Origin of the sequence: Tahibacter caeni (assembly GCF_024609805.1) — a bacterium.
GTDB lineage: Bacteria > Pseudomonadota > Gammaproteobacteria > Xanthomonadales > Rhodanobacteraceae > Tahibacter > Tahibacter caeni.
The window spans coordinates 1-47,297 of the sequence record NZ_JANFVR010000005.1 but is presented as its reverse complement, the minus strand read 5'-3'; the positions used below and the strand labels follow the sequence as shown (position 1 = coordinate 47,297).

Genomic DNA, 47,297 nt, shown 5'->3' with positions numbered 1-47,297 from the left:
GCCGCCGGCCGCGTGGCCGGGTCCGGGCCAGGCCGGCCGGCATCGAGGCCGGCCCGGCCCCCGCCGCGCGGCCTAACCGCGTTGCGCGGTCCGATGGCTTTGCCCGGCGCGCCGGCGCTGACCGTCGCTCCGGTTCCGTCCGGACGCCGAGCCGGATCTGCTGGACCGGGGTTCTAATGCTCAGGGCTTAGTTAAATTGGTCCTTAGGGCCGATGTCAGAAGGGCTGGCGGCCGGCACTCTTTCGTCTTTGGTCCTAACGACCATCTGACTGGGGGAGTCCTATGCGTCATTCCGCTCTGCTGAGCGCGATTCTGTTTGCGCTCGCCACGCCTGTGCTGGCCGAAACGGCCGTAGAAACCGCCGCGGCGCCGCTCGACGAGGCCGCCGCCACGACCGAAGCCGAAGCGGCGGCGAGCGAAGCCGGTCGCGGCGAGCAGCCGCTGGAGCAGATCCAGGTCACCGCGACGCGTACGGCCAAGTCGAACTTCGACGTCTCGTCCGCGGTGACGGTGGTCGGTCAGGACGAGATCCGCGAGAAGACCGCGCTGACCGTGGCCGACTATCTGCGCGGCCAGCCGGGCGCGTTCATCCAGTCCACCACGCCGGGCCAGGCTGTGCCGATCATCCGCGGCCTCAAGGGCTCGGAAGTGCTGCACATGGTCGACGGCTTCCGCATGAACACGGCGTTCTTCCGCAACTCGCCGAACCAGTATTTCGCGCTGGCCGATACGCAGAACGTCGACCGCATCGAGCTCGTGCGCGGCGCGCAGTCCAGCCTGTACGGCTCCGACGCGATGGGCGGCGTGGTGCAGATCCTCACGCCGGAAGAGCGCTTCGACGGCGATTCCTGGGACGGCCGCGGCCGCTTCCGCGCGCAGTATTCCAGCGGCGACCTGTCGCGGCTGGGCCGCATCGCAGGCGCCGCCGGCAAGGACGGCGTGTCGATCGCCGGCGGCGTGACCGTGCAGGACGTCGGTCTGCGCCAGCTCGGCGGCGACGGCGACCGCCTGCCGTATACCGACTTCAGTTCCTGGGCCGCGGACACCAAGCTGCTCTGGAGTCCGACGTCCGGCCATGAGTTCATGCTGTCGGCGTCGTATCTGAAACAGCCCAAGACTGCGCGCGTCGACGAGCTCGTGACGAGCTTCCACCAGACGCGGCCGAATTCGGCCGAGTTCTATTTCCAGCCGCAGGACCGCCTGTTCGTGCAGGCGCGCTACGTCATCGAGCAGGACGGCGGGTGGTTCGACCGCGCCGAGTTCCATGCAGGCTACCAGAAGATCAACGACGACCGCCGCACGCGCGAGTTCGGCACGGTCAATCGCGAGCTCGAGGAAAACTCCAGCCGCCTGCGCGGCTTCACCGCGACGTTCAACAAGGAAGCCGGCAGCCACGCGCTGGTCTACGGCGCCGAGGCCTACTACGACACCATCGCGAGCTTCCGCGAGCGCCTGAACCTCAATACCAACGCCGTCACGGCACGTCCGCCGCGGTTCCCGGACGGCTCGACGATGGACAGCTACGCGATTTTCCTCAACGACAGCATCACCCTCGCGCCGCAGTGGCAGCTCGATCTCGGCGGCCGCTATTCGAGCTTCGACATCGAGCTGACGCCGAACACCCAGGGCGTCGGCGTGAAGCTCAGTCCCGACGACTTCACCGGCAACGCGGGCCTGACGTTCAAGGCGAGCGACACCGTGCACGTGGTCGGCAACATCGGCCGCGGCTTCCGCGCGCCGAACATCTTCGACCTCGGCGTGTTCGGCAGCCGGCCGAGCAACCGCTGGGCCGTGCCGAACACCGACCTGAAGCCCGAGACCGTGATCACCTACGATCTCGGCCTCAAATGGGACCACCCGCGCTGGCAGGCCGAAGCTTTCGTCTGGAAGTCGGACTACAAGGACAAGATCACGACGATCGAAACCGGCGAGCTGACGTCGACCGGCGCAATCATCGTGACGAACGCCAACGTGACGCAGCTCGACCTCTGGGGCGTGGAAGCCGGCGGCCGCTGGTATTTCAGCGAGAACAGTCAGTTCTACGGCACCCTGAACTACACGCGCGGCGACGAGACCTATGCGGGCGAGAGCTACGACGCCGATCGCGTGCCGCCGCTCAACGGCCGCCTCGGCCTGCTGCACTATTTCACGCCGACCCTGAGCCTCGACGTCAATGCGCTGTATGCGGCGCGTCAGGACCGGCTGAGCCCGCGCGACCTGACCGACCCGCGCGTCAATCCCGACGGCACGGCCGGCTGGAACACCTGGAACACGCGTTTGGCCTGGGAATTCGCGCCCGACGCGAAGCTGAGCCTGCTGCTCGACAACATCGCCGACCGCCGTTACCGCGAGCACGGCTCGGGCGCCGACGAGATGGGGCGCAACGCGAGCGTGATCTTCGACTGGACGTTCTGAGGCGAGAGGCGCCGTCCGTCCGCAGGTGACGGACGGCGCCGGTTCCGCGGCGGCCGGCATTGCGCCGGCCGCCCGACGCGCGGGCGCCGAATTTACCTGGCGCCTTTCTTCTTCGGGCCTTCCTTGATCTTGGCGGCCTTGTCCTTGTAGTAGGCCTGCGCCGGCGCCGGCTGCTGGTATTCGGCCGCGAGCGCGACGGCGCGGTCGGCTTCGCGCGCTGCATCTTTCCACTTGTTGTTCTTTGCGAAGGCTTCGGCCATGCCCATGTGCGCGTCGGCCGAGTTCGGGTTCGCGTCGAGGTTGCGCTGGAACAGCTTCAGCGCATCCTTCGGCTTGGTGTCGAGCTGGGCGTGCGCGACGCCGGACAGTGCTTCCTCGGTGATAGCCAGCGGCGTGCCGACCAGGCGCGACACCTTCGAGAAATGCTCCTCTGCATTGGCCAGCCCCTTTGCATAGTCGGCCGCCGGCAGGCGGTAACCCTGGTAGAGGCCGCGCAGCGCTTCGACCTGGGCCGGCAGCGGCACGGTCGCGGCGCTTTCCTGCGGGAACGCCGAGGCCTGCCAGCGCAGTCCCGGCGGCGCCTTGTTCTTGAAGGTGTCGGCCAGTGCCTCGAAATCGGTCAGCACCGCGCCGCCGTCGTCGGCGCGCGCGACGTAGGCATAGCCCTTGATCGTGCTGTCGGCCTCGAAGGTCTTTTGCAGCGCGCGCTGGGCGAGCTTGTTGTCCCAGTCCAGGTTCGGCGCGAGCGCGATGTAGGCCTGGAACAACGCCGGCTCGGCGCTGAGGCTGTGCAGCACGAACAGTCCGCCGAGCGAATGGCCCGACAGGATGCGGAAGCCGTTGGCGCGGTATTCCTGCTCGACGGACGGAATCAGCTCGGTCGACAGGAAGCGCTTGAACTTGTCCGCGCCGCCGCTGCCGGCGACCGCCTCGGAGCCCGACGGCGTAAAGTCGCGAGCGCGCTGATCGGTGCTGTCGACGGCGACGACGATCATTTCCGGAATGTCGCCGGCGGCCGCGAGCGCCTCGACCGCCGTTGCCGTATGGCCGAAGCGGGTCCGTCCGTCGAGCAGATACAGCACGGGATAGCGGCGGTTGGTCGCCCAGCGATAGCTGGCCGGCAGATGGACGCGGTATTCGCGGTCTTCGGCCAGGGTCGGCGAGTGGATCGCATACAGCTGACCTATCGTCACCGGCTCGGCGGCATGCGCCGCGACGCAGCCGAGCAGCGACAGGAACAGGGCAATCAGGGGGCGGTGCATCGACGGGTCTCCTCCGGGCGAGCGCAACAGGGCGAGCAATGGATGTTGAACGAAATTCGCGATGTTACAACCGGCGCTCCACGGGCTTGTGCGGCGGCGGTCGCGGTCTTATGTAGCCCTGCGGCGTTGACAGCCGCGGCGGCGGTGCTCTAGTTTTCGCGCCGTCTGCGTCGCCGTCGCGACGCACAGAGCCGAGGTGGCCCGCGCCAACGCGCCGGTCGAGGGTGTGACATGAGCACGCGAACTTTCCCGCATCGCTGAAATTCCCGCGCAGGGCTCACCCGACAAGGGCGCTCGGCGCCCTTTTTTATTGGCCGCGATTCCGCAGCGCGGACGCGGTGTTCCGAGGCACATCCCATGATTCAGATCACGCTACCCGACGGCAGCCAGCGCGCGTTCGAGCAGCCGGTTTCGGTGCTCGACGTGGCCCAGTCCATCGGTCCGGGCCTGGCGAAGTCCGCCCTGGCCGGCAAGGTCGACGGCAAGCTCGTCGACACGAGCTATCGCATCGAGGCCGACGCCGGCCTCGAGATCGTCACGGAAAAACATCCGGACGCCCTCGACGTCATCCGCCATTCCACGGCGCATCTGCTCGCCCAGGCGACGCAGCGCCTGTTTCCCGACACCCAGGTCACGATCGGCCCCGTCATCGACAACGGGTTCTATTACGACTTCGCGCGCAAGACGCCGTTCACGCCCGAAGACCTCGACCGGATCGAGGCCGAGATGAAGAAGATCGCGGCCGAGGGACTGCCCGTCGCGCGCTCGCTGATGGCGCGCGACGAGGCGGCCGAGTTCTTCAAGAACAAGGGCGAGCACTACAAGGCCGAGATCATCGCGTCGATTCCGGCCAACGAGGATCTGTCGCTGTACGCGCAGGGCGAGTTCATCGATCTCTGCCGCGGGCCGCACGTGCCGAATACCAATCGCCTGAAGGCCTTCAAGCTCATGAAGGTGGCCGGCGCGTACTGGCGCGGCGATGCGAAGAACGAGATGCTGCAGCGGGTCTACGGCACGGCCTGGCTCAACGACAAGGACCTCAAGGCCTATCTGACCCAGCTCGAAGAGGCCGAGAAGCGCGACCACCGCAAGATCGGCAAGGCGCTGGACCTGTTCCACGTGCAGGAAGAAGGGCCGGGCCTGGTGTTCTGGCATCCCAAGGGCTGGGCGCTGTGGCAGATCGTCGAGCAGTACATGCGCCGCGTCTACCGCCTGTCGGGCTACCAGGAAGTGCGCTGCCCGCAGGTGCTCGACGTGTCCCTGTGGCAGAAGTCCGGCCATTGGGACAACTACAAGGAAAACATGTTCTTCACCGAGTCGGAGAAGCGCACGTACGCCTTGAAGCCGATGAATTGCCCGGGCCACATCCAGGTCTTCAACCACGGCCTGCACAGCTACCGCGACCTGCCGATCCGCTACGGCGAATTCGGCGCCTGCCACCGCAACGAACCGTCGGGCGCGCTGCACGGCATCCTGCGCGTGCGCGGCTTCACCCAGGACGACGGGCACATCTTCTGCACCGAGAACCAGGTCGAGGCCGAGGTCACGGCGTTCCACCGCCAGGCGCTGCAGGTCTACGCGGACTTCGGCTTCTCCGATATCCAGATCAAGATCGCGCTGCGCCCGGAGTCGCGCCTCGGCGACGATGCGACCTGGGACAAGGCCGAGGACGCGCTGCGCTCGGCGCTGCGCGCCTGCGGCGTCGACTGGCAGGAACTGCCGGGCGAGGGCGCGTTCTACGGTCCCAAGATCGAATACCACCTCAAGGATGCGATCGGCCGCACCTGGCAGCTCGGCACGATGCAGGTCGACTTCATGATGCCGGGCCGCCTGGGCGCCGAGTACGTGGACGAGCACAGCTCGCGCCGGCACCCGGTCATGCTGCACCGGGCCATCGTCGGCTCGATGGAGCGCTTCATCGGCATCCTGATCGAGCATCATGCTGGCAATTTCCCGTCCGGGCTGGCACCGGTCCAGGCCGTCGTCATGAACATCACCGACGCCCAGGCCGACGCGGTCGGCGAGGCCGTGCAAGCCCTTGTCGCGCAAGGTTTCCGGGTAGAGGCGGATTTGCGCAACGAGAAGATCGGCTATAAAATCCGCGAGCACACGCTGCAGAAGGTTCCGTATCTCCTCGTGATCGGTGATCGCGAAAAGGAGAACGGGGCTGTTTCCGTGCGTGTTCGCTCCGGCGAAGACCTGGGTTCCATGACCGTGGCTCAGTTCGCCGAGCGCCTGAAGGGCGAGCAGGTCGGCGCCTAAGTCGCTGATTGCTCAATAATTTTAGTTTTCTGGGAGGACGCGCGTATCGCCGCCACTGCTGAAAAAGCCAACCGCCGCAACCACGAGATCCGCGTCCCGCGGGTTCGCGTGATCGGCGCAGACGGGGAACAGGTCGGGGTTCTGTCGCGCGACGAAGCGCTGCGGATGGCTCAGGACCTGGAGCTGGATCTCGTCGAGATCCAGCCCAATGCGGACCCGCCCGTCTGCCGCATCATGGACTTCGGCAAGTTCAAGTTCGAGATGCAGAAGAAGGCCCACGCGGCCAAGAAGAAGCAGAAACAGGTCGAGATCAAGGAACTCAAGTTCCGTCCGACCACCGACGACGGCGACTACGAAGTCAAGATGCGCAACATGAAGCGCTTCCTGGCCGAAGGTGACAAGGTCAAGGTCGTCATCCGCTTCAAAGGCCGCGAAATGGCCCATGTGGAACTGGGCGAAGCGATGGTCAAGCGCATCGCTGCCGAGATCGCCGAAGAGGCCGTCGTCGAGCAGTGGCCGCGTCTGGAAGGCCGACTCATGGTCATGATGGTCGCGCCGAAGAAGAAGCAGTAACGCGCCAAGGCGCGTGCGAAAGGTTTTCCCGGCGCCGGACGGCGTCGGGAATTCGTGGAACCCGTCCGCGCGTGCGCGGACTTATTCGCCGATTCGAGCAGGACGGAAAGCGTGGCGCAGGCCACCGCTCGGGTCAGTAACGAAAACCTCAACGGAGCAGTTTCATGCCCAAGATGAAGACCAACCGGGCCGCCGCCAAGCGGTTCCGCAAGACGGCGTCCGGCAAGTTCAAGTGCGGCCACGCCTTCAAGAGCCACATCCTCACCAAGAAGTCGACCAAGCGTAAGCGCAACCTGCGCGGCACGAACCACGTTCGCGCCGAGGACGCGGGCCGCGTCGCACGCATGCTGCCGTATCTCTGAGTGGAGGATTGAACAATGGCACGAGTTAAGAAAGGCGTCACGGCGCGTCGCCGTCACAAGAAGATCATCGCCAAGGCGAAGGGCTACTACAACGCCCGTCGCAAGGTATTCCGCGTAGCCAAGCAGGCCGTCACCAAGGCGCACCAGTACGCCTACATCGGCCGCAAGCAGCGCAAGCGCCAGTTCCGCGCGCTGTGGATCGTCCGCATCAACGCCGGCGCGCGTCAGTTCGGCCTGTCCTACAGCCGTCTGATGAACGGCCTGAAGAAGGCCAACATCAATGTCGACCGCAAGGTGCTGGCCGACATCGCGGTGCACGACATCGCGGCGTTCGGTGCGCTGGCTGAGAAGGCGAAGACCGCCCTGGCCGCGTAACCGCAGCGCTATACCATCGGCGGCGCCGCGCGCGCCGCCGGCTGCAAACGTGGGGAGCGCGGGCTGACGCCTTCGCTCCCCATTTTTTTGCCGGACGGAAAGTTGTTTGCCGCGGGCGGGCCGGCGCGCTATTGCTGGACGCCGGCGGTCGCGGCACCCGGGCGGCGGCAATCGCCGGAACAGAAATCTTCGTGGAGTTTGCATGGACGTGTTGGAGACGCAGGTCGATGAATCGCTGGCGCGCATAGGCGGCGCCGCTTCGATCGACGAGCTCGAAAGTCTTCGCGTGGGACTGCTCGGCAAGAGCGGTCTCGTGACCGAGCAGCTCAAGGCGCTCGGCAAGCTCGCGCCGGAGGAGCGCAAGCTCGCCGGCGAGCGCGTCAACCGGGCCAAGGAGCGTCTGCAGGGCGCGATCGCCGAGCGGCGCAGTCTGCTCGAGGAAGCGGCCTTCGCCGAGCGCCTCGCAAGCGAACGCATCGACGTTACCCTGCCGGGCCGCGTCGCCGATCTCGGCGCCGTGCATCCGGTATCGCGCACGCTCGCGCGCATCACCGACATCTTCCAGCGTCTGGGCTATCAGGTCGCCGAAGGTCCCGAGATCGAGGACGATCACCACAACTTCGAGGCGCTGAATTTCCCGCCGCATCACCCGGCGCGCGCGATGCACGACACGTTCTATTTCCCGGACGGCCGTCTGCTGCGCACGCATACCTCGCCGGTGCAGATCCGCGCAATGAGCGGCCGCCAGCCGCCGATCCGCATCATCGCGCCGGGCAAGGTCTATCGCAGCGATTCCGATCAGACCCATACACCGATGTTCCATCAGGTCGAAGGCCTGCTCGTCGACGAAACCTCGAGCTTCGCCGACCTCAAGGGCACCCTGGCCGAATTCGTGCGCGCGTTCTTCGAGCGCGATTTCGAGATGCGCTTCCGGCCGAGCTATTTCCCGTTCACCGAACCTTCGGCCGAAGTCGACATCCGCTGGGACCAGGCCGACGGCAGCGAGCGCTGGCTCGAGGTGCTCGGTTGCGGCATGGTCCATCCGAACGTGCTGCGCAACTGCGGCATCGATCCGGAACGCTATACCGGCTTCGCGTTCGGCCTCGGCGTCGAGCGCTTCGCGATGCTGCGCTACGGCGTCAAGGACCTGCGCCAGTTCTTCGAGAACGACCTGCGTTTCCTGCGCCAGTTCGCCTGACGCCGCGCGCGTTTCCGCTCCCTCTTCTGAAAGACTCTCCATGAAATTCAGCGAAAACTGGCTGCGAAGCCTGGTCGATCCGGCCGTCGACCGCGACACCCTCTGTCATCGTCTGACCATGGCCGGGCTCGAGGTCGAGGGTGTGGAAGCGCTCGGCGACGGTCTGGCCGGCGTGCGCGTCGGCGAGATCGTCGAGTGCGACAAGCATCCGAACGCCGACAAGCTGCGCGTCTGCCGCGTCTCGGTCGGCGCAGGTGAGCCGCTGCAGATCGTCTGCGGCGCGCCGAATGCGCGCCTGGGTATCAAGGCGCCCGTCGCGACGATCGGCGCGCTGTTGCCCAACGGCATGGCGATCAAGCAGGCTGCGCTGCGCGGCGTCGATTCGTTCGGCATGCTGTGCTCGGCCAAGGAACTCGGCCTGGACGCGGACGCATCGGGCCTGATGGAACTGCCGGCCGATGCGCCGACCGGCATGGCGCTGGCCGACTACCTCGCGCTGCCCGATGCGAGCATCGAACTCAAGATGACGCCGAACCGGCCCGACTGCCTCGGCCTGCGCGGCCTGGCCTACGACGTCGCCGCGCTGTTCGGCGCGCCGCTGCAGGACGTGACCGCGGCGCCGGTGTCGATCGCCAGCGCGGCCGTGCGCGGCGTGCACCTCGATGCCGCGGCGGACTGTCCGCGCTATCTCGGTCGTGTCATCGAAGGCATCGCGCCGGCGGCCACATCTCCGCTGTGGCTCAAGGAACGCCTGCGCCGCGCCGGCCTGCGTCCGATCAGCGCCGTCGTCGATGTGACCGCCTACGTCATGCTCGAGCTCGGTCAGCCCATGCATGCGTTCGACAATGCCAGGCTCGACGGCGACGTCCATGTGCGCCGCGCGGCGGCCGGCGAAACGCTCACGCTGCTCGACGGCAGCGAGGTCAGCCTGGACGAGTCCTTCCTCGTGATCGCCGACGCGGCGCGCGCCGTCGCGCTGGCCGGCATCATGGGCGGGCAGGATTCGCGCGTGACCGACGCGACCACCGACGTATTCCTCGAGAGCGCGCATTTCGCGCCGGCCTCGATCATGGGCCGCGCGCGCAAGCTCGGCCTGCATACCGACGCCTCGCACCGCTTCGAGCGCGGCGTCGATCCCGACTTGCCGCGCCTGGCCCTCGATCGCGCGACCGAGCTGCTGCTGCAGATCGCCGGTGGCAGGGCTGGCCCCGTCGTCGAGGCCGTCGCGCCGGAACACCTGCCGGCGCGCCGCGCGGTGCCGCTGCGCCGGCAGCGCCTGGGCCGCGTGCTCGGCATGGACGTGCCCGACGCCGAGGTCGAACGCATCCTGCGCGCGCTGGGCATGGACGTGCAGACGGCCGGGCAGGGCTGGTCGGTCACGCCGCCGTCGCGGCGCTTCGACATCGAGATCGAGGAAGACCTCATCGAGGAGGTCGTGCGCGTGCACGGCTACGAGCGCGTGCCGACCCGCGCGCCGAGCGGCCAGCTGCGTCTGAACCTCGCGCCCGAGGCCCAGGTGCCGGCCGAGCGCGTGCGTACCCAGCTCGTCGCCGACGGCTATTACGAAGCGGTCTGCTACAGCTTCGTGGCGAAGGACTGGCTGCAGCGCTGGTCACGCGAAGCCGGCGCGGTCGCGCTGGCCAATCCGCTGAGCGCCGACCTCGCCGTCATGCGTACGTCGCTGCTGCCGGGTCTCGTAGAGGCGCTCAAGCACAATGCGAACCGGCAGCAGGAGCGCATCCGCCTGTTCGAGATCGCACGTGTATTCCAGACCGGCAGCGACGCGCCGCTGGAAAGCCGCCGTGTCGCCGCGGTCGCCTGCGGCCGCGCTGTGCCCGAACACTGGGGCGGCGACAAGCGCGCGGTCGACTTCTACGACCTCAAGGCCGACCTCGAGAAGCTCGTCGCATTGGCCGGCGGCCGGGCGGAGTTTCACCCACTCGACCGCCCGGAATTTCACCCGGGACGCAGCGCCGAGGTGCGCCGGGACGGGGCGTTTCTGGGCTATATCGGCGCCCTGCACCCACGCCTGCTGAAGGCGCTGGACCTGGACCAGGACGTCTACGCCTTCGAGCTCGACCTCGACGGGCTCACCGCCGGTCGGCTGCCTGAAGCCGCTGAGTTGTCGCGTTTCCCTCAGGTGCGCCGCGACATCGCGGTCGTGCTGCCCGAAGCGGTGACCTGGGGCCAGGTCGAAACTGTCTTGCGCGGCGTCGGCGGGGTGGTGTTGCGCGACCTGCTGGTGTTCGATCGGTACAGCGGCACGGGCTTAGGTTCCGGTCTAAAGAGCCTCGCTATTGGCTTGATTTTGCAGGACAGTTACCGCACTCTTACGGATCAGGAAGCAGACCATCTCGTGGCTTCGGCTCTGGCTGCCCTGGAACGCGAATGCGGCGGTAGACTGCGGGGGTAGCATGGCGCTGACCAAGGCGGAAATGGCGGAACGACTGTTCCTTGACGTAGGCCTCAACAAGCGCGAGGCCAAGGAATTCGTCGATGCGTTCTTCGATGTAGTGCGTGAGGCTCTGGAAAAAGGGGAGCAGGTCAAGCTGTCGGGTTTCGGCAATTTCGACCTGCGCAAGAAGAATCAGCGTCCCGGACGTAATCCCAAGACCGGCGAGGAGATTCCGATCTCCGCGCGGCGCGTGGTCACGTTCCGGCCGGGTCAGAAGCTGAAGGTCAGAGTCGAGGCCTATGCTGGATCAGGGCAGCAACAGTGAGCTCCCGGTAATCCCGGCCAAGCGCTACTTCACGATCGGTGAAGTCAGCGAGTTGTGCGGTGTGAAGCCGCACGTGCTGCGCTACTGGGAGCAGGAATTCACGAATCTCAAGCCGGTCAAGCGACGCGGCAATCGCCGGTATTACCAGCGCCACGACGTGCTGATGATCCGGCAGATCCGCTCTTTGCTGTACGACCAGGGCTTTACGATCACGGGCGCGCGTCAGCGCCTGGACGGTCAGCAGCAGCGCAACGAAGTCAGCATGTCGAGCCAGATCGTGCGCCAGGTGCGCATGGAGCTGGAGGAAGTGCTGCAGATCCTGCGCCGCTGAGCCGGCCGGCGTCTGCCGGAAGAGCGGCGCCGTTGCGGCTCGTGCTGCAGCGGCAGTCGCATTGCAGGCGTCGTCGCGGGCCGGCTATACTCGCCGGCTCTTGCAGCATCGGTTTCCGTGTCGGGGCGTAGCGCAGCCTGGTAGCGCATCTGCCTGGGGGGCAGAGGGTCGTGGGTTCAAATCCCGCCGTCCCGACCAATAAACCGTGTGCAACATCAGTCTTAGGGGCGCGCCGCAATGGCGCCAAGGGCAATCCTCCCTAAGTCCCTCCTGTCGAGTCGGCTTCAAACCGGTGCGGGCCGTAGTCCGGTGGCGCTGCTGCGACTTCTTCGTGGTGCGCGGTCATCGGCGCCGTGCAAGGCACGGCCAGCGACCGTCTTTCGTGGAACACCGGCGTGTCGTAACCCGGCGGCGTCTTGCCAATTCAGGATACCCATTGTCCCTGGGCGTCGCCGCTGCCGCTCCGCGGTCTCGGCCGACCGCACAGCTCCTCCGGACGCCGTCCATCAGTCACTCCCGAAGCGCAGGCGGCATTCCCCGAACTCGACCTCGCCGGCGCTTCACCGCCGCCGGTCGGGCCGCTTTCATCCCCCAATTCGGCGTTGCCGAAATGCGCAGAGTCGACCGGACCGCGAACGAGCCGGGGAGCGGCTCCGGGCCGATTTGTCCGGATTGCTGCGGAAATGTCCGGTCAAGTCATTGATTCCTGGTGACCTCGCCGAGATTTCGCCGAAACCTCGCCGCCCGATGTTGCGGAACTCGCCGCGAACTCGCCCGCCACTCGGGACTCGCCGGAGGCCTCTGCCTAGCTTGGCCACATTCCAACGAGGAGGGCGGACCATGAATTGCGTGCACTGGCGTCACGAGGGCAATGCGGCGTTTCCATCCTGGCGCGACCGCGACGATTACCTGGAACGCTTCGGCCCGCGGGCGCTGCTCTGGGTCGGCGATCTGCGCGAGGCGCAGTCGTGGGGCTGGACCCCGCCGGCCTTGTGCCTGGCCCTGCGCGGCCGCGTCCAGGTCGACAGCCGCGGCTGCGGCGTCGAGCTCGGCGCTTCCGACGTCCTGCTGACCGAGGGCGGCAACGGCCTGCGCGTCGAAGCGGTCGGCGGCGGCGAAGCGCGCGTGGCGGTGCTCTGGCTGGCGCCGGCCGGACTGCGTGGCCGCGCGAGCGTCGATCCGCTGCCGGCGTTCTTCGCCCAGGACGGCGAGCTCGCTCTGGCCCTGTCGCGGCTGGCTCAGTCCAACCACGACCTGTCGGTCGACACCCATGCGGCGCTCGATCTCGTGCTCGGCCTGCTGTCGCGGCGCCAGCAAGAACTGGCCCAGGCGCTCGCGCAGTGCCCGGGCCGCAGCGAGCGTCATCGGCGCCAGCTGTATGCGCGGCTGCTGCGCGCCAAGCACGTGATCGACCACGGCCAGGCCGTGCCGCTGGACCTGGCCGCGCTGGCCCAGGTCGCAAGCCTGTCGCCGTCGCACTTCCTGCGCCTGTTCCATCGCGTGTTTGGTGCGTCGCCGCATCGCTATCTCGTGCAGCAGCGCATGCTGCGCGCGCGGCGCATGGTGGTCGAGACCAGCGTGCCTATTGGTACCATCGCCCAGCGCATGGGCTTCATCAATCGCTGCGCGTTCGCACGCCTGTTCAAGCAGCAGTTCGGCACGCCGGCGACACGCCTGCGTCGCATGGCGCTGATGCAGGCGCGGGCCAGCGTCACGCGCGCGTTCGGCGTGGTCGGCAACGGCAGCGTGCGGATCGCATACAGTCAGCAGCCGGAGGCGGCATGAATCAAGCGGTAGTTTCCATGGACAGAACGGACATTCGCGCGGTGCGCGGCGTATTCCTGCGCGGCGGGCTGCTGGCTCTGCTGCTGTCGGCGGCGACCCTGGCCGGCGCGGTGGATCCGCGTGTCGCGCAGGACTCGCGCCAGGCGTTCAAGTCGTTCGCGCAGCCGCTCGTCGGTAACTGGGAATGCAATCTGCGTACGTGGGACGACCGCTTCCACGAGCGCATGGTCGAGACCGTGCAGAAGCGCCGCTTCGAATGGGTGCTCAAGGGCAATTTCCTGCAGGAGTCGATCTACGCGGTGCTGCGCGGCGGCGACACCACGCACGTCGGCATCACCTTGCTCAGCGTGGATCCGGAAACCATGCACGTGCTCGGCAGCGGCTTCGATGCGACGACGCCGGACCGCCGCATGACCCTCGATGCCGAACTCGCGCCGGATCTGCGCCACCTCAGCGGCAAGGTCGAGATCACGCCGCCGAACGAGAACGCCCGCGCCGAGCGCCTCGACTGGCAGTGGATAGAGGACGGCCGCACGCGGTCGCGTCTGTATTCACGTGCGTCGAACGGCCGCGAATTCCTCAATCAGGAACTGATCTGCAAGCGCGCCGGCGACGCGGCCGCCGGCAGCGGCGGCTGAGCTGCGCGGCCGCGGCCGGCCCGGCTACACTCGCGGGATTGTCTCGCCAGGAGCTGCCATGAGCGCCGCCCAGAATCCGCGCCGCACGCTGTATCCGGAAATCGAGCCGTTCGATAGCGGCCGCCTGCAGGTCTCCGACCTGCACAGCGTGTACTACGAGCAGTGCGGCAACCCGCAGGGCAAGCCCGTCGTGTTCCTGCACGGCGGTCCCGGCGCGGGCTGCAACGCGAACTCGCGCCGCTTCTTCGATCCGCAGCACTACCGCATCGTGCTGTTCGACCAGCGCGGCTGCGGCCGCTCCACGCCGCATGCGGAACTGCGCGACAACACGACCTGGCACCTCGTCGCCGACATCGAGCGGCTGCGCGAGCATCTGGGTATCGATCGCTGGCAGGTGTTCGGCGGCTCCTGGGGCTCGACCCTCGCGCTGGCCTATGCGCAGACGCATCCGCAACGCGTGAGCGAGCTCGTGCTGCGCGGCATTTTCATGCTGCGGCGCTGGGAGCTCGAGTGGTTCTATCAGCGCGGCTGCGACGCGATCTTTCCGGACGTCTGGGAGACCTATCTCAAGGCGATTCCCGAAGTCGAGCGCGGCGATCTCATGAGCGCCTACTACCGGCGTCTGACCAGCGGCGACGCGGCCGTGCGCACGGCCGCGGCCAAGGCCTGGTCGACCTGGGAGGGCGCGACGAGTTTCCTTTACCAGGATCCGTCGCACATCGCCGCGACCGGCGAGGACCAGTTCGCGCTCGCGTTCGCGCGCATCGAATGCCACTACTTCGTGCACGGCGGATTCTTCGAGCATGACGATCAGCTGCTGCGCAACGCGGGTCGGCTGCGCGACATTCCGGCCGTGATCGTGCAGGGTCGCTATGACGTCGTCTGTCCGGCGCGTTCGGCCTGGGACCTGCACCGCGCCTGGCCGGAGGCGGATCTGCGCATCGTCGCCGACGCCGGCCATTCGGCCCTGGAGCCCGGCATCACGCACGAGCTGATCGAGGCCACCGACCGCTTCCGCTGAGGCTGCATGTTGCAGCGCTTGCGGGTAAGTTGCGCAGGCACGGCGGTATTCGCGCGTTCGCCGGCGAGGCGTCGCGGCCTGGTTGACCGGCGCGCGGCCATTGCCGAGAGTGGCCGGGCGGCTTCGCTGCTGTGTCCGGGTACCGGACGCGGTCACGGCGACGACGCATCGCCGCCCGGCGTCCGCGTCGGGTGAACCATGGGTTTCGGGGGGACTGGGTGAGCTCCAACGTTCGCGTGCTGCGGCCACAGGACCAGACACGATTTGCCCGCCTCGGCGACTGGTTCGTCGATCTGGCGAGCAATCGCCTGTTGCGCGGCGATCGCGAGCTGCGGCCGACGCCGAAGGCGATGGCCGTGCTGCGCCAGCTCATGCTCGCCAACGGCGCACCGCAGACGCGCAGCGAACTGCTCGACACGGTCTGGCGCGACGCGTTTCCGACCGACGACGTGCTGACCCACGCGATCACCGAGCTGCGCCGCGCGATCGAGGAAGATCCCAAGCTGCCGCGGCACATCGAGACGATTCCGAAGGTCGGCTACCGCCTGCTGACGCCAGTCGAATGGCTGGAGCAACTGCCCGGGGCGGGCGGCGAAACGGCCGCGGAAGCCGCCCCGGCAGTGCCGGTCGTCGTCGAACTGCCACCGAAGCGGCCGCAGGGACTCTGGATCATTGCCGTCGTCGTCGTCGCCGCCTGCGCGCTGCTGGCCGTGTTCGGCCGCGCGCCTCCACCCTCGCGCGTGGACCTGCGCAATCCGCTGTTCGCGCAAAGCGGCTTCCCGGTGCGCCCGGTCACGGCCGAATCCGACAGCGAAACCTTTCCGAGCATCTCGCCCGACGGCACGTCGGTCGCCTACACGGCGCGCTATCCCGGCGATGAAGGCCCGCACATCTATCTGCGCGGCCTGTCGGGCTCGCCGCCGATACGCCTGTCGCGCAGCGACTCCAGCGAGGAGACCTATCCGGTCTGGTCGCCCGACGGCACGCAGATCGCGTTCCTGCGCATGCGCGGCGACGTCTGCCGTATCGTCGTCGTCGCCGCGCTCGGCGGCCGCGAACGCGAAGTGGCCGGCTGCGAGCCGCATTTCCTCGACTATTTCGACTGGAGCCGCGACGGACGCTCGCTGCTGATCTCGCGCCAGCGAGAGCTCGCGCCGGTCGACGGCAAGCCGCGCACCGAAACGGCCAAGAGCCTGCACCGCCTCGCGCTCGAAGACGGCCAGGTAGCGCCGCTGGACTACCAGCGCGATCCGGGCCAGCCCGACATCCAGCCGCGCGCCTCGCCCGACGGCCGGCGCATCGCGTTCCGCCGCGGCGCGGTACCGTACAGCGACATCTTCGTCGTCGATGTCGGCGGCGGCTCGGCGCGCCAGCTCACGCGCCTGCGCGCGCGCATCCGCGGCTACGACTGGCTGCCGGACAACCGCCACATCCTGCTGTCGTCGGACCACGGCGGCACGCAGAGTCTGTATCTGCTCGACACCGAATCGGGCGATCTCGCCAACCTCGGCATCGTCGGCGGCAGCTATCCGGCGGTCAGCCGCGGCCGCGGTCTGGCCGTGTTCCAGCAGGACAACGCCGACATCAATCTGCAGAGCTTCCGTTTCGACGCGGCGGCCGACGCGGCCGGCGAAGCGATCGCCTCGTCCACGCGCAGCGAATCCTGGCCGGCCTTCGCACCGAACGACGACCGCCTCGTGTTCGTGTCCAACCGCGGCGGCGATTCGCAGCTCTGGCTGTTCGAACCCGGCGCGCGCACCTCGTACCAGATCACCCACCACGGCAAAGTCGAGCTCAGCGCGCCGAACTGGTCGCCCGACGGCCGCCGCGTGCTCTACGTCGCGCGCGGCAGCGGCCAGAGCCGGCTGTATTCGGTCGAGGTCGATTCCGGCCAGACCCGGCAGGAGAGCGAGGAAGGCGACAACGTGCGCTACGGCGCGTATTCCTGGGACGGCCACAGCATCTTCTACGTGTCCGACCGCGACGGCGCCTGGCATATCTGGCAGCGCGACCTCGCCGCGCGCACGAGCCGGCGCCTGTCCGAATCCTCGGCCTACAGCGTCAGCGACGGCGCCGGAAATGGAAAACTGTACTTCGCGAACATGGGCGAGGGCGGCCTGTACGCGATCGACCTGGCCAGCGGCGCCGAGGAGCGCGTCAACAGCAACGTGCAGTTCTGGAACATGAACGCCTGGCGCGTGGACCCGAGCGGCCTGTACTACCTCTACAGCGGCGAAGACATGAAGCCGCAGTTGTTCGTGCAGCCCTGGGACGGCACTCCGCCGCGGCTGCTGCGCAAGGTCGAATGGGCGCTGCCCGAAGGCGGCTTCGCGCTCGACCGCGCGGCGACGCGCGCCGTGCTGCCGGTCGTCGCTCGCGACGACACCGACGTGATGCTGCTGGATCTGTCGGCGGTTCTCGCGCCCTGAGGGCTCAGGCGCCCGGAAGCGTCCGGAAATCGGCGGAGCTCATTGCCGTCGGCGCAGCGACGCAACGGAACTGCGCCTGCCGACGCGAACACGGTCGAACGGTGTGACGCAGGCGTGCGCGACTGACGCAGCGAATATCCCGACAGGCGCGGAACAGGAACGGGCTGGTCTAACGCCGGCCGGTCCAGTCCGAGAAGCGCTGCTTCGGCTCCGGAGCCGGACGCGGCAACGGTTCCATGCCGCTGGCGATCAGGCGGATGTCGGTGTCGGTGTAGTCGTCCTGGCCGAGCAGAATCAGCGAGGCCTCGGCGCCGCCGGCGACCTTCGCGTAGTCGAGGAACAGTTCCTGATCCATGACGGGCGGCCGCCGCGTGCTGCAGACCGACAGCGGCACGCGCAGACGCGCGCCGGGCTGGCCGACGAAGGCGTAGGCCGGACGCAGCTTCCGGAGCAGGGCGCCGTCGAGCCTGGCGACGGCGAAACGTTCGCCGAGTTCGACGCACCGGCCGATCGCGATGTCGAAGCTCATGCGCTTCCTCCGTGGGTGCCCGGCAGGCGGATCAAGGTGTTCACGGCGCCGATCACGTGCCGTTCGAGCAACGACCGCAAGCGCGTTTCCACATTGGACAGGTCGGCCAGGTTGGCCGGCGCCGACAGCGAATAGATGAAGCCGTCGGTTTGATGGCGCGCGGCGCGGCTCACGTCGATCTGCGGCGTCTGCGCCGCCGCCCACCAGATGCGTCGGAGCAGCGCCGGCCCGACGCTCGTGCCGGGAGCCAGACGGAACTGGAAATGCACGACGAGGTACATGAAGACTCCACGGGGGGAAACGGCAAGGCAACAGGCCGTTCGCCGATGTCGGCGCGGCGAAGTCTGCGGATGCACGAACGGCGGATGGGAGGCTTCGGTAGCGGAAGAGCCTGCGTGTCGCTCCATGCCGCGAACGGCACGTAAACGTCGGTCGACTATGCGCCCACAGGCGTAAGGGAGTGTTAAATCGCCAAGGCGGAAAACGGCGAATTCGTTGCGGCGCTGCTTTCACGCGACGCGGACGATGCCGCCTGGGCTTGCGCCCAGGCGGCTGTCGCGGGGTTCGGTCGCCGGCACCACACGGGTGGGTTCGACGACTTCCTTTTCCTTCTTCTGCTGATCGGCCGGCATACCCGGTTTGCTGTCGGTCGGGGCTTCGACAGGCGCGGCCTTCGAGGCATCGCTCGGATTGCGGTTGTTGGCATTGTTGCTCATGGGGAAAATTCCTCAGAGCCGTCCGTGGCGAACTGCATTCCGGGGAAAATCGAGGCAACGGGGCATTGCCCGTTGCAGGAGCACGTACCGGAGCCCGGTACCTGTAGCGGTCGCCGCCGCGACGCGAGAAATGCGATCGGCAGCCGGTGCGGCGAGCGTGAGTCCCGCCGGCGATGAGTAGGTGAGAACTGAACGCACCTTGCGCCCGGACGTGTTAGCTGAGCGTTACGGCCGCAGGGTTGTTGGTTGTTGTCTATTTTACTAGTTTATTTTTTTAATAAATAGCTAAAAAACGAAAGAGTTCGGATTTCGCGGAACTGCAGTTCTGCGGCGGCGGGGGAGTGGCGCGGTAATTTCCGCTGATCGGGTCAGCGACGGCTCGCCGTCGGCTGCGGCTGGGCCGTGCCGGTTGCGTACCAGCAGGGGAACCGTCGCGAGGCCGGCCTTGGTCGCGCCTGGGTCATTCGCGAGTCGGCCGCCCCGCGGCGGCCGATGTCCATCTCACCGGCGGCGCCGGCGCCATGCCGGCTCGCAGCTCCGCGGTGTTCAGTAGAACCCGCTGCCGAAGATCCGGTCTTCCGGCGCGAGCTGGGTCACCCACAGCGGTGCGGACCAGAGCAGGGCGCCGTCGTCCTGAGTGATCTTCGCGTAGTAGAAATGTTCGCCGGCGGCGGGATTCAGCACGGCCTGGGCGCTGCTCGCCGCCAAGGTCACCGTGCCGTTGCGGCCGGGCACGCCTTCGTAGATCTGCACCTGGCTCGCCGTGCGTCCGCGCGTGCTCGCGTAGTCGACGCGCAGGTTCAGCGCGCCGTCGTTCGCGAAGCGCTGGCCCATGAGGCGCTCGCCGCTCGTCAGCAGGATCTGCGCGGTCTTGTCCATCGTCGCGAACACGCGGCGCGCGCGCAGCGCGTCGCGCAGGCTCGCGGCGGTCAGCGCCTGTCCCTGAGGAATCAGCACGGCCGTGCGGTTGCCATAGGACGCGCCCCAGTTCGCGCAGTGGTTGTCCTGGTTGCTGGCCGGTGCGACGTGATAGCCGCGCTCGAGCAGCTTCTTCCAGACGCTTTCGTAGCTGCTGCGGCTGGTCTCGGATTCGTCCGTAGCGATGGAGAACGCGGAGCTGTTCAGCACTTCGCTGAGCACCATGACCTCGTCGCCGTCGGCGGTATAGCCCACGGCGTCACCGTCGACGACGAACTGCCCCGAACTGGTCGGGTGGTTGAACTGGCCGATCACCTGCTGGCCGCGCATGAATGTATACAACGACGCGTAGTCGCTTTTGGGCGTATAGAAGCTGCCGATCAGCTGGTTCGCCGCGTTGTACTCCCAGCCGTACAAGGCCTCAGCGCCGATGATGTTCAGATGGCCGCCGTTGGTCGTGACGCCCCATTCCATGCCGTAGAGCGCGAGAAACCCCGCATGGTCGGCCGTGTAGGTCGCCGCCGCGTCGAGGCCCGACTGGTACAGGTCCAGCGCGAACTGCTGCGACGCGTTCGTGTTGGTGCCGGTGGAACGGTCGTACATGTGGTTGTGCTCGCTCGCGAGCAGGAAGTCGAGCCCGTGTGCCTGCGCGTAGGCGAACGCATCGGCCGGACCGTAGGCGCCGGACTGCGGCGACTCGGCGTTGTTGCAGGTGCTCAGGTCGCCGCCGCCGTCGCTGTGATTGGTCTGGCTGTGCAGGTTGCCGTAATGGATCACGTAGCGCGCGTCGCCGGACGGCACGGCGACGTCGAGATCCGTCGCGCCGCTCGGCAAAGGCCGGAAGTCGGCCGGCAACCGGGCCCGCGGCGGCGCGCCGACGGCGATGCTCCAATCCTCATGCACGATGTCGGCCGTGCGGGCCAGCGAGGGCGGCGCGGCCTGCGCCGCTAGCGCGGTCTGCAGCTCCTCGGCGCCGCCGGCGCCGGCCGCGAATTCCAGCCGGTAGATGCCGTCGGCGACGCGGTCGCCGCGCTCGTCGCGGCCGTCCCAGTCCAGTTCCAGGCGCCGGCGCTTGTCGCCGGCCAGCGCTTCGCCGCTCCAGCGGCGCAGCACGCGGCCGTCCGCCGCGAACAGGCGCAGCTGCCAGGCGACGGCCACGCCGTCGCGGCCCGGATACAGCAGTTCGACGGCGCCGCGGCGCGCGCCGTCCGCGTCGGCGCGGAACGGAAAGTCCAGGCTCGCTTCGAGTTCGTCGTGTTCGTGGGCGACGGTGGCGGCCGCGCCGGTCGCAGCCAACAGCAGACCGAGCGCGACGAGGCGCGCCGATGGCAAGGACATGAGAAATCCCCCCCTCAGGATTTCGCGCGCCCTGTACGGGCGCAGAGCCGCTCGGGCTGCGTCCTCGCTCCGATCGTCGAAATGGCGTGATCAGCCTGTGCCGTCATGGCGAGGCTTCGGCGGCGGAGCTCCGCTCCGCTGCCGTCGTCGGGCGCCTGCCCGTACGGGTCCGTATCATAGCCGGCTACTGCGACGGTTTGGAGGCGGCGGCGCGAAAGGCGCGGCGGCGCAACGGGGTTGCCACGTGGCGGGTCCTGCGCGACTCGCGTCCGGCGATGCGCTGTTCCTCGATCGCCTTCGCCGAAGCGGCGAGCTCTTCCGGGAGGACAGGGTCTTCCGACCTCCGCGCCCGCACCCCGGAAGCCAGGCCTCGATGCGGAGTGCAGACTTTCCGGGGCGCTTCCCGCCGAACGCCGACTGTTCGGAGGTCCCGGAAGGCGGAGCGTGCTTTGCGCAGGCGGTACGCGAAAGGGGCAACGTGATGCCTAGCGCAGCACGAAGGCGCGTCCTATCACGTTCCGGAGAAGATTTCATAAATACGTATACAACAATAATTACTTTGCATTGTTGTATTGACAATTAAAGTGGAAAGATTGCAACGTGCGGTGCCGGAGAATGGCTCCGGCATGGCCTGACGGCCATTCGAAACAAGGGGAAAGTCATGGCAAAGATCATCCTGTTCGAAGACGTGAACTTCGGCGGCAGCGCGCTGGTGGTGACGGTCGCCGATCCCGACCTGGTGCCGCAGGGCTGGAACGACAAGACGTCGTCGCTGATCGTGATTGATGGCCAGTGGACGCTCTACGAGGACATCAACTACGGCGGCAAGACCTGGACCGTGAGTTCCGTCGGCGGTCCGACCGGCGACGGCACCTATCCCGACTACAGCGACTGGGGCGGAACGAACGATTCCATTTCTTCGCTCAAGCCGAGCTGAGGTCCGGGACCGTCGCAGAAAACGGGAAGCCGGCCGCGTGATATGGGGCGCATCGTTCTTCGCCGAAGGACTCGGCGTCGAAGAAACCACGCCAGCTCGCGGAACGGCCATCGATCAGGGGGCGAAAGATGGATGCAGGACTGGGGAAGCAGGTTCGGGCCGGGACCGCCGGCCTGGACCTGCCGTCACGGTGAACGCAATGCGACCGGTGTCGTGGACGTCCGATGCGGAGAGGGCGCTTGCTGCGGGATTCAGGACGTCGGCGATGGCGCCGGACTCGCTGATGGTGCCGGTGGAGGGAATCGAACCCCCACTCCGTTGCCGGAAACAGATTTTGAGTCGGGTTCAAATTTTTAAGCATATGAATTTTATCGATATTTTTAGCGAAAATCGAAAAGTGTGTAAGAAAGTGTGTCAGTGTGTAAGAGGTGTGTAAGTAATAGTCGAGCGCGTCTGATGTGGTATAGATTGACCTCAGCGGAGAGTCAAGGCCGAGGTAGCTCCGCTTACTTCAGATCGAACTCGCAGTCTCAGCCGGCGAGATGGTTTGCTGATGGAGTGCTGCGGCAGGTAGTGCGCCTGCAAGAGGTTTCAATGGCCCTGTGATGTTGATTCCTTTTGACCGTACATTTTGAGAGGGTCAGGATGGGCAAGGCCAACGTAACGAAGCGCTGCCATTGGGTGCCGCAAGCGTATCTGCGTGGATTTGCTTCGGACGACGAAAAGAAAAAGATCTGGCGATTCGGCAGAACATCCGGAGACCCGGAGCTCAAGGGAATCGACAAGGTAGCTGTCCGATTCCACTTGTATGTACCAAAGGATGCTGACGGGCAGCGAGATGACAGCTTCGAACACAAGCTAGCGGATTTGGAGCAATGGTTTGGCTCGGTCGTTTGGAAGAAGCTGCGGGACGACATGATTGACTTGAGCTGGGACCCATTGCGAAAAATGGTCTCGCTGCTCGCGGCCACCCTGATGCTTCGCAATCCCGCGTTCCTGCAGCTAACTCAAGAAATGCATGCTCAACTCGTGGATTTTCACTCGGGGCCAGGCGGGCCAGCGTCGTCAGTTGAGATAAACGGGAAAGAATATGAGCTAGATCTGGAGAAGTGGCCCGCGTATCGAGACGCAGGGGAAGATGACATTAAACGCTTCTGGATTGAAGAAATAAGCGGCGCCGGTGTTTACGCCAAGATGTTCATGGCAATGCGCTGGTCGATGGTGATCGCCGATCAACCAGTATTCATTACGAGCGATAACCCGATTACGTTCTTGCATCCGTCCGATCGGTTTCGAGGCATAAAGAACTCCGAAACCAGCATTCTGTTCCCGATCAGCCCGGCCCGTTTGTTGTTGTTTGACAATCGGACCAGCGAGCCGGCAAACCAGTACTACCCCCTCAAGGGAAATGGCGGAGCGCACAATTTATTGATATGGCGCAATGCCAACGAGCATATGTTCAGCCACAGAAATCCCGATGAGGTTTGCGCTGAAATGCTGAAGGCCTCTGAAGAGTTTGGGAGCTCATAGAGGCCACTGGTGACGTATCACTGCAAACCCTGCCCCTTAACCAGTATCGCAGCGTGAATGTGTGCGCGTAGTCTACTTGCTCAGATCGCGGCGCGCGTCAAACGGCTGCGTTTGTGGCAGGGGCGTTCGGACTGCCCGGAAGGTGGGAGAAAGACCTTCCTTGTTGAGTAGGCTGCGTAGGCGACTACTACCTATCGGCTTGACTCTCGATCCCCATCGCGTAGGAACAGCAGGATGCAGAAGAAGCCAGAAAATATGGTCTCGCCATCAGAGTTCATGCGCCAAATCCGGCCTGAACTATATTCCGACTCTGCTCAGCGCATTAAACATCAGCTCAAAGCTGAGGTTCTGTCTCATCATCTGGACACTATTACCGACCGAAACCAGACGCATGATTTCGAACTGTTCTGTCGAAAGCTTTGCGAGCGGACCATCTGCCCAAACCTAAGGCCCGCGACGGGGCCGGAAGGTGGCGGGGATAGCAAGGCTGACACCGAGACATCCCCTGTATCCGATGAGATCAGTAAGCTCGCCTATGTTGGTCTCGCCAACAGCGGCAGTGAGCGATGGGCTTTCGCCTTCAGTGCAAAGAAGGTGTGGGCAGACAAAGCGCGCTCGGACGTGGCCGGCATCATGGCCACGAATCGTGGCTATAAGAAAGTCTTCTTTGTAACGTCGAGGCCTGCGCGCGCAAAGGATCGAGCGCGAATAGAAGAAGAGCTTTCTAGTAAGTACGGCGTTCAAGTTACGATTCATGACCGAACGTGGATCATCAAAGAAGTCATAGAAAATAGCCGGCGCGACCTTGCGTACTACTATCTGGGCATCGGTGATGAAGCGAGCGATCTTGATCTTGGCCCATCAGATTATTCGCGCAAACGGCAGTTGGCCGAAATAGAACAGGAACTGACGGATCCTGAGGCGTTCACTGGGATGAAGATGCAGCGAGCTGCCGAAGCGCTCGTTGCCGCCAAGCTGGCGCGAGAATTGGAATTGCCGAGACCCGACGTAGACGGAAGACTGCTTCGGGCTGTTCGCTTGGCGGACGACGGAGGGACACGCCGGCAGCAACTTACTGCGCGCTACGAGACTCTATGGACGGCTTTCTGGTGGTTCGATGACATTAACGCGATCGTCAACGGCTACGACAACTTCGAAGCGCTAGTCGCCACAAGCGAGCATGCGGCTGAGCTCGAAATGCTCTGCAACCTACTGCAGCTACTTTTCAACGCTGTCATCCATGGCCACCTCACGCCAGAGCAGGTGGGACTGAAGCAGCGGGTCGCACGGTTGTTGTCAAGATTGACCGAACTTGCGAGTGACAGCGAGCGACCGAACAACGCGTTGGAGGCCAAAGTCTCCCTGCTTACCATCAGCGTCAATGAAGCAGTAATGGCCCGTGAACCAGGTCAGCTTGCCATATTGTGGCCCCAGTTCAGGAAGATCGTCGCCAAGGCCGACGGCCTAGGAGAGTTTGACGCTAGTCGTCTAGTCAGGTTGATCGAGGTGTTTGGCAAGGTGGCTGGTAAGGACCGCAGCTACCGGGACCTCGTGGATCAGGTTTCTGACTTCGTAGCTAGGCGCACTGGCGAGAGTCTGGGGGCGTTGGTACTACTCAAACGGGCCAACCAGCTCGACTTCGACGAGAACATGGAGATGATCAGGGTTCTCGGCAAAGCCGTCCGAATGCTCTCAAAAAAAGAGCACGCCGAGGACTTGGTTGATGCGCTGTGCCTCCTCGGAGTGGCATATCGAAGTGCCGGGTTGCTTTGGGCCGCGCGCGCGAGCTGCACGTCAGCTGCCGCGATCTTGTTTATCGAAGCGGACGAGGATGGGTCACTCCCGGCAACTGCTTTTCCGACACTGATGAATGCTGCATGGATGGCGGTCGAGCTCAAGCACTTTCCCGAAATACTGGAAATCATTCAAATCGCGCGTGGATCCTTGAGCGCGTTGCCCTACGATGATGAGTCGTCCAAGCGCGCCGACAAGCAGTTGCAGGATTTCGACCTGGTGCTGGCTTGCCAGTTGGCGAATCTTTCTCGGGATGAAGTGCAGCAGCTTGAGACGATCCCCGACATCTTGAGCGGTCTGGGTATGAACCACAGCAAGTTCACGCTTCTCTATATGCTCGGGTACGAGAAATTTCTGAGAGGCGAGGGATGGATTCCTGAGAGCGAATCAGCTTCGGACGTTGCGAGCTTTTTCAACCGACTAGCTGGACAGCCCGCTGGCGATGCCTCCTGGAGACCTGCAATATTCAACGGGCAGAACGAGCAGGTGTTTGCCACCTCTGTTCTTGGCGTGCAGGTTCGTGTGGCGCACAAACCTACAGATATTTGCGTAACCGTTTCCGAGGCGATTGTCGCGACGGTCGAGGCCTTCTTCGCAACGGCGTTCGAGTTGGAGGTTGCCGCCCATTCGGAGCAGTTCGATGTTGCCGTTGTCGAAGAAGACATTGCGCGCTTCGCGGTGGTAATCGACATAGATCAGATGAGGGCGACGGTTCGTTGGCCCCGTGGTTTGTTTCCAGGATCACCATCGGTACATGCTGATTTCCTCAATATGTTGCTAGAAGTCGCGGCTACGATCTTTTCAGCTACGTGCCGCACAAAAGAAAACCTGGAAGAAGCAATCGCTCGCCTCTTCAAGACAGATGCAGCAATCGATCGCGTTGCGATGATTGGCTCCGTTTGTTCCAGTCGCCAGCGCATCTTCCGTGGCGTCTCGCGTTTGTCCTCGTGGGACAGGTATGAACCCAAGAGGTTTGAGGCCAAACTCGACAGGCCCAAAGTTAAGCGCGAGCCACCCCTAGCTAAGGCGCATTCGCAGGAAACCGGCGAATTCGTTGATGAGAGGCCGGAAGTCTTAAAGATGACTGATCACCGTGACGTGAAGGTTCGATCGGTTATCGACATCCACCTTTGGGACCGTGCAGGTTGGACGGGAACTGCATACGGCATGTTCGCACCCGAGGCGCCACCGTTCATGGCGCTTATGTTCAAGAATCGCGAGGCGGCGAAAAAAATATTTGAGCGATGGCGCGAACGATTTGGGGATGCGGACAAGGAGGAGGAAATCTACATCGGGGTTGTTCGCCAGTTCTCTGTCGAGCATCCGACGCACTACGGTGTGATCGTGACCTCAAGCATTCAGAAGGGTCAGGTAGATTCACGATTTACCATGCTTGCGTCGCGCTCCCTCACTATGGAACCTTCCGACGACGTCAACCTCACTCGGTTTCTGGACCACTACAGGAGAGTTGGAGCCTACCTGCTGATGCCCGCCGTGTTGATGCCGGGACAGTCGCCGATACTCCTTAAGGATGTGTATCTGCTAAAGCGGTCGTTGCATGCAAAGATAGCTGCTGATGTAGGCCCGTACGATCTAGAGAACATGTTTCTGAAGGTCGCAGGGCTTGAGCCCGGCCAAGCGTAATACTGCGCGCTGATAAGCATTTGTAGGACTACGTCGCGTGCGTTAGCGCTCATTATTCGACGGGTGCTTGCCAATGACCGCCGGGTCGCTGCGCCACATCGTCAGGAGCTACAAGAAAAACATCATCCATCGGTCGAGGGTGTACGTTTCGTATTGCACACCAGATCGTGGTTTCGTCGAAAGCGATCCCGCTAGTTGGTGGGCACTCAGGGGCGAAGCAGTGAGCATACACATACTCTAGCTGCTTGTTCGTCTGAACAAACTCACGAGCGTTAGCGAGGATCTTCTTGTGCCTCTCTTGTTCGATCAAGTTGCCGTCTACTGCCTCAAATCCGACATGGATTACGCCAGGCCTGTCTGGTGGAAGTTGTTCGTTCGCTTCCACGATCTTCTTACGGATGTCACGCGCTTTGCCGGAGATGGCCGTGTCGGAAAGGCTTTGCCAATGTAGGACGATAGCCTGGCTGCATTCTTCAATGTAACGCGGGTTTTTTGACCAGAGCTTGGTGCGGAGCGAAGTCCGATAGTTCCCATTGCGAACGTACTCTCCCGTTAGTAACTGGAGGATGCGGGTACTTCCCTGCAACACGAGATCCGTTCTAAGCACGTATTGAAGTGGGGAAATATCAAGAATCGAGATCGTTCCGTGGCTAATATCGTCGGCCCACTCAAGAGAGGTTCTTCCTGATTCTATCCAGGCGTCGACTTTCTCCTTGAGATATGGGCTTGGAACAGCGGATAGCTCGACAAAGAACTGGACATTGCATAGTGCGTTAGCTCCGACTCCTTCTAGGAACGCAGTGCAATTACTCCAGAGTGATCCGATTTTTAGCCGCTCTTGTTCGGTGTAGTCACCAACTTCCATGCGCTTGCATTCGACCGCCCACGAAACTCCCTTCAGAAGAATATCGAGATCATGGCTTTTCGATGTTTTGCTTTCGTCGACGAATTTCACCTGTGCGCCAATTCGGCTGTAGGCGGCAGCGACGAGGAGTTCAAACATTGTTCCGTTCGGCTGCGATGCGTTGGACGCAATCATTTTCCGCACGCGCTTCTTCGAGCCTTCAATATCCAGGAGGCGCTCGATGTTTCTACCTATCGATCTGAAGACAGGAACAACTCGCGATCCGTAAATTGGTTCGAAATTCCAGATGTGGTCAAGGTGAGACTCGGCTAGGAAAAGGTGCCAACCAAAAGTGTCGTTGGGATCAAAAACGCGAGTCCCTTTCGGATCAGTGATGTTTCTTCCCAAAGTAGTCTGATATAGACGTCGCGCGGCGTTCTCGCGACGCTTTACCCACTGCTGACGTGGCATCAATGATCTAAACCACTCGACCGCACGTCGCAAATCCGGATCGTCAGGCCACTCGTCCGGTCTAACTGTCGGTGGGGTAAAGAAATCTTCAGGAAAGGCAATGTCCATTGCGCGCTCGGTTTACAAATACGAACTATGTGTATATGTCAGCGCGTTTCGTGTCGTCCGTCTAGTGTTGCTGCAGAACGGCATTGTGCTGGCGTTACCAGTTGCTGTATCGGACTGAAGGTCGGCCATTAAAAAAGCCGCCCCTTGCGGGAGCGGCTTTCAGAGAGATGGTGCCCGAGGTCGGACTCGAACCGACAAGCCTTGCGGCGGTGGATTTTCTTCCCACTTCGACTTTCGCCGCCGACCTGCACGGGGCAGGGCGTTCGTGGTCTGGAGCACGCCTTCACCGTAGCGCCGCAGTCGGTTGACTGCATTGCCGTAGGTGCCCGCCGTCTGCTCTCTACACCTTCCCTGAGCCTTTCGGCCTAGGGCTTGGCTCGGCGTTAGCTCGGACATTGTCCAGGGCCTTCACCGAGTTTGACGGGCTTCACCTCTGGGGTTTCCCCCGGAGGGCTCAAATTCGCTATGAGTCCACTGCGTCTACCAATTCCACCACTCGGGCATGGTACGCGCGCTTCTACTATCAGCATCTTGCTGGATTCACAACACTTTTCGCCAACTGCGCGAGACTATTGAATATTCCGTCCGGATGGCAACCTGCAGAACAACCAACTGTGAAGGCTACTGGCCCACCTGTTGGCCTGTCAAGACAGTGTCTCATCGGGCTGATGGTTATCCGCCGATTGAGCGGCCTCCCAAGCCGGCGGGTACACCGAGCCTCAGGCATGGGACGCAATAGGCGGGGTAGGAGGTATTGCCGGAGCGTGTACCGCGCTACACCGCGGGTCGAGGGGCTGAGAGGATGAGCGCCCTGGCGACACTTAAGTTCTTTGTGCGGCAGCCGTTGCATCACTCGGGAGTTGGGAAAATGGCACTCTACTACTCTGTCGGCGGTAACCTGTTGCGACCCCAAGAGGTGCGTAGGCATCGCGAAACCATCCTGTCGTTCGCGAACGAGAAGGTCAGCGTGAAGAGTGGGGGATTGACCTTTGCGGCAGAGAGTCATGGGTTCGAATTTGCCCCATCCGGTGAAGCGCCGACAGTTGCGTTCACACCAATCGGGCTGGGAAAGCCGCTGACTATCTGGCTGGCCTCCGTCTATCCGGGCGACCTTCCACCCAAATCGGGCATCTTTGGAAAAGAGCGCGGTGCGCTGGTAACGTCCGCGGTGAAAAGCTGGCAAACCTTCGACGCGCAACCCCGAGCGCTCAATATGTTGAAGAAGTCAGTGACTCGACTGATGCCAATATCAGGGCCTGCCGCGACCGAGGAAGGAACCCGGGTCATGTTCTACTCGCCAGCGCTCGTCGACCGTTCGCTGACGCTTACCGTGGAACTGGCGATCGACAATATCAATGAGGAACTATTCAATTCTGTCGGAGGCATCTTTCGCGATGCTGCCGGGCTGCCCATTTTTGCGATGGCATCGCCGTATCTGCTGGCCGCGGGTTCCCTGTTCAAGCTTGGCGGGCAGGTTGCAAATGGCCTGTACGACAACAAAGCCGAGTTCCAGGGAACGGAAGTGATCTCGTTTGATGTTGGTGGCGAGAGGACAGCCGTTGCCGGCTTTGCGGTTCTCACCCGCTCCGAACTCGACGAGTCCACATTAAAAAACTATTCCATCGGCAAGGACGGTATCCTCAGAAACGCCGAGGGAACAGCCTACCAGGGAAAGATCCCTTACGCCGTCATCGCACTCGACGGGCGCGAAGACAAGAGACTTGAAGAATTCAAGAGCACAGCTGCCAGCGCCGCGTTGATGCAACGTTTCTACAACGTCCGCACCGATGGTCAAACCAATGCGACGGCGTTGATCGAAGCACTCTCTCTTTACAACGATTTTCGGTTCCGCAGCGAGGCTGATGACATTCTCAAGGAACTGCAGAAGCCGGGGTTGTCCGAAGATGAAAAGAAGGCGCTGACGGAAAAACTCGACGCCATTAAGAAGAACATCAAGAACGAGCTCTTCAAGCCCGAATAGAGTGATTCGCTGCGCGGTGCGCGGCTGAGCTGCCGTCAGCGCTAGCGTTCGTTAAGGCGTCTGTCTGACGCATTCTTGATCCCGTCACCTCACTAGCCTAACGTCGTCCGCTGGCATCCCCTGCCGGACGACTCTCATGCATTCGCGCATCGCACTGTTAGCCGTTCTGCTTTCCGTGTTCGCTTCCCCGGTGGTGGCTGTCGCCCCCGTCTTCGTCAACGAAATCCACTATGACAATAGTGGGCCGGACACTGGCGAGGCTGTCGAAATCGCCGGCCCCGCGCTGACCAACCTCGATGGCTGGTCCGTCGTCTTCTACAACGGGACGGGCGGGACGACCTACGGCACGATGCCGCTGAGTAGTTTTCTGGCGAACCAGTGCGATGGGTTCGGCACGGTCATGGTCGATGCTACCGGCCTGCAGAACGGTGCACCTGATGGCCTGGCGCTCGTCAACGGCAGCACGGTCGTTCAGTTCCTCAGCTACGAGGGCGTGTTCACCGCGACGAACGGCCCGGCAGCAGGGTTGACCAGCACCGACATCGGCGTGTCGGAGAACGGCAGCGCGCCAGCGGGCCAGTCCTTGCGGCTGGCGGGCACGGGAACGGTCGCCGAAGATTTCATCTGGCAGTCCTCCGCCACCGCGTCGTTCGGTCAGTGCAATCAGGGCCAGACATTCATCGGCGGCGTCGATGCCCCGCCTGCCGTCATCGACCTACAGCCGGCGCAGGGCGCCACGAACGTGGCGGAATCTGCGCTCGTCAGCGTCCAGTTCAGCGAGGCGGTTTCGCTCGGCCCTGGCGCGGTCACGCTCGTCTGCTCCAGCTCGGGCAATGTCGGCCTGACGCTGACCTCCAATCCGAACGCGGCGCACTACGTCTACACGCCGACGATGCTATTCACCTCGGCAGAGACCTGCACCACCACCGTTGCCGCCAGCCTGGTCAGTGATCTGGACGGCACGCCGGACACGATGGCGGCGAATGCTACGAGCACGTTCACCGTGGCGACCGATGTCGCGCCTATAGTCGCGGATCGCCGTCCCGTCGCCGGCGCCACTGGCGTTCCCACCTTGAGCCCGCTGCGCGTGTTCTTCTCGGAAGCGGTCACGGCTTCCAATGGTTGGCTCACATTGAACTGCACGAATACCGGCGCCCATGCGCTGACCATTACTGGCGGCGCGCAGCAGTTCAGTGCGCAGCCGGTGCCGGCGCTCGGCGGCAGCGAGACATGCACGGCAACAGTGCATGCGGCCCTGGTCCTCGATCAGGACGGCAGCCCGAACGCGATGAGCAGTGATGCCAGCTGGAGCTTTGGGACCGGACCGGCCATCGGCAACTACTACCAGAACGTCGATCCGAGCAGTGCAGCGGCACTGCGCGCGTCGCTGCACACGATCATCAAGGATCACACCCGCTATCCGTATTCCTCGGGCGGCACCGACACCTGGACGATCCTCGAACAGGCCGATGAAGACCCGAACGATCCGTACCGCATCGTGGACGCCTACAAGAACGTGTCGTTTGCGAAGGTGACGAGCAATCGCCCCTACAACCGCGAGCATATCTGGCCGAAGGCCTACGGCTTCCCGGATGACGGCGCGACGAACTACCCGTACACCGACACCCACATGCTCCATCTGACCGACAACAACTACAACGGTACGCGCGGCACCAAGCCGTTCGGCACCTGTTCGTCGGTCTGCCAGGAATACACGACGGTGCTGACCAACGGGGAAGGCGGAGGAAGCGGTCTATATCCGGGGAATTCCAACTGGTCTGACGGGGTGATCTGGGAGGTCTGGAGTTCGCGCAAAGGCGATCTGGCGCGCGCGCTGCTCTACATGGATGTGCGGTACGAGGGCGGGCTCAACGGGATCACGAACAGCCCGGAGCCCGACTTGGTACTGACAGACAATCTGAGCCTGATCCAGACCACCGGCACCAATACCTCCGGCACGGCGTATATGGGCCTGCTCAGCGTCATTCTGACCTGGCACTACATGGACCCGCCGACCGACCGCGAGCGGCTGCGCAATGAGATCGTGTTCGGCTATCAGCACAACCGCAATCCATTCATCGACTATCCGGAATGGGCCGACTGCGTGTTCCTCGATCTATGCACGGCGGACACGATTTTCGCCAATGGTTTCGAGCCGTAGGCTCAGTCTGCAGAGAGTGGCCGCGACCCAATAGCGCAGCGGCAGTAGCTCACTGGCGGTGACGGGTGAAATGCACGCTGCAATGCGCCAGAGTTCCGGCAACGATCCCGGCTTCCCGTAGTGAGAGGATGTTCTTCGTCGCGGCAGTTCTTGCGATTGTTCGCCATGTGGCGTTCTCCCGGGGTGGTATTCCACCGCCGCGAGTTTGCGCGAGGCAAGGAACAATGGCTAAGGCGTCCCACAAAAAAACGAGCCTCCCCAGCGCTCCGAAAATCGAAACGCCGGAACTTATTCCAGCGAAGCCAGACAGCGGCGAGCGGAGCGAAGTCTTCGCGCGCCTTCGTGATCTGCGCAATCGCGCGCTGGACGCGGAATTGAACGCGGAGGCCTACATTCTCGCAATCGACACCGGCGCAATCATCGCAATTCTCAGCGTGTGGGGAAAGCAATCGGCAATCGGCATGTTTGCTGCGAAATCGGCCCTCACTTTATTCTGGCTCTCAACGCTGATGGTGGCGGCGGTAAAAATCGTTCGGATTGTTCGCGCCTACTTCCGCATGGGAACCTTTGAGAAAGCTGCTGCGGACTTTCTCGCCGGCGGTGACTATCTTGAGCTATTTCGGCGTGATCGCTATGCCAGAAAATATGACGGAGCCATCAAGATATTCGGAATTGTAGCGATGTCCTTCACCGTGGCCGGGATGGGCTTTGCGGCATCGAACCTTTGGGGAAGCTCTGCGTCACCACTGCCTGACCAGATTTTTGCCACGTCGTTTGAGTGGCACTAACGACATTGCCGCAACTGTCGTATCCGTCGCGCGTATGCAACAATAAACCTTTGTGTACCCATGAACGGCATACGGCGGATCATTCATGCGTCTACTGTGGCTCGCATTATTCCTGACTGCCTTCGCGTCGCTATCGGCTGTTGCCGCGACCACACCGACGGTCAGAACCTACGAATACAACGCTCGCAATCAGCTAACGGCGATCAACGACTCTACGAATCCGGAGCGCAACGTCGTATTCACCTACGACGAAAACGGCAACCGGCAGACCAAGACGCAGGGCGGAGCTGTTACGGCGTACCTATGGGATGCGCGTGGGCGGCTCATCGAGGTCAAGCGCGATGGCACTCCGGTCGCGCGATACGGCTACAACGCCGCCGGGCAGCGAACCCACAAGGAACTGTTTGGCCCGAACGCCACACTCGTTCGATATGTCTATGACGGCCCCCGGCTGATCGAGGAAACGAATGTCCTCGGTAACTCCCTTGCCAGGTACGACTATTCGGCAGATGGCCGTCTGCTTTCGATGCGGCGCAACGGGCAGGTCTATCAGTATCTCCTCGATGCACTCGGGACGCCCATAGCGATTCTGCGGACCGACGGACAGGTCGTATCGCGATTCAAGGTAGATGCCTGGGGTAATCCCATAGCAACGGTATCCACCGTTAAGAGCCCTTTCGGCTTCACCGGCTACGTGGTCGATGACGAAACCGGGCTGCACTACGCGAACGCGCGTTACTACGACTCGGAGTTGGGGGCGTTTCTAAGCGAAGACCCTGCAGCGGGCGACCCGATGCGACCGATTACGCTTCACCCATATGTCTACGCGAACGCCAACCCCCTCATTTATCTCGATCGTAGCGGTAGGACAGCCGAGCTGCAACAAGTGCTGCAAGGCCACGAGCAGAACCAGCAAGACATCGTCAATCTCGCTATCGAGATCAAGGCGATGCGTAGTTCCGCTACCTGGTACGAGCGTCCGTTTGTCGAGATTGGGATGCTGGGGACGGTGCTTCTGACTGCCGGAAACCGAGCGGGCGAAGGTGTCGTGACCATGGCGAATGCCGGAGCGAACGTGGCGCTCACCGCGGCGGACACCTACATCGCAGACCTCGGTGAAGGCGCCGATTCAGCGAACCAAGAGGTCGCCGAGTTTGCGGAGGCTGCATTCGGCGCTGCCGAAGGCGCGATAGCTGATCCCCGGGCTGCCGCTGATGCGGCCATTGACGCTGCGCTTGATCCCTACGAGCGCGCTTACTATGAGGACGATACCGCCGCGCAGCTCGATCTGGCCGCCAGCATCGACCCTCGCAAGCTCACCGGTCGCGTGCTGAATGCGATGGCGCCCAAACGTGGCCCACCCACGAGCTTTCATGTCACCGAAGGTGCCAATGGCCGCCCCGAATTGGTGCCGATGCAGCGGATGACTGGCGGGGGGAATCCTCCGGGGCCTCCCCATGATCCTGTAAAGCTGCGCCGGTTTCTGGAGACCGACAACGCTGCTGATGCACGTAGGCACGCGCAAGAGGCGGCAGAGGCTGGGTGTTGCGTGACTGGAACCATCGACCGGACAGGGGCGGCAAAGCGTCGCGCCGCGCGCATCAAAGACTACGAGACCAAGCCCGGCTATGACCGCGACGAATTTCCACCGGCGGTCATCAGGCCGGACGATCCCGCGAAGTACAGTGTCCAGCACGTCAAATCCGGTGATAATCGGAGTAGCGGCAGCACATTAAAATATGAAATACAGGATCTGCCCGACGGGACGCGGGTGCAGATCGTTGTTCCGCCGAAAAAGGACGACCCGTAATGACAAAGCAAGACAGCATTGATGCGTTGCTCGGTATCGCATCCGCGCCGCTCGGGCCTGCGGAAGCTGTTTCCAGCGCGACGCTTCTTGAAGCGTCTGAGGGCATGCGCGCCGTCATGTCTGTCTTGCGTCGGCGAAACGGCTTTTACGCATTTGAAAGTGCGCTGCTCTTTCGTCCGCTGAGCAGTTGCGGATCGGTGCGAGGAATTATCGAGTGGAATTCCCCCGCCGGATGGCGGGCGGCGTATGGTGATGCCGCAAGAGGAATCACGTTCTTTGCGGAGGACATATTCGCCGTGCAGTTCGGGATTACGGCCTCGGGCGTGGTGTCGTTCAATCCCGAGACCGCTGAGATCATCGAACTCACAAAAACATTGAGCGAATGGGTCGGGGCAGTTCTCAGCGATTACGCTGAGCTGACCGGATGGCCGCTTGCGCGGGAATGGCAGGCGACGCATGGTCCCATCCCGCCGGGTAAGCGCCTCCTGCCGCGCAAGCCCTTTGTGTTGGGTGGTGAATACGAGGTTGGGAATCTTGTCGCCGTGGATGAGCAGGAAGCGATAACGAAGCTGGGACGCTTGTATGCTCAGATCGCCCGGTTACCCGACGGGCAGAGCGTGACACTTTCCGATTGGCTGTAGTCGAGCAGGTGCCCGGATTCGCCGCCCCCCCTGCGCTCCGATCTGCCATGCGTTTTTCCTTCGACTGTGCAGCCAGTATGGCCGCGCCTGATTTCTTCTCGCGGTGAGAGGTTCGTGATGTTGCCGACACTATCCCCGGATGGAAGGCGACGACGGCTATCGCATGCGCAAAGAAGAGAAGCACTGGAACGTCGCGCAGCAGCGTGTCTTGCGTACGCTGCGTGTTCTCGTCGAGCATGGGAACGAAGGGTTGCTGCCCGGCAAGGTGGCCGAGTTAGTGGGAACGATTCCCAGTAACGCGACGCGCGATCTGGCGAATCTGCGGATCGCGGGACTGGCCCAACAGATTGACGAGCGCTGGTATCCTGCAATGGTGCGAGTGCCGGCCCGCGATGCAGCTCACTCAGCTCAACGCTCAAGCGCTCAGCCCAAGTAGGATTGCGCAGCCGCTACAGGGTGCGTGCGGCAATTCCGGCCTGTTGCTGGACTTTCTCAGTCCACTTCGCATCCGATTTTCTCTGGGCTGCCTCGGTGGCTAAGCGCCCGACACCGTAGCCGATACCGACGACGGCGAGGCCTGTAATGGCACCAACCAGCGGCGTGTAGCTGCTGCCTTTGAGATGCGTCAGCGATTCACGGAGCTTAGCGAGTTCCGCCTTGGCTTCATCGAAAACCAGCTCGTTTCCAACGAGCTTGCGAAGGTCACGCCGAATGGCTTGGTGTGCATCACGAAGTTTCTGTAGGTCATCGGCACTCATACTTCACCATAGCCGATCGCGGCCATCGTGTTGTATGACAATTCGATGAAGATTCTGGCCGGGCCAGGGTTGGCTTACGCTTCTTGTTGATACGTTAACGCAATGACTTCGATGACTTTTCCGAGATAGTCATGGCTGCCGGCGTTGTAGTCTTTGAACAGCGCCAGGATGGCTGCGCTATCGCCTGCCGCTGCGAGCTTTTCGATGGCAAATCGGGCGAGGTCTGTTCGTAGCCGGCGATCTTCGAGGACTACTTCCTCCGTGCGTCCGTATTTCTCGAACGAAGAACGCACATGCTCGATCCGGGCACGCCAAGCCTCCCGTTGCTTCGCGAGATCCATGTACTGGATGAGCGTTGCCGCTGTCGCCTTGATGGTGAGCTCCGTCACGGCTTGGCCTGGCGCAACCTGCATGCCGGCGAAGAAGTCAGTCATCGCCGAACTCCTGAAGCAGCCGCGCCAGCTCGGCGGCCACATCGGATGCCATTTCGAGTAGCACTGCGGCCATTGATTCGTCCGAGTCCGCATTTCCCATCAGCGGAACAACGATACTGTCCCACCGCATAGCTAGATCGTCGTGCGCGCTCATAAGCGATGCGATCTGCTGATCGGCGGCAAGTCGCATCTCTGTGGATGCTGCCGCGGCGCGCTCATACGCTTTGGCACCGTTTACCGCCTTGGCGACGCCGTCATAGGCGAGGACTGCTCCGGCAGCGATGCCAGCAAAATGCCCCCAGTCGCGATGGTTGAAGCGCGCATAGGCGGACACGCCCTGCAAGCTTCTGAGTATTTCTTGCCGCTGGGTTGGTGGCATGCCGGCACGATCCGCAGCAGTCGGCGAGAGCGTTCGCAGCTCCGCCAGCATGTCCGCCCATACCTGCTTGAGTGCCTCCGGCAGCTCGGAGGGCATGCTTCGAACGGCGCTCGACGGCGTCCGCACCGCGCGACGGATCATTTCGACGTAGGACTGCATACGCTCGAGGTACTGACGCCGGCGGCGCTTGAATTCGATGTGCTTGTCGTTGACGTAGCGCTCCGCATCCGCGATCAGCGCCTTCGCCTTGTCGATCCTGTTGTCACCGTACTTCTCTGCGCCTTTACCTGCGGCAGCACCCGCTATTATGGCGCCTATAGCCCACGCGATCAGCGGTAACGGCATTGCCTTCTCCTAGCGAGTTTGTCGACGAGTTAGCGATCAATGTCCAGTTCGTGCGAATCGCGGGCATGATCGCGTTCTTCGGGATGTTCTTTTGCAGCTGTTGCAAATCGTTCGTCGTCTCGCGACAGCGCGTGCTCTCCGGGCCGCGCGATCTTGCGGCCAAACCAGGGTTCTTCGACGACTTTTTCGCGGATGTCGGTAATCGCGCGCCCGAACGCTTCGGTAAACCAGTCGCGCTGCGCCATGAGGTTCTCCGTGGTGGTTGCGAACACATAGTTGCTTAGTGGTAAGGTACATCAAAAATCTATTTGCGAACTAGTTCATGGACAGCGCGCTGCTTCGCCTTTCGTCGAATGACGTGTTTACGGTGCGCGACGCCTGCCAGGGTGTCGCGGTATTCGGCAGCATCGGCAGCGGCAAGACGAGCGGTTCGGGGCAGGCGCTCGCGACCGCCTATCTGCGCGCAGGGTTCGGTGGGCTAGTGCTTTGCGCCAAGCCGGACGAGGTCACGCTTTGGCGGCGCTACGCCGCCATGAGCGGACGCCAAGCGTCGTTGATCGAATGGAACGGCGCGAATCATGGTTTCAATTTCGTGACATACGAGTTGGCGCGCCAGGGTTCGGCAGGCTTGAACAGCGTGGTCGAGTGCCTGCTGCGCGTGGTGGAAGCGGCGCGGCTCGCCGGGCCGACGCCGGGTCGCAGCGGCGATTCCTTCTGGGAGGACACGACGCGCCAGCTCCTTCGCAACACGATTCCGGTGCTCTATGCCGCGTACCGCAGCATTTCGATCCCCCAGATCTGCGAGTTCGTGCGCAGCGCACCGCGGTCACTGCAGGAAATGGACGACGAGGGCTGGCAGTCACGGTCCTTCATGTTTGCAACCTTTGCAAAAGCTGGCCCGCAGATTGGGCCAGAAGCCGGTCGGATGCTGCTTGGCTATTGGCGCGGTGACTTCGCCGTACTCGATAGCAAGACACGCGGCAACATCGTGACCTCGCTGACCACGACGCTCGACCGGTTCAATCATGGATGGCTGGCCCCGGCCTTCTGCGGGCAGACGACGCTGGTGCCGGAGCTGTGCTTCCACGGTGCGCTGATCGTGCTCGACATGCCCGCGTTGACGCGCAACGAGGACGGCATCATCGCCCAGCAACTGTTCAAATATATGTGGCAGCGGGCTGTGCTCAGTCGCAACGCGTTGGATGCCGGGCAGCGCGATCGCCCCGTGTTCCTCTGGGCGGATGAGGCGCAGTATTTCGTGAACTCCTACGACGCCGAATTCCAGTCGACCTGCCGCACCTCGCGGGCCTCCACGGTCTACCTGTCGCAATCGCTGCCGACCTACTACGCCCGTATGCAAGGCGAGAACGCGCGCGACCGCGTACATCACCTGCTCGGAAATTTCGGCACGAAGATATTCCACAGCAATGCTTGCCCGGAAACCAACGAATGGGCGGCGCGCACGCTCGGTCGCGTACTCAAGCGGCGCGAGACCTACAACGAGACGGACGGCAGCTCGACGAGCTACGGCATGAACCGGGGCTCGAACGTGAATCGCGGTAGCCAATCGGGAAACGGGGGCAGCTCGGGCCCGGACGGGCGCACGAGTGGTTCCTGGAACTACGGCAACTCGTACGGCACGGGCGAGAGCTGGGGTGAGCAGCGCGGCGGCGGAACCAGCACCGGCAAGAGTTACGGCTATAGCGAGCAGATGGACCATCTGATCGAACCGGCGCAGTTTGGCCGGATGCTCAAGACCGGCGGGCCGGCCAACGGCAACCGGGTATCCGCCGTCTGGTATCAGGCGGGACGGTCCTTCACCGATTCGGGAAGCAACATGCTGCTGACGACGTTCGCCCAATGAACCGACCGCCCTTCTTCTATTTCATCCTCGGGCACGGACTGATCGTCGGCAGCGCCCTCGTATTCATGTTCATCGCCCTGGGGCTTTGGGCCGCCGGCGCATCGGCGCTGGTTCCTGTTGGCGCCATCGCCGCCGCCTTGTGGGTGGGCCGGGCGCGAACCCAGGTTGCTCGCTACCGGCAGTGGCACCGGGAATGGGAAGCGCTCGATCCGAGCGCCGCGCCGTCGCGCAGGCAGGCGGCAGCGACGGCGGCGCCTGAGTCGGTAGCGACGGACCAACCGCGCGCCCGCTCGCACTGGCTTCTGTGGGCGGTGGTCGCCGTGTCGTGGCTGTGCCTTGCCGGGACCGTGAAGACGCCGAAGCAGCAGGCCGGGCTGGTGTGGTTCACGGTGCTGATCGTCGCCTATCTCGCGTTTCTTGCGGTCGCTCGGCTGTGGCGTCGACAGGCCGTACCGGCATCCGTCTCCACGCCAACCCCAAAGATGGACGACACGCTGGTACGTCAGTGCGTCACGCGACCGCTCTACGCGGTGCCGCCCTTGGGCGTCGCCTACCAGCAGCTCCCCCACCACTGTTTGCAGACGCTGCAAACCTGCAGTCTGTAGTTCGACTAAAGGCGGGTTGGCGTCGTCAGATTTCGGTGCTTCATTTGCCACATGCGCAACTTGTGACTCCGCCAAAAATTCGGAAAGTCGGATCGCGGTTCATGATCGTGAAGTTCGAGCTCTATCGCTAAGGTTGTACGGTCCGAGTCGGTGGCGTTGCTGGCGCACCGTCCAACCCTCGAAGGAATTGCACTGATATTTCAGAGCCATTGACGGCCACGTTAACCATTTCTTAGGACATTTGATCCATCGTGGATCTTCAAGGAGCCTCCGGCAGGGGTGCACGTTGCTTGCAACGTATAAGTGCACACTTAGCCTTTCTCTGGTGGGGCGGGATTGAAGGCGGTGAAGCCGTCAGATGGACGACAGGGGGAGCGACGTCATGGCGCTATTCAGCATGAGCATGCAGGTTCTGAAGCGCAGTGAAGGTCGCTCGTCGGTAGCGGCGGCGGCCTATCGCTCAGGCGAACGCCTGTACGACGAGCGCACGGCGACCGTTCACGACTACAGCCGCCGCGGCGGGGTTGAGCACAAGGAAATCCTGCTGCCCGAAGGCGCGCCGCGCTGGTGTCGCAACATTGGCCGCGAAGCATTCTGGAACACCGTCGAGACCGGGGAGCGGCGCAAGGATGCGCAGCTATGCCGCGAGCTTCGGATCATGATTCCCCGCGAGCTCGAACCGGCAGAGCGGATTCGCCTGGTGCGGGACTATCTGCGCGAGGCGTTCGTCAGCAAGGGCATGGTGGCGGACGTGTGCTGGCACAACAAGGTCGCCAGCGACGGACTGGAGCAACCGCATGCGCATGTGATGCTGACGATGCGGCCCCTGACGCCGGACGGGTTCGGACCGAAGTCGCGCCATGACTGGATACCCGACCCGGACGGTGCGCGGCACCCGGACGGCAAGCCGGTGCTGGTGATGAGCAACCGTGATAGCTGGAACTCGCCGGCTTATTTCGACAAGTGCCGCGAGGATTGGGAGCGCCTCGCGAACGCTGCGCTGGAGCGCGCAGGCTCCGCCGAGCGGATCGACCGGCGCAGCTTGTTGGAGCGCGGACTTGTCCGCCTGCCGGAACCGGCGCTGCGGCTCGCCTACTACCTGCACGATCTCTACGGCTGCATGAAGGACCGTTTCGGCCAGTTCCAGATGGCGAAACACTACCAGGCGGTGGAACGGGCGGCGACCGGCGCCTTCCAGCGCATGGAGGACACCGGCATGGCGCCCGACAAGGCGGCGCATATGGCCGGACGGTTCTATGGCTGGTTCGACCGCCAGTTGGACCGCTTGCGACCGGCGCCCGAGCCGGAGCGCGGCCATGGCCATGAGCACCCGTTCGGCATGGAGCGCTGAGCATGAGCAACTGGCAAGAAATGTTTGAGCCGCGCCGGGCCGCCATGGTCGGCCAGGTCAGCACGGCCACCTCGGCCAGCACGGCGGCGCCAACGGACGAGGGCGTGCCCGCACCGGACCTGAAGGTCTATCACCCGTGGATATTGCAGCGCGGGCGGTCGCACCCGGCGATGTTCATCGACTTTCGGCGGTTCGACCCGAAAAGCGGGCTGCTGATGGGCTGCCAGATGAGCTACCCGATGCTGCTCAGCATCGAGTACACGGGCGACAAGCTCGTGTCGCTGGATTTCGGGCAGCGGAAATTCATGATCGAAGGCGCAGGCCTGATCGACCTCGCCCGCCATCTGCAGCAAGGCATCGTGCTCGCGGTGCAGGAATACAGTGAGTCGATCTGGAATACGAAGCCGGAGGCGAACAGGGTTACTCGAATCGCTCGATTCGATGCAGCACCACAACGATGATGGAAACGCATCCCTCCAGGCTGCGTTCAATGAAGCTGTTCGTGTGACGTTCCACAACCATAGGGGAAGGAAGGATGAACACCTCGGTTGAAAGTCCCACCGGAGGCCAGCGGTCTCCACGCCCGCGCAAGACCGGCGATACCGTGAAAATCGCGCTGATCTCGGCGGTAACTGCCGTCATTACGGCACTGATTACGGCGGGCGTGACGGTTTACCAAGCCACACTTGCCGCGGAGAAGGCTGCGTCGGAAGCAAAAGCATCTGCGGAACACGCCAAGGAATCCGAGCAAGGGGCAAGTCGCGCGGCGCGAGTTGCAGAGGCGCTGAACGATGGCAAATGTCCATCCGCTGTGACCAAGGACGGCGTGCCACTGCTTAAGACGTTCACGGATAACTATGAGGGCACCGCCGGCTCTGCGCGCGAACTCCTCAACATTCAAGGGCACGGTTGCCTTATCAGCGGTTCCGTTCTCGGCTACTACGTTCAGAACACAGCCGGGGGGCGCAACTACACCATCTCGATCAACGTGGACGGCTACGAATTTACCTATCCGATGAACACGGATGGGAAGACGGCTGCATATGCGCAGGATGCCGCCGAGAACAACACGGGTGTTCTCGTCCTCCCGCAAATCGCCTTCCGAAACTCGCTACGCATCACCTACTACTACGCGGGCGGCGGGAAGGAGATTGCGGCGCATGCACTCGTTGCCTACCAGACCGACTAGTTTGTAGCCGGAAAGCGACGGCCACGCGGTTGGCAGACGGCCTATCCGCACCTTATCGCAGCCGAGTATGTCGGCGACCGGATGCTGTCGCTCGATTTCGGGACGCGGCTATTCATGATCGAAGACCGAGGCTTGGGCGAACTTGCGCGCCAGCACCTGCGCGGCTAGTTCGATGTTTCATGCGTGAAGTCCGGGCTACTAACGAAAACCGTTTCTATGATGGGAATTTTTTATGCCGATCAATGACATTGACGCCAACTGGATAGCGCCGGTCGTTGGATTTGCGGGCGTGTTAATTGCCCAGATAGTTGCGATGACGATCAGTTACCACACAAGAAAGCGAGCTCAATGGATAAGCCTTATCACAAAAACAGTTGACGTTTCGATGCACTGCACAAAACGTTATGAGGAGCTGAGCAAGGAGTATTCAGACATTCTTAAACGAAAGCGAGAGCTGAAGGACACAAGCGACCCGAAAATTAGGGACCAGGAAAGAGAGGAAATAGAGGACAAAAGCAGGAGCTATTGGGCGTCATTCTGGGCGCTGAAAAGCGATCAGTTTGATTTCTGGTTACTCGGTGTCCTTGACCATGATACTTTTTTTGATTGGTCCTATAGTCTTTCAGTAAAAATTTCAAAGGAGCTGATAAAGGAAAACAAGAATGGCCACTCAATAACCAATGATGGGCCTCTACTGAGGTCGTGGAATGATTGGGTCTCGGGTCAAGAAGGCCCCAGCCACAGCGGGTCGAATCCTCAGTTCGTAAGCTTCATAAAGTCAATAGTTATAAAAACGAAACTAGTTAGAGTTAATGCGAAAATAAAGGGAAATGATATTGATAGAGAGTTGGCAATCGCCATACTCGATCTGATGGGGAAACTTGAAGGAACGAAACGGAAGCCGGGGTTTTCGCGCAGATATCGGAAGCTCGCTTGGAGCGGAAACGAGTTCTTAGAATTCGCAAAGATGTTGCGTAAAGACATAGATATTAGAAATCTCTCTAATGTCGTCGGCGATATTAAATCAATATAATGGACTATCTGTTTATTGGGCCAATTACGCTTTTATCTTTCTTCGGAATTCCGGCGCATTCGTGATACTTCTCGTTTACTATCTCAACCAGTAATGCACGGCCCGCGACTCTCGGATCCGTGGCACTCCCGGAAAATCCGCCTATTGGCATGGTCGACATTGACTCTTCAAGTAGTTTCATTGCGGCTGCTAGGCATTCGGACTCTCGATTCGAGAACGCAATTTTCACGTCATCTGTCATTTTTACCTCCAAATTTATTTCGCTATCTTTTGCATATACCAGTTCCACGTTATTTTGTGTGACGATTTAATGAAGATTCGATCAGCTACACATCCGCTCCGCAAATTCGCGTTCCTCGATGCCAACGGCATCGAGGTAGATGGCGGTGGTCGTTGGGCTGGCATGGCCGAGCCATCGCTGCGCGAGGTTTTGCGGCACGCCATGCCCGAGGGCGAAGATGCCAAAGGTATCGCGCATGCCGCGGAGGCAAGTTTGGCTGTACTGACGGCACAGCCAGTTTACAGGGCGACACCCACTTACTCTGCCGAAGTCAACTTTTGGAGACTAATATGTCTTGGGAAAAAATCAAGGAGCAGGTAGAAAAAAGCAATAACGTGAAGACGTTCTCGATGGAAGTTCTTCGTGACGCTCATGGTGCGCAGCGATTGGGCGTAAAAGTATGCAATGACATTAGCAAGGTGCTTGCCGGCATTGGGCTCGGTCATGTCCCCGTCGATCTTCCCAGTTATCAACACGAACAAGTTAGGCTCTATAAACGAGGGACATCTGTTGGCCAGCTGATCGAGACTGTTCTAACTCCCGGCGAACAGAACGATAAGTCTTTGTCTGACAAATTTTCAGATGTGACGCCCGATTACGCGGCGCTAATCGAGAAGATACGCGAAATCATTGGTGAATGACGCACATCCTTAGAGAGAAAGCCGATGTCGCTGCATGGCTCGGCTTTCTCTACTCTGTCGATGGCCCAATCACCACATGCGCTCCGCAAACTCGCGTTCTTCGACGCCGACTGCATCGAGGTAGATTGCGGTGGTGGTTGGGCTGGCATGGCCCAACCATCGCTGCACAAGGTTCTGTGGCACGCCATGAGCAAGTGCGAACAGGCCGAAGGTGTGGCGCATGCCGCGGCAGCAGGCCATCGGCCCTTCGATGCCGGCACGCTGCATGACTTCTGCGACATAGCGCCAGCCGGTTGCGCGGTGCCAGGGGAAGTAGCGCGCCGACGGTTCACCCGGCAGGGCTTGCAGCATCTCGACCACGCCTTTCGGCAGCGGGACCAGGCGGAAATGGCGCTTGCGCCGTTTGAGCGTGGCAATGGTGAGCCTGCCTTCATTGAGCTGGTGCGGCGTGAGGCGCAATGCCTCGGTAATTCTACAGCCCGTAAACACCAGCACATGGCAGAGCGCGCAGATGCGTGGCGGCATGCGTTCGGCCACGGCAAGGAATCTAGCTCGCTCTGCGGTGTTGAGGTACTTGCGGCGGCCTGCCTCATCGAATACTTGCCAGTTGGTGACAATTGGCTGATTCATGGCGACCTCCGATGCAACCGAATGAACAAGAGGGTTGCGAATAAATTTCGCGTTTCCTTGCCTCTTCGTTCATTTGCGGTACACCGATGAGGGCGCTCCGTCAGCAACTCTCTGAACTACGGCGTATACCTTGCAACAAAATTGTTCAAAGTGTTGCAGCGTGGCAGGCTGATCGCATCGAGTAGTGGCGGAGTATCCCGATGCGTGCGCATGGCAAGGGGGCGCTGTCGAGCCTCTGCGGTATCGTTTTGCTCGCAATTCTGATTGCGCCGGGATGCGATTCCGGGCGATCGCCTCGGCAAGCCGCATCCGGTGTGGGAGCGACCTGGGGGCAGCAGCCATCTGCTGAACAACTGGCCGCACAGGAGCGTGAACGGCGGGAAGCCGAGGAACGAGTCCAGCAGGCGCAGCGGCAGCGCGCGTTTGATGCGGCAGTCGCTGCCTACAAGGCAGGCAACTACCCGGCGGCCTATGCCGGATTCTCGGCACTCGCTCAGCAGGGCATGCCGGGAGCCCTATCAAACCTTGGCGTCATGGTGCAGCAAGGGCATGGCACCGCAGCCGACCCCTACCGCGCCTACGGGCTGTTCGCGCAAGCGGCGCAGAGTGGATTCGCGCATGGCGCCATGAATGCGGGGTTCATGCAGGTGACCGGCGACGGCACCGAGGCCGACCCGGAAGCCGGGGCCGCCCGCATCCGCTCGGCGATGGCATCGCCCGAGCTGCGTGACGAGATCCGCAGCCGTACGGCGCAGCTTTGCGCTAACGCGCGCGCCGAATCGCAGCGGCTTCCGACGATTTTCGACCTGTTCAAGAAGCACATGCCGGGGAAGGCGACGCTTTGCGCGTTCGACACGCTGACGGCGGAGACGCAGGAAAAGAACAAGTTCGCCAACTGCGTTCGCGCGGCGTGCCAGTTGGAGGTTACGCTAGGCGAGGCGGATTCCTGCCAGGCGCTCTTTGTCGAAGGCAGGCAGAACGAGCAGCGCCGCGCATTGCTGCAACGCATTGAGGTAGCGTTGGGGTGCTCGGCATGAAGCGCATCGCCGGAATGTTGCTTGCGGCGATGCTGCCATTGGCGGTGAGTGCCGAGCCAGCAGATGCGGCGCTGCGGCGGCGTGATAGCCTGCGGAGCACCCTCACGACGGATTCACCGGCGATGGTCACGTCCTTACGCAAAGGGTGCGTGCGCGGAATCGCTGTGAAAGGCGCGCGCGACGATTGGGCACGGGGGAACTATTGGACCCCTGATGCAGTGGACGAGTGCGTGACCATCCTGACGCGGCACGGACGCGACGGAACGCTTGATGGACTGTACCGGACGATTCTGCTCGACCTGGTGAAGGACGATGCTGGTGCAAATACGCTTGCGGCAGAAATCGGCAGTTACGTGCTGGACAAGAACGTTTCTGAGGTGCCATTGGCGCGAGCTGTGGCGTTGCCGGTGACAGCAGCGCTCGCATTCGATGCCGGGTTTACGAACGGCTACCGCGACAGCAGCAAGTCAAAAGCGGATGTTGAAACGCTCCCTGGCGAGGCGGCTCTCAAGCCGTTTGCCGAACGTTGCCTTGACTTGGCAGAGGCGAAGCTGCAGGGCTGCTACTCCGCAGGGTATGTGTACGGCCTGCGCGCTGCACAAGGCACCCTGGTGGAAGCCGCGCGCTAGGGAAGGTCTGAACAAGTCCGCCCCATTGTGCTGAGATAGTGCCACTACCCGACGAGGACCGCGCGCGATGGACCAGATGAGCTTTGGCGACGGGGAGTACGCGAGCAAGCGCAAGCGGACACGCCGGGAGACGTTCCTGGCGGAGATGGAGCAGGTGATTCCGTGGACGATCCTGTTGAATCTGATCGAACCGGTGTACCCGAAGGCGGGGAACGGCCGGCCGCCGTATCCGCTGAAGGTGATGCTGAAGGTCCACCTGATGCAGAACTGGTTCGGGCTGAGCGATCCCGCGATGGAAGAGGCGCTGTACGAGATCGCGTCGATGCGACAGTTCGCGGGGCTTTCGTTGACCAAGCCGATCCCGGATGAGACGACGATCCTGAACTTCCGACGGCTGCTGGAGAAGTACGAACTGGCGGTGGAGATGCTGTCGCGAGTGAACGGCTATCTGACACGCAAGGGGCTGATGCTCAAGCGCGGAACGATCGTGGATGCAACCATCATTGCGGCGCCCAGTTCGACGAAGAACGCGGAGGGCGAA

At 62.7% G+C, this 47,297-nt stretch carries 44 protein-coding genes and 1 tRNA gene; 33 read left to right on the top strand and 12 right to left on the bottom strand.

Annotated elements, in window-relative coordinates:
- Nucleotides 1-282 precede the first annotated feature (282 nt).
- Entirely contained in the window at nt 283-2,415 is a 2,133-nt protein-coding gene (locus NON22_RS01255; RefSeq protein ID WP_257385074.1) for a TonB-dependent receptor plug domain-containing protein, read from the top strand.
- A gap of 92 nt (nt 2,416-2,507) precedes the next feature.
- Here the strand turns inward: NON22_RS01255 and NON22_RS01250 are convergent, their stop codons facing one another.
- On the bottom strand, nt 2,508-3,677 hold the full coding sequence (locus NON22_RS01250) for an alpha/beta hydrolase-fold protein (RefSeq protein ID WP_257385073.1): 1,170 nt from the start codon (nt 3,675-3,677) through the stop codon (nt 2,508-2,510).
- A 357-nt stretch (nt 3,678-4,034) separates the two neighbouring features.
- Here NON22_RS01250 and thrS point away from each other — a divergent pair, with 357 nt between their 5' ends.
- The 13 genes from thrS (at nt 4,035) to NON22_RS01185 (ending at nt 17,371) form a co-directional block, all read left to right on the top strand.
- Entirely contained in the window at nt 4,035-5,939 is a 1,905-nt protein-coding gene (gene thrS, locus NON22_RS01245; protein WP_257385071.1) for a threonine--tRNA ligase, read from the top strand.
- 45 nt (nt 5,940-5,984) lie between these two features.
- Nucleotides 5,985-6,512, top strand: a complete 528-nt coding sequence (infC, locus tag NON22_RS01240) for a translation initiation factor IF-3 (RefSeq protein ID WP_257385075.1) — start codon at nt 5,985-5,987, stop codon at nt 6,510-6,512.
- Nucleotides 6,513-6,676: 164 nt separating this feature from the next.
- Nucleotides 6,677-6,874: a 50S ribosomal protein L35 gene (gene rpmI, locus NON22_RS01235; protein WP_133819098.1), complete on the top strand. Its 198-nt coding sequence runs from the start codon at nt 6,677-6,679 to the stop codon at nt 6,872-6,874.
- 15 nt (nt 6,875-6,889) lie between these two features.
- A complete protein-coding gene (gene rplT, locus NON22_RS01230; RefSeq protein ID WP_257385070.1) occupies nt 6,890-7,249 on the top strand; it encodes a 50S ribosomal protein L20 in 360 nt (119 codons plus the stop codon).
- Nucleotides 7,250-7,451: 202 nt separating this feature from the next.
- The gene (gene pheS, locus NON22_RS01225) at nt 7,452-8,447 is read left to right on the top strand and encodes a phenylalanine--tRNA ligase subunit alpha (protein WP_257385069.1); all 996 of its coding nucleotides are present in this window, start codon (nt 7,452-7,454) and stop codon (nt 8,445-8,447) included.
- Between the two features lie 40 nt (nt 8,448-8,487).
- Nucleotides 8,488-10,860 carry a phenylalanine--tRNA ligase subunit beta gene (gene pheT, locus NON22_RS01220; RefSeq protein WP_257385067.1) on the top strand — a complete coding sequence of 791 codons (2,373 nt, stop codon included), beginning with the start codon at nt 8,488-8,490 and terminating at the stop codon, nt 10,858-10,860.
- Nucleotide 10,861: 1 nt separating this feature from the next.
- The gene (locus NON22_RS01215) at nt 10,862-11,167 is read left to right on the top strand and encodes an integration host factor subunit alpha (RefSeq protein WP_133819102.1); all 306 of its coding nucleotides are present in this window, start codon (nt 10,862-10,864) and stop codon (nt 11,165-11,167) included.
- A complete protein-coding gene (locus tag NON22_RS01210; protein ID WP_133819103.1) occupies nt 11,142-11,498 on the top strand; it encodes a MerR family transcriptional regulator in 357 nt (118 codons plus the stop codon). Before NON22_RS01215 ends, NON22_RS01210 begins: the two co-directional genes overlap by 26 nt.
- A gap of 121 nt (nt 11,499-11,619) precedes the next feature.
- A tRNA-Pro gene (locus NON22_RS01205) sits at nt 11,620-11,696 on the top strand.
- Nucleotides 11,697-12,338: 642 nt separating this feature from the next.
- Entirely contained in the window at nt 12,339-13,283 is a 945-nt protein-coding gene (locus tag NON22_RS01200; protein ID WP_257385066.1) for a helix-turn-helix domain-containing protein, read from the top strand.
- 17 nt (nt 13,284-13,300) lie between these two features.
- Complete coding sequence (locus tag NON22_RS01195) at nt 13,301-13,921, top strand: hypothetical protein (RefSeq protein WP_257385065.1); 621 nt, start codon at nt 13,301-13,303, stop codon at nt 13,919-13,921.
- 58 nt (nt 13,922-13,979) lie between these two features.
- Nucleotides 13,980-14,942, top strand: a complete 963-nt coding sequence (gene pip, locus NON22_RS01190) for a prolyl aminopeptidase (RefSeq protein WP_257385064.1) — start codon at nt 13,980-13,982, stop codon at nt 14,940-14,942.
- A gap of 218 nt (nt 14,943-15,160) precedes the next feature.
- A complete protein-coding gene (locus tag NON22_RS01185; RefSeq protein WP_257385063.1) occupies nt 15,161-17,371 on the top strand; it encodes a winged helix-turn-helix domain-containing protein in 2,211 nt (736 codons plus the stop codon).
- Nucleotides 17,372-17,540: 169 nt separating this feature from the next.
- On the opposite strand, the gene NON22_RS01180 is transcribed toward NON22_RS01185, so the two are convergent.
- The 4 genes from NON22_RS01180 to NON22_RS01165 all read right to left on the bottom strand — a co-directional run bounded on the left by NON22_RS01180 (nt 17,541) and on the right by NON22_RS01165 (nt 20,872).
- Entirely contained in the window at nt 17,541-17,900 is a 360-nt protein-coding gene (locus tag NON22_RS01180) for a hypothetical protein (RefSeq protein WP_257385062.1), read from the bottom strand.
- A complete protein-coding gene (locus NON22_RS01175; protein ID WP_257385060.1) occupies nt 17,897-18,181 on the bottom strand; it encodes a hypothetical protein in 285 nt (94 codons plus the stop codon). Before NON22_RS01175 ends, NON22_RS01180 begins: the two co-directional genes overlap by 4 nt.
- A 228-nt stretch (nt 18,182-18,409) precedes the next feature.
- A complete protein-coding gene (locus NON22_RS01170) occupies nt 18,410-18,616 on the bottom strand; it encodes a hypothetical protein (protein WP_257385059.1) in 207 nt (68 codons plus the stop codon).
- 546 nt (nt 18,617-19,162) lie between these two features.
- Nucleotides 19,163-20,872: a CehA/McbA family metallohydrolase gene (locus tag NON22_RS01165; RefSeq protein WP_257385058.1), complete on the bottom strand. Its 1,710-nt coding sequence runs from the start codon at nt 20,870-20,872 to the stop codon at nt 19,163-19,165.
- Nucleotides 20,873-21,533: 661 nt separating this feature from the next.
- On the opposite strand from NON22_RS01165, the gene NON22_RS01160 reads away from it, so the two are divergent.
- The 3 genes from NON22_RS01160 to NON22_RS01150 all read left to right on the top strand — a co-directional run bounded on the left by NON22_RS01160 (nt 21,534) and on the right by NON22_RS01150 (nt 26,777).
- Nucleotides 21,534-21,809, top strand: coding sequence for a beta/gamma crystallin family protein (locus tag NON22_RS01160; protein ID WP_257385057.1), 276 nt, complete (start codon nt 21,534-21,536; stop codon nt 21,807-21,809).
- Nucleotides 21,810-22,454: 645 nt separating this feature from the next.
- Nucleotides 22,455-23,339: a DUF4238 domain-containing protein gene (locus NON22_RS01155; protein WP_257385056.1), complete on the top strand. Its 885-nt coding sequence runs from the start codon at nt 22,455-22,457 to the stop codon at nt 23,337-23,339.
- Nucleotides 23,340-23,573: 234 nt separating this feature from the next.
- A complete protein-coding gene (locus NON22_RS01150) occupies nt 23,574-26,777 on the top strand; it encodes a tetratricopeptide repeat protein (RefSeq protein WP_257385055.1) in 3,204 nt (1,067 codons plus the stop codon).
- A 52-nt stretch (nt 26,778-26,829) separates the two neighbouring features.
- On the opposite strand, the gene NON22_RS01145 is transcribed toward NON22_RS01150, so the two are convergent.
- Nucleotides 26,830-28,200 (bottom strand): hypothetical protein, encoded by a 1,371-nt coding sequence (locus NON22_RS01145; RefSeq protein ID WP_257385054.1) that lies wholly within the window; start codon nt 28,198-28,200, stop codon nt 26,830-26,832.
- Between the two features lie 868 nt (nt 28,201-29,068).
- Here NON22_RS01145 and NON22_RS01140 point away from each other — a divergent pair.
- The 6 genes from NON22_RS01140 to NON22_RS01115 all read left to right on the top strand — a co-directional run bounded on the left by NON22_RS01140 (nt 29,069) and on the right by NON22_RS01115 (nt 36,017).
- Nucleotides 29,069-30,181 (top strand): hypothetical protein, encoded by a 1,113-nt coding sequence (locus tag NON22_RS01140; protein ID WP_257385053.1) that lies wholly within the window; start codon nt 29,069-29,071, stop codon nt 30,179-30,181.
- A 136-nt stretch (nt 30,182-30,317) separates the two neighbouring features.
- Nucleotides 30,318-32,342, top strand: coding sequence for an endonuclease (locus NON22_RS01135; RefSeq protein WP_257385052.1), 2,025 nt, complete (start codon nt 30,318-30,320; stop codon nt 32,340-32,342).
- 128 nt (nt 32,343-32,470) lie between these two features.
- Entirely contained in the window at nt 32,471-33,130 is a 660-nt protein-coding gene (locus tag NON22_RS01130) for a hypothetical protein (RefSeq protein ID WP_257385051.1), read from the top strand.
- A gap of 85 nt (nt 33,131-33,215) precedes the next feature.
- A complete protein-coding gene (locus tag NON22_RS01125; RefSeq protein ID WP_257385050.1) occupies nt 33,216-34,940 on the top strand; it encodes an RHS repeat domain-containing protein in 1,725 nt (574 codons plus the stop codon).
- Complete coding sequence (locus NON22_RS01120) at nt 34,940-35,581, top strand: hypothetical protein (protein WP_257385049.1); 642 nt, start codon at nt 34,940-34,942, stop codon at nt 35,579-35,581. The genes NON22_RS01125 and NON22_RS01120 overlap by 1 nt, the downstream gene beginning before the upstream one ends.
- Before the next feature lie 139 nt (nt 35,582-35,720).
- Nucleotides 35,721-36,017: a hypothetical protein gene (locus NON22_RS01115; RefSeq protein WP_257385048.1), complete on the top strand. Its 297-nt coding sequence runs from the start codon at nt 35,721-35,723 to the stop codon at nt 36,015-36,017.
- A 13-nt stretch (nt 36,018-36,030) separates the two neighbouring features.
- On the opposite strand, the gene NON22_RS01110 is transcribed toward NON22_RS01115, so the two are convergent.
- From NON22_RS01110 to NON22_RS01095, 4 genes are all read right to left on the bottom strand, one after another.
- Nucleotides 36,031-36,339: a hypothetical protein gene (locus NON22_RS01110; protein ID WP_257385047.1), complete on the bottom strand. Its 309-nt coding sequence runs from the start codon at nt 36,337-36,339 to the stop codon at nt 36,031-36,033.
- Between the two features lie 74 nt (nt 36,340-36,413).
- The gene (locus tag NON22_RS01105; protein WP_257385046.1) at nt 36,414-36,773 is read right to left on the bottom strand and encodes a hypothetical protein; all 360 of its coding nucleotides are present in this window, start codon (nt 36,771-36,773) and stop codon (nt 36,414-36,416) included.
- Complete coding sequence (locus NON22_RS01100) at nt 36,766-37,497, bottom strand: hypothetical protein (RefSeq protein ID WP_257385045.1); 732 nt, start codon at nt 37,495-37,497, stop codon at nt 36,766-36,768. The genes NON22_RS01105 and NON22_RS01100 overlap by 8 nt, the downstream gene beginning before the upstream one ends.
- A 29-nt stretch (nt 37,498-37,526) precedes the next feature.
- A complete protein-coding gene (locus NON22_RS01095; RefSeq protein WP_257385044.1) occupies nt 37,527-37,742 on the bottom strand; it encodes a hypothetical protein in 216 nt (71 codons plus the stop codon).
- Between the two features lie 77 nt (nt 37,743-37,819).
- On the opposite strand from NON22_RS01095, the gene NON22_RS01090 reads away from it, so the two are divergent.
- The 6 genes from NON22_RS01090 to NON22_RS01065 all read left to right on the top strand — a co-directional run bounded on the left by NON22_RS01090 (nt 37,820) and on the right by NON22_RS01065 (nt 43,539).
- Nucleotides 37,820-39,361, top strand: a complete 1,542-nt coding sequence (locus NON22_RS01090; RefSeq protein ID WP_257385043.1) for a type IV secretory system conjugative DNA transfer family protein — start codon at nt 37,820-37,822, stop codon at nt 39,359-39,361.
- Nucleotides 39,358-39,966, top strand: coding sequence for a hypothetical protein (locus tag NON22_RS01085; RefSeq protein ID WP_257385042.1), 609 nt, complete (start codon nt 39,358-39,360; stop codon nt 39,964-39,966). The genes NON22_RS01090 and NON22_RS01085 overlap by 4 nt, the downstream gene beginning before the upstream one ends.
- Nucleotides 39,967-40,348: 382 nt before the next feature.
- Complete coding sequence (gene mobQ, locus NON22_RS01080; protein WP_257385041.1) at nt 40,349-41,317, top strand: MobQ family relaxase; 969 nt, start codon at nt 40,349-40,351, stop codon at nt 41,315-41,317.
- 2 nt (nt 41,318-41,319) lie between these two features.
- The gene (locus NON22_RS01075; protein WP_257385040.1) at nt 41,320-41,778 is read left to right on the top strand and encodes a hypothetical protein; all 459 of its coding nucleotides are present in this window, start codon (nt 41,320-41,322) and stop codon (nt 41,776-41,778) included.
- A 74-nt stretch (nt 41,779-41,852) separates the two neighbouring features.
- Nucleotides 41,853-42,506, top strand: a complete 654-nt coding sequence (locus NON22_RS01070) for a hypothetical protein (RefSeq protein WP_257385039.1) — start codon at nt 41,853-41,855, stop codon at nt 42,504-42,506.
- A 232-nt stretch (nt 42,507-42,738) separates the two neighbouring features.
- Nucleotides 42,739-43,539, top strand: a complete 801-nt coding sequence (locus tag NON22_RS01065; protein WP_257385038.1) for a hypothetical protein — start codon at nt 42,739-42,741, stop codon at nt 43,537-43,539.
- 322 nt (nt 43,540-43,861) lie between these two features.
- On the opposite strand, the gene NON22_RS01060 is transcribed toward NON22_RS01065, so the two are convergent.
- Entirely contained in the window at nt 43,862-44,017 is a 156-nt protein-coding gene (locus NON22_RS01060) for a hypothetical protein (protein WP_257385037.1), read from the bottom strand.
- Nucleotides 44,018-44,109: 92 nt separating this feature from the next.
- On the opposite strand from NON22_RS01060, the gene NON22_RS01055 reads away from it, so the two are divergent.
- On the top strand, nt 44,110-44,460 hold the full coding sequence (locus NON22_RS01055; RefSeq protein WP_257385036.1) for a hypothetical protein: 351 nt from the start codon (nt 44,110-44,112) through the stop codon (nt 44,458-44,460).
- A 69-nt stretch (nt 44,461-44,529) separates the two neighbouring features.
- Here NON22_RS01055 and NON22_RS01050 read toward each other — a convergent pair whose 3' ends face one another.
- Nucleotides 44,530-45,090 (bottom strand): tyrosine-type recombinase/integrase, encoded by a 561-nt coding sequence (locus NON22_RS01050; protein WP_257385035.1) that lies wholly within the window; start codon nt 45,088-45,090, stop codon nt 44,530-44,532.
- Nucleotides 45,091-45,290: 200 nt separating this feature from the next.
- Here NON22_RS01050 and NON22_RS01045 point away from each other — a divergent pair, with 200 nt between their 5' ends.
- The 3 genes from NON22_RS01045 to NON22_RS01035 form a co-directional block, all read left to right on the top strand.
- On the top strand, nt 45,291-46,127 hold the full coding sequence (locus NON22_RS01045) for a tetratricopeptide repeat protein (protein WP_257385034.1): 837 nt from the start codon (nt 45,291-45,293) through the stop codon (nt 46,125-46,127).
- Nucleotides 46,124-46,756: a hypothetical protein gene (locus NON22_RS01040; RefSeq protein WP_257385033.1), complete on the top strand. Its 633-nt coding sequence runs from the start codon at nt 46,124-46,126 to the stop codon at nt 46,754-46,756. Before NON22_RS01045 ends, NON22_RS01040 begins: the two co-directional genes overlap by 4 nt.
- Nucleotides 46,757-46,823: 67 nt before the next feature.
- A partial coding sequence (locus NON22_RS01035; protein WP_257385032.1) for an IS5 family transposase occupies nt 46,824-47,297 on the top strand: 474 nt, incomplete at its 3' end.

Excerpts from the sequence above, each read along its gene's own strand:
- NON22_RS01175 (WP_257385060.1), bottom strand. The coding sequence starts at position 18,181 with ATGTACCTCGTCGTGCATTTCCAGTTCCGTCTGGCTCCCGGCACGAGC.
- NON22_RS01090 (WP_257385043.1), top strand. The coding sequence starts at position 37,820 with ATGGACAGCGCGCTGCTTCGCCTTTCGTCGAATGACGTGTTTACGGTG.
- NON22_RS01170 (WP_257385059.1), bottom strand. The coding sequence starts at position 18,616 with ATGAGCAACAATGCCAACAACCGCAATCCGAGCGATGCCTCGAAGGCC.
- NON22_RS01050 (WP_257385035.1), bottom strand. The coding sequence starts at position 45,090 with ATGAATCAGCCAATTGTCACCAACTGGCAAGTATTCGATGAGGCAGGC.
- NON22_RS01045 (WP_257385034.1), top strand. The coding sequence starts at position 45,291 with ATGCGTGCGCATGGCAAGGGGGCGCTGTCGAGCCTCTGCGGTATCGTT.
- NON22_RS01075 (WP_257385040.1), top strand. The coding sequence starts at position 41,320 with ATGAGCAACTGGCAAGAAATGTTTGAGCCGCGCCGGGCCGCCATGGTC.
- NON22_RS01130 (WP_257385051.1), top strand. The coding sequence starts at position 32,471 with ATGTTCTTCGTCGCGGCAGTTCTTGCGATTGTTCGCCATGTGGCGTTC.
- NON22_RS01125 (WP_257385050.1), top strand. The coding sequence starts at position 33,216 with ATGCGTCTACTGTGGCTCGCATTATTCCTGACTGCCTTCGCGTCGCTA.
- NON22_RS01145 (WP_257385054.1), bottom strand. The coding sequence starts at position 28,200 with ATGGACATTGCCTTTCCTGAAGATTTCTTTACCCCACCGACAGTTAGA.
- NON22_RS01250 (WP_257385073.1), bottom strand. The coding sequence starts at position 3,677 with ATGCACCGCCCCCTGATTGCCCTGTTCCTGTCGCTGCTCGGCTGCGTC.
- NON22_RS01135 (WP_257385052.1), top strand. The coding sequence starts at position 30,318 with ATGCATTCGCGCATCGCACTGTTAGCCGTTCTGCTTTCCGTGTTCGCT.
- NON22_RS01255 (WP_257385074.1), top strand. The coding sequence starts at position 283 with ATGCGTCATTCCGCTCTGCTGAGCGCGATTCTGTTTGCGCTCGCCACG.
- NON22_RS01055 (WP_257385036.1), top strand. The coding sequence starts at position 44,110 with ATGTCTTGGGAAAAAATCAAGGAGCAGGTAGAAAAAAGCAATAACGTG.
- NON22_RS01070 (WP_257385039.1), top strand. The coding sequence starts at position 41,853 with ATGAACACCTCGGTTGAAAGTCCCACCGGAGGCCAGCGGTCTCCACGC.
- NON22_RS01195 (WP_257385065.1), top strand. The coding sequence starts at position 13,301 with ATGGACAGAACGGACATTCGCGCGGTGCGCGGCGTATTCCTGCGCGGC.
- pheT (WP_257385067.1), top strand. The coding sequence starts at position 8,488 with ATGAAATTCAGCGAAAACTGGCTGCGAAGCCTGGTCGATCCGGCCGTC.
- NON22_RS01085 (WP_257385042.1), top strand. The coding sequence starts at position 39,358 with ATGAACCGACCGCCCTTCTTCTATTTCATCCTCGGGCACGGACTGATC.
- NON22_RS01200 (WP_257385066.1), top strand. The coding sequence starts at position 12,339 with ATGAATTGCGTGCACTGGCGTCACGAGGGCAATGCGGCGTTTCCATCC.
- NON22_RS01110 (WP_257385047.1), bottom strand. The coding sequence starts at position 36,339 with ATGAGTGCCGATGACCTACAGAAACTTCGTGATGCACACCAAGCCATT.
- NON22_RS01040 (WP_257385033.1), top strand. The coding sequence starts at position 46,124 with ATGAAGCGCATCGCCGGAATGTTGCTTGCGGCGATGCTGCCATTGGCG.
- rplT (WP_257385070.1), top strand. The coding sequence starts at position 6,890 with ATGGCACGAGTTAAGAAAGGCGTCACGGCGCGTCGCCGTCACAAGAAG.
- NON22_RS01065 (WP_257385038.1), top strand. The coding sequence starts at position 42,739 with ATGCCGATCAATGACATTGACGCCAACTGGATAGCGCCGGTCGTTGGA.
- NON22_RS01180 (WP_257385062.1), bottom strand. The coding sequence starts at position 17,900 with ATGAGCTTCGACATCGCGATCGGCCGGTGCGTCGAACTCGGCGAACGT.
- NON22_RS01165 (WP_257385058.1), bottom strand. The coding sequence starts at position 20,872 with ATGTCCTTGCCATCGGCGCGCCTCGTCGCGCTCGGTCTGCTGTTGGCT.
- pheS (WP_257385069.1), top strand. The coding sequence starts at position 7,452 with ATGGACGTGTTGGAGACGCAGGTCGATGAATCGCTGGCGCGCATAGGC.
- NON22_RS01100 (WP_257385045.1), bottom strand. The coding sequence starts at position 37,497 with ATGCCGTTACCGCTGATCGCGTGGGCTATAGGCGCCATAATAGCGGGT.
- NON22_RS01115 (WP_257385048.1), top strand. The coding sequence starts at position 35,721 with ATGGAAGGCGACGACGGCTATCGCATGCGCAAAGAAGAGAAGCACTGG.
- NON22_RS01215 (WP_133819102.1), top strand. The coding sequence starts at position 10,862 with ATGGCGCTGACCAAGGCGGAAATGGCGGAACGACTGTTCCTTGACGTA.
- NON22_RS01150 (WP_257385055.1), top strand. The coding sequence starts at position 23,574 with ATGCAGAAGAAGCCAGAAAATATGGTCTCGCCATCAGAGTTCATGCGC.
- mobQ (WP_257385041.1), top strand. The coding sequence starts at position 40,349 with ATGGCGCTATTCAGCATGAGCATGCAGGTTCTGAAGCGCAGTGAAGGT.
- NON22_RS01155 (WP_257385056.1), top strand. The coding sequence starts at position 22,455 with ATGGGCAAGGCCAACGTAACGAAGCGCTGCCATTGGGTGCCGCAAGCG.
- pip (WP_257385064.1), top strand. The coding sequence starts at position 13,980 with ATGAGCGCCGCCCAGAATCCGCGCCGCACGCTGTATCCGGAAATCGAG.
- NON22_RS01060 (WP_257385037.1), bottom strand. The coding sequence starts at position 44,017 with ATGCGCGATACCTTTGGCATCTTCGCCCTCGGGCATGGCGTGCCGCAA.
- NON22_RS01140 (WP_257385053.1), top strand. The coding sequence starts at position 29,069 with ATGGCACTCTACTACTCTGTCGGCGGTAACCTGTTGCGACCCCAAGAG.
- NON22_RS01105 (WP_257385046.1), bottom strand. The coding sequence starts at position 36,773 with ATGACTGACTTCTTCGCCGGCATGCAGGTTGCGCCAGGCCAAGCCGTG.
- rpmI (WP_133819098.1), top strand. The coding sequence starts at position 6,677 with ATGCCCAAGATGAAGACCAACCGGGCCGCCGCCAAGCGGTTCCGCAAG.
- thrS (WP_257385071.1), top strand. The coding sequence starts at position 4,035 with ATGATTCAGATCACGCTACCCGACGGCAGCCAGCGCGCGTTCGAGCAG.
- NON22_RS01210 (WP_133819103.1), top strand. The coding sequence starts at position 11,142 with ATGCTGGATCAGGGCAGCAACAGTGAGCTCCCGGTAATCCCGGCCAAG.
- NON22_RS01095 (WP_257385044.1), bottom strand. The coding sequence starts at position 37,742 with ATGGCGCAGCGCGACTGGTTTACCGAAGCGTTCGGGCGCGCGATTACC.
- NON22_RS01120 (WP_257385049.1), top strand. The coding sequence starts at position 34,940 with ATGACAAAGCAAGACAGCATTGATGCGTTGCTCGGTATCGCATCCGCG.
- NON22_RS01160 (WP_257385057.1), top strand. The coding sequence starts at position 21,534 with ATGGCAAAGATCATCCTGTTCGAAGACGTGAACTTCGGCGGCAGCGCG.